Below are 57,671 nucleotides of genomic sequence, written 5' to 3'. Positions count from 1 at the left end.
TTTTACGTGACGGCGCTCTAGTTCGTAGCGTTCGGCGCGTCGTAGGCAGTAATCGGACACCCGCTCGATAAGAATGCGCACCATCCAGTTATAGAACCATTGTTTGGCACCGGCCTTTTCTGCCCTTTGATTGCGGTATTGGCGCATGTTCTTTTTGTTCGATATGACGACAAATACCCGTATCGGCAATTGGGCCATTTGCCGGCATACGGACAATCGCCGCGTTGGCGAAAGTTTGGCGAAGTGGATTTGGCGGGCCTGCAAATTGATGTTCTTGCTGATGCCCTGCACCCATCGTGGAACTTCGGTGTCGTTAGATCGATCGACAAGAACGGCTGACACGGCGAACCATTCTGTGCTGCCAGTTTCATCAATCGGACGCACACGCTGCAATCCAGGGTCGCCGGATTCATCAATATAAGCTACAAACTGGTAATCTGGTGGACTACTGAGCATCGAGGCACAATGGCCGATAAAGACAGTAAATCGCAAGCCGACAAATTCCGCGACCTCGCCCGCGAGCTCGAAACCGACGAGTCGCCTGAGCGCTTTGACGAGCGATTAAAACGCATTGCGAAAGCGCCCCCGAAGAAGGAGAGACAGGATGACAAGGAAGGTAAGTGACGCCTTTTGGTCATTCCAAATCGGCCTCTTGGTGGGAGTTCCTACTGGGGCTTTCGCGGCGGTCGTATTGATTGCGGCTTTGGCACCGGTGCTGTCGCGCTAGGGGGTGTAAACTCCTCTCCCACGGCCCTCTCAATAGCTGGCGGTTGCACAACGATTGTTGTGGGTGAAGACGCCATTTTAGCCGCTACAATCACTGCCGCTGCCCCAATAATGCTTGCGTAAAGCGTAGCTTTTGCTTGGTCGGACCAGTTAGGCACATCAAATAGTTTGCCCGCTTTAGGGCTTATTTTATTAACTTCTGCTTGCGCCCGTTCGTGGGAATACTCGCCTGATTGAGCCTTCTTCACGATATTCTGTATCGCGTTTAGCGCTGCTGGCGATATGTCGGGATCCAGTAGGACATCGAGCTTCCCGGCATGCATCGAATAAGTGCCCGGGATAACCTCACTCATACGCGAGCAATGGGGGCAGCTATGGAGGCCGTTCTTGATAGTCGTCCCCACGGAGATGCCAAGCCCTATCCCGGTCGCAGCAAACAAACCATGCTCGGGACAAAAAGCCAACGGGTGGTGCTCTCTCATAATGGAGAGCCTGACCCGATTCGCCTTGGTGTGTCAAAGGTATAATCGCCACCGTGATCCTATACTTGTGTGATCGTTGAAGTTGCGTAGGCAATGATTCTTACGGGAACATCCTCACGGCAAGTTTGACTACTTATCGCAAACTGCGTGCGCGATTCATCTTAGGCGCGTAAGCGGCGGTTCGGAGTTAAGTTCAGGTTAGGGACGCATCGACTTGCGATGTGCGGCTTCGGTTGTGCATTGGATGGTGAACTTTGCGTTTTGGTCCGCCGGCAACGCCAACGATGGAGTGCCACCTTCCGGCAAGCGATAGCAAGCTGGAAGCGGTTTATCGTCGTGGAACTGGCGATCCGGGCAAGGGACGGCCCGGCGTCCAGACAGATCGGAGGACAGCATGAACAATGATGTCTTTTATCGTTCCTTTCTGAATAGGGACCGGTTGGTCCATATTGTTGATAGTGATCCAAACACTTGCGAGGCGCTGAGTGTGCTGTTCCGCCTCGAGGGATTTCAAACAGCCTTTTCACTCTCGGCAGAAACGTTTCTGTCGTCATTTGAACAGCGTCGGCCCGACGTTGTCGTGCTGAACTTTGTTGTGGAGGGAATGTCGGCCCTTCCTCTGCTTGAGGCGATCAAGAATCTGAGGGCGGGCGTAGCCGTTTTCATGATCGCCGATGAGCAGAACGTCACCCTTACCGTGGAGGCGATGCGGCTGGGGGCCAGTGATGTTCTGGTCAAGCCCATAGACACGGAAAGGTTTGTGCGTGCCGTTCGCGAGACCTTGCGCCGCGATGTGCACGTCACGGCGATCAATAACGGCCAGAGGGACGTGGAGATCCGCGGCTTCATGCAATTGACCCAGCGCGAACGCGAGGTCCTGCAATTGATCACAAACGGTCAATCCAACAAGGAAGCAGGCAGGGAACTGGGCATTTCGCCCCGTACGATCGAAGTGCACCGCGCCCGCGTCATGGAAAAGCTCGGGGCTCGCAATACAGCCGACCTGATCCGGGTCGTGCTGACGAGTTGAGGGAACTGGGGCTGGCGGAAGCCGTCAGCCCAATCCTGCAAGATAAAGTCCTATACCGGCAAGGGCGCAAAGGCCCAGCACCGGCAAAACCCCGAGCTTTAATCGGAACACGGCAAACACCGCAGCGAGCACCAGCAGTGCCGAAGCAATATCGAGCGACGGCAAGATGGGAATATCGACTGCAAGGCCATGCCCGCGATAGACGATAACCTCATCAAAGAGCACATGCAGTCCGAACCACACAGCAAGGTTGAGGATGACACCCACTACAGCCGCGGTGATTGTCGCCAGGGCTGCCGACAAAGCCTTGTTCTCCCTAAGCCGCTCGACAAAGGGTGCTCCGAGAAATATCCACAGGAAGCAAGGGGTAAACGTTACCCAGGTGGTCAGCAGGCCGCCAAGCGTCCCTGCCAGCAAAGGCGATAGCGTCCCAGGTTCGCGAAATGCCCCCATGAAGCCGACGAACTGAGTGACCATGATCAAGGGGCCCGGCGTTGTCTCTGCCATGCCCAGGCCATCCAGCATCTCGCCGGGCGCAAGCCATCCATAATTCTGGACTGCTTCCTGCGCCACATAAGCCAGCACAGCATAGGCGCCGCCAAAGGTCACGACCGCCATCTGGCTAAAGAACAGGGCAATGGTGGAAAATACGTTGCCAGCTCCAAGCGCTACGATCAACATCGCCGTCGGCACGAGCCAAAGGGTAAGGAAGATTGCTGAAATGCGCATCGCCCATCCGGCATCAACCCGTGCATGATCGGGTACGTCCTCGCCGAGAATAGAATCGACATCGGCCAGCGCATTGGTTCCAGCAGCACCATGCCCATTGCCGGACTGGAAAGCGACAACGCCCATCCGGGCGCCGAAATAGCCGATAAGCCCAGCGGCTGCGATGATAAGCGGAAACGGAATGTCGAAAGCGAAAATCGCTACGAAAGAAGCCGCAGCGACACTTAGCATGACGGTATTGCGCAACGCCTTTTGCCCGATCCGGATAACGGCCTGGAGAACGATCGCCAAGACGGCTGCCTTGAGGCCAAAAAACAGGGCTTCGACAATGCCCACATTGCCGTAAAGCGCATAGACCCAGCTCAACGCCATGATCGCAATAGCACCGGGCACGACAAACAGGACGCCTGCAATGATGCCGCCCAGCGTGCGATGCATCAGCCAGCCGATATAGATCGCGAGCTGTTGGGCCTCGGGACCTGGCAGTAGCATGCAGAAATTGAGGGCATGCAGGAACCGCTTTTCACCGAGCCATTTTTTCTCCTCGACCAGAATGCGGTGCATCATCGCGATTTGCCCGGCGGGCCCACCGAAACTCATAAGTCCGATTCGAGCCCAGACCGAGAATGCTTCGCGCACGCTGGGATAGTCGGCGGAGCGCTTGTCGTGTTGGCCCGAGGCATTTTCAGCAAGTTTGGTCAAAAAGTCTCCATGTACGGCGGAATATGCGGGCGCGACCGGACGGTCAGAGCGCGTCCTATCATCCGAATATGACATTTGACACACGAGGGCACCAATGCCAAAATTTATCAGGCTCGTGCAGCCTGCCGCCTGCGCCCATTGGGTTTGGTGAATGCACGATTTGGCTTCTGCCTATGGTTTTGTTATGGGCAGGCTGCTGGTAACGCAGGCGCTGGCGCTGATCTTGCCCATAGCAAGGATCAAACCATGCACGAACTTTCCAGGTTTAAAACCATGGCCAAGGCGCTTCGCGACGCTCTGGCCGAACGCGAAATAGAGCTCTCACATGGCCAATGCCTTGATCTCGTGGCGCGCCAGCAGGGTGTAGCCAACTGGAACGTATTGGCTGCACGAAGTGGGACGCCAACGACTGAAAACGCCCTTTTTATTCCGGAGAGTTGGTTTCCCGGTTCGGCCACGTCTGAAACCTATTTTCGGTTCGGCGTTGCGCGGGAAAGCCCGGGTGTCGCCAAAATCGAGGCGCGACCTGGCGTTGAAATTCCGGAAAACTCCTTCGCCACGCTCATGCAGTCTTTTTCTGCTCGCGCCTATCGCAGCAAACGGGTGCGACTGGTGGCGGAGCTCAAGACTCGTGCTGCGGGTGCGGCCGCGATCTGGATGCGTATCGATCCGAGTGGTGGTGGGCGGCATTTGCGCTTTGACAACATGATGAGGCGCTCTGAAAATGGCGCTCTCAGAGGCGATGTCGAATGGACGGAGCGTCATATCGTTTTGGATGTTCCCTATCCGGCAGACACTATTCATTTTGGATGTCTGCTGCATGAGAAGGGAGCCGTATGGGCGCGCAATTTCAGTCTCGAAGTAGTTAGCGAAGATTTGCCCGTGACCTCGGGAGGTCCATATCCCGCCGGCCCCACCAATCTCGATTTCGGAGATTTGGATACGCAGCAATAAAGTTTACATCAAAAAGCCATAGGCGATCTCGCCTATGGCACAAGTTCCGGCCAATCCGCTAAGACCGTTTCGCGCGTATAATTGCCACCAGACGGTTGGTGGCTTCCTGTTGCCTGGCTCAGTCGCGCGAAGAGGTAAAAATCGTCGCCTTTAGCTGCCCAGCCGACAAACCAGCCCCAACCGCGCGCTCGGTCCAGGTTGCCATCGGCGTTTCTGGGATACGCGGAACCTGTTTTGCCCCAGACGATTGTGCCATCGGGCAGAGCATGGCTTTCGGCAATGTGAGCCGTCATCTGATGCGCAGCAGCGCTTACAGGCAGCGACTGGCTGAGAAATGTTCTGAGAAATGCAACTTGCTCGCGCGGTGAAATTTTCAGGGACGAACTGATCCACGAGCGCTCAAGCGCGTTATCTCTCCCCGGATCACCCGAAAAGTCAGCGTTACCATAGGCGAAGGCCCTGCCGTATCGGGTCAGCCCTTCAACCCCAAGTTCACGGGCGATAAACTGAGAGTACCAGACAACCGAATGTCTCATCCAATGGCTGGGGTCGGTGTCCTGTCGCCAGGCCGCGCCACCCCAATCTGGATAACCAAGCTGGAAGGGGATGGCCGGATCGTTGGGGCCGGCAAGAACGCCCGCGTCAAACCCCATAAGCGCCAGAGGTATCTTGAACGTGGAGGCGGGCGTAACGCGTTCGTCGCAATCACCTGCTTCATGGACGATCGCGCCACGCTCCGCGCTGACGATCAACGTGCATAGGGTTTCCGCGTTCAAAGGACCGGACAGAGAAAAAACGATTGCCGTTGAAAACAGCAGTCGCAATATCGCCCTACGCAACGGATCAAGCCTAGCCACCGACGGTCGGCAGCGTCAGATCGCCAGCGACGAGTTTGCTTTCCATCAGCTTGGACATGTCGAAATCGCGCGGTAAATCGAGAACCTGCCAGACTGCGATAAGGGCGTCACAAAGCTCGGCGATCATGTCGTCGCTATGATACGGGGTCGGGGTGATCCGCAACCGTTCGGTGCCCTTGGGAACCGTAGGATAGTTGATCGGCTGGATATAAATATTGTGCCGGTCCATCAGCATGTCGCTGGCGGCTTTGCACATGCGTGCGTCGCCCACGATCAATGGCACAATATGCGTATCAGTCGGCAAGACTGGTAAACCTGCCTCAGCCAGAACACGTTTGGTGCGTGCAGCCTGACGCTGATGGGCATCGCGCTCGATGTTTGAAGATTTCAAATGTTCAATGGAAGCGCGCGCCGCAGCACAAAGTGCGGGGGGCAGAGCCGTGGTGAAGATGAACTCTGGCGCATAGGAGCGCACTGCATCCACAATTGCACCATTGGCGGCAATATAGCCACCCATCACGCCAAAGCCCTTGGCCAGCGTTCCTTCGATAATGTCGATCCGGTCCATAAGGCCATCGCGTTCGCAGATGCCGCCGCCGCGCGGGCCGTACATGCCCACGGCATGGACTTCATCGATATAGGTGAGGGCGTTGAATTCTTCAGCCAGATCGGCGATTGCCTCGATCGGAGCAATATCGCCATCCATGGAATAGACGGACTCGAACACGATCATTTTGGGCCGCTGCTTACCCGCTGCGGTCAGCAACTCGCGCAGATGGCCAAGATCGTTGTGCCGGAATATTTTCTTTTCCATGCCTGACTGGCGTACGCCGGCAATCATCGAAGCGTGATTCAACTGATCCGACAAGATCAGGCAATTGGGAATAAGCCGTCCGATCGTGGAAATCGCAGCTTCGTTGGAAACAAAGCCGGAGGTGAAAACCAGCGCGGCTTCCTTGCGATGCAGGTCCGCCAGCGAACGCTCGAGCTCGACCAGTGGGCGGTTGGTACCCGAAATATTGCGAGTGCCGCCCGCGCCTGCGCCAAGATTGCCTGCAGTTTCCTGCATGGCGCCGATGACCTCCGGGTGCTGCCCCATGCCCAGATAGTCGTTGGAACACCAGATGGTGATTTCACGCGCATTATCTGCGCTGTCACGGAAAATAGCGCGTGGGAAATGCCCGGCAACGCGCTCAAGATCGGCAAAAACGCGGTAGCGCTTTTCTACTCGAAGTGCATCAATCGCATCCTCGAAGATGCCGCGATAGTCCATGAGGCCTGCTCCTTGGAGCGCTTAATGCCGTCCGGTCATTTTTCGGCAATGCCGATTGACCGTACCAGCATCGGCGCAATGCCAATGTGGAAGTCTGCGTGTTGCTTCACGCTGTCCTTAGTTACTGCCCGCGCGTCTGATTCGATATGATCGAGATCAAACCCTTTAAAAATAGCGAACATGGTTCGGCTAACAAATACCAATAGAAGGGGCCATTGGCTAGGTCAGCACGAAGCTATGATCGCGGTGCAATCTAATTGCTTCGCTCCATATTGCCAGCGTGACGCAATGCCGCTGGCTGTTTGCCGTGGCACAATGTGTTCCGCAAAACTTTGTTAACGATGAATTTATAGTGTCGCCGGAGCCATAATAAAACTCCGAGTACAAAAAAATGAGCGCACAACCCCTCCGGGAGGATAAACGGTCGCTGGACGATCGTCTGGATTTTCTCGGCCTCGATCCAGCTTCTCTTGAGCGTGTGAAAGCTCTCTCTCCTCTGGTCAAGCCGCATATCGATGCTGCGTTGAGCAGCTTTTACGATAAAGTTGCGCAAACACCGGAGGTTTCGCGTTTTTTCTCGAGCCGCGAACACATGAAGAATGCGCAGTTCAAGCAAAACGCGCACTGGAACGCAATCGCAACCGGGCAGCTTGACGACAATTATTATCAGTCGAGTTTGAGGATCGGAAACCGGCACGCGAAAATCGGGCTGGAACCGCAGTGGTATATCGGCGGCTATGGCCTGATCATGGAAACCGTTCTCAAGGGCGTTATTGCCGACTGGATGGCAAGCGAAGTGGCCCAGATGCGCAAGCGCAAGCCCGAGCAGACAATGGCGGCCGCCAACGCGATGGCAGCAGGCCTATCCGATCTCATCAAGGCAGTAATGCTCGATATCGACCTTGCGGTAACGACCTATTTTGACAAGTTGCAAGGCGAGGTCGAAGCCAATCGTGAAAAGGCCGAGAATATGGCCAGGGCCCAGCAATCGGTGCTTGCTGTCACGGGCCAGGCGCTGGGCCAATTGGCGCAAGGCGAGTTGCACGTTCGGATCGATGACGATTTTTCCGGTGACTTTGCGCAACTCAAGCACGATTTCAATCAGGCCGCCTCCAGTCTCGATCAGGCGATCACGCAAATTCGCAAGTCTGTTATCACCATCGGCAAGAGCGCCAGCGAAGTCGCTGGTGCAGCCGACGATCTTTCCGATCGCATGACGCGGCAGGCTTCGGCAATCGAGCAATCGTCGGCTGCCCTCGACGAGGTTACAAACAACGTCAACGACACGGCTTCGGGCACAGGTCAGGCAGCCGAAATTGCCAACGGCGCCAATGCCGCTGCGGAGCAGGGCGGAATTGTCGTCCAGCAGGCGATTGAAGCCATGGAGCGGATCGAGCAATCTTCGTCTAAAATCTCCAACATTATTTCTGTCATTGATGAAATCGCTTTCCAGACCAACCTTCTGGCGCTCAATGCCGCAGTCGAGGCTGCGCGCGCGGGCGAGGCGGGGCGCGGCTTTGCCGTGGTTGCAACCGAAGTGCGCTCGCTTGCCCAGCGCAGCGCTCAGGCCGCCAAGGATGTGTCCAATCTCATCAAGAAATCGGGCTCGGAAGTCGAAAACGGCGTCGGCATGGTCGAAAAGACCGGCGAGGCCTTGTCAAATATAGTGGGGCAGGTTGGCCAGATTTCAGAGCATATGCGCAACTTCTCGACCGCAGCGGGCCAACAGGCGACATCGCTCAATGAAATCAACGCAGCGATCGTTCAACTCGACCGGCTGACCCAGGAGAACGCGGGCTTTGTCGGACGTTCCAGTGAAGCGGGTCGGGACCTTGCGCAGGAAGTCGCAGATCTTCACAAACGTCTCGATGCCTTCCGGACCTGTGCGTGATGCGTGGCTAACTAAGCACGGCGATCCATGCTGTTGTATCTGCGTGCTGGTCGCTGCAAGCCGGTGATGAGGTCGACTGGGACGAAACGTTATTGTCGATGTTGTTTGGACTTGCCGAACAGGACTGACAGTTCAAAGAAAATCGGTTAAGACGATTGTGTTGCGAGGGGCACCGAACATTTTCCTGCCGTATTCCTCAACATGATCACGGCAATAAGCAAAAACGGTAGAGTTACCATGAAAAAACAGGCACTAGCTGTTTCGGCAGTTGCAGTCCTTGCTTTAGCAGGCTGCACAACAACCAATCCCTATACCGGCGAGTCCCAGGTTTCCCGGACGGCTGGCGGCGCTTTGATCGGGGGCGCTGGCGGCGCGCTCGGTGGCGCCCTTATCGGTAGCGCCGTTGGCGGCGATGCGCGTGTCGGCGCGCTTATAGGCGCTGGTGTCGGTGCTCTGGCTGGCGGCGCCGTTGGCAATTACATGGACCAGCAGGAAGCTGAGTTGCGCGCGCAATTGCAGGGCACAGGCGTGTCGGTCACCCGAGTTGGCGATCAGATCATCCTCAATATGCCGTCCAATGTTACCTTTGGCGTCAATCAGTCCGACGTTCAGCCCCAGTTCCAGAACGTGCTGCGTTCGGTTGCGCTGGTGATGCAGGAATACAACCGCACGCTGCTCGATATTATCGGCTACACCGACTCGACCGGCTCGGATAGCTACAACCTCACCCTGTCCCAGCAGCGTGCCGCTTCGGTTGCGCGTGTCCTGAGCCAGTTCGGTGTTGATTCGCGCCGCTTCTATGTGGAAGGCCGTGGTCGCTCCAACCCGATCGCGTCTAACGATACCGAAGCCGGCCGCGCACAGAACCGCCGCGTCGAGATTTCGATTCTGCCGATCCGCAGCTAAACGCGGCGTCTCGTAGGACATCAGGAGCGCATCGGCACTTGCCGGTGCGCTTTTTTGTTTGCTCGCTCCCTTTAACGCCATTTTATTGACCGGTGCCGTTCAATAGTCAGCCGGGCTAGTGAGGGGGAAATATGGGACTGGCACGCTTCTTTGTCACCGAGCGGTATCAGAAAACGACATTTTTTCTGATCTGGCTGGGATTGTTTGTTGTTCTTGTTGTGATTCTGGTCTGGCTTGCCGTTCATGCCGTACGGGACGTCTTGCGGCAGGAAACCGACGAAACGCTTGTTGAATTCATGCGGCTGCGTTCCAATGTCATTTCAACCTACGCCCGCATGGATGAGTGGTTGACTGCACCGCCTTGCAGCGCCCTTTATATGGAACAGTTACGTCGCGTCGCTTTCCTTCCAGATGGGATCAACGAGTTCTTCCACGTCTCCGACGGCCGGATTGAGTGTTCCGTAAACCACGGGACACTTCAAACACCACACGAAATTGGATTGCCCGATATCGATTCTGACAATCCATTCGGCGTATCCTTCTGGATCGATCGAGATCTGGGCTTTCTGGGCATGCCCGGACTTATGGGCGCGCTGGCTGTCCGCGGCAACCACGGCATGATTATCCCGCCGCAAAATCCCATCACAATCTTTCCGCAATGGATGAGCCAGGAAGTGGTTATCCATGTTCCAGACGGAAACTGGTGGTACCGTTCAGGTGAACCGGGGCTGTTCACGGCGGCCATTGGTGGGCTTGGGACTGGGGTTTTCCCCCATGACGGAGACTATCTGCATGTCAAATGCGACCCGGCAGGCATTCATTGTGTTACATCGCGGGCAAATGTCGTTGATATTGCCAGAAACAGCCTTTCCAGTCTTAGCGTAGCCTCGGTCGCAGCCGCATTGCTTGCCGCTCTGCTCACGCAGTTCGTTTATGGTCAGTTTCGCAAATATTGGGATTTTGAGGCGCGTTTCCTGCGCTATCTGACAGAAGGTGTAATATGCACCTATCAGCCCATCATCTCGACCAGAACCGGAGCTGTAGTCGGTTGCGAGGTACTGGCGCGTTGGCGCGATCTCGACGGCAAGATCGTATTCCCGGACGAATTCCTGCCGGTTGTCGAAAAGCAAAACATGAGTGTCCAGCTGACGAGGGCGGTAATAGATGTGGCAATGCGGGAATTGTCCGATAACGTCCCGCAGGAGCCTTTTCAGGTCAACTTCAATATTTTCCCACGCGATTTTGAGGTCACCAAGCTTGAAGCATTGCTAGGAGCAACAGTCCTCGATCATCGACGCTTCCAGTTCGTCGCCGAGATCGTGGAAACCGAAAAGGTGGAAGCGGAAATCGTTCAGGCAGCGATCGATCATCTGCGCAGGCTGGGCATAAGAACCTATATCGATGATTTCGGTGTTGGTTATTCCAACCTTCAGAACCTGGGCGTGTTGCAGGTTGATGGCGTGAAGATCGACCGCAGTTTCGCCATGGCGCCAGACCATTCTGTGATGGCCCGCATCCTCGACTATGCCATCGAAATGGCACATGCCTCAAACCGGGCAATCGTTATCGAGGGGGTGGAAACAAATGAGCGCTTGGCCACCCTCCGTGAGAACGCGCTAGTCGACTATGCGCAGGGCTATTTTATTTCCCGGCCGCTCGATATTGCCGGGTTGGTTCGTTTCATCGCGAACTGGAAACCAGAAGCCGTTCGATAATTGCCTGAATGCGAGATCGACGGTGTAACCGGATGGAAGCATGTGCTTCCATCCCGATTACAACGCGCGATCAGCTAACGATGATTGTCGAACCGGGCCGCACCCGGTCGGCAAGATGGATAACATCGTGGTGCAACAGCCGCACACAACCTGAAGAGACCGCGTGCCCGATTGTCCAGGCTTCGCCTGTGCCATGCACGCGATAGATCGTGTCCCTTTGACCTTCGTGAATGTATAGCGCGCGCGCGCCCAAAGGGTTGTCTAGCCCAGGGGGCTGCCCCCGGCGCCACTTTTCGAGTTCCGGCTGGCGATCGATCATTTCAGAAGGCGGAGTCCAGACCGGCCACTTGCGCGTATATGCGATATGGCCCCGACCCGACCACTCAAAGCCCGCGCGGCCCAACCCTGCGCCATAACGCATTGCCGTCCCGCCTTCTTCGACATGGTAAAGGTAGAAATCGGTAGTATCGACGATCACGGTGCCCGGCGCTTCACTGGTTGGATAATCGATGCGCTGGCGGAAGTATCGCGGCTCAACATAGCGCAGGTCGACGGCCGGCACGGGGAATTCTTCCTCCGGCAGTGCGGCATACATTAGCCGCACGCTTTCCGGGATCGGTGGCGGAGGGGGAACCGCTGGCGTGGTTTGGCGAGGTGTCGTGGTCGTACAACCTGCCGCCGTCAGAGCCATCAGGCTTGCAGCGCCTGCCATGAAACTGCGACGGTTAAAGGAAATATGGCTTGTCATCTGAGGTTACTCAATAACTTCGGATGGCGCCGGGGTTTCCAGCGCCTTGGGTGGATCGAAAAGTGAAAAGCGTTCGAGATCAGGCTTTGGGCGGAGGCAGGTCTGTTAAAGGGGCCTGTGGTGCGCTTGCGTTCAGCGTGGCGATGTCTGTGCCGTCATACCCGCACTCGGGAATAGACGGCATATTGCCCTGAGTCAGCGAAGGCTCCGGGGTACAGGCTGTCACGATCTTGCCCATTCCGATCTGATGCCAGCAACGCTTGAGCTCGGACGGCGCAGGAGGCGCCTCCGTGCTGTAGCGTATGTCGATGCACATGCGATCGGCGTCTGGCGCGCTGCCTTGGTCCGGCTCTGCCGACGCAAGGGCGGTAAAGGCCATGACGAAGCCAACACATAGTAATATAATGGGCAAAAATCTGTTCATACGCTCTTCGTTAGCAGGCCAATCTGGGCAAGGTCATGGCCAAATTCGGTCACGAAGCAGTGACCTTGTGGCTTGGGTTGTCGCGTGTTGCTAAGTTGCAACAGCAATACTGACCTATGCTTGTGGATGAGTGCAACTGCCGCTTGGCCCGAAGCTTTAGCGGTCCTATTTTACCCCTCGTTTCAATACTCAGGATTTGGCGATGACCGCATTGACGCCTTCTATTGCAGCCATTATCGCAGGCGAAATTGCGGCCCGCACCGACCAGGTTGCGGCGGCGGTCAAATTGCTCGATGAAGGTGCAACGGTTCCTTTCGTTGCACGCTACCGCAAGGAGGTCACAGGCGGGCTCGATGACAGCCAGTTACGCTTACTCAACGAGCGGCTGGCGTATTTGCGTGAACTCGATGCAAGGCGCGCGGCCGTCCTGCAATCCATCGAAGCCCAGGGTAAGCTGACCCCTGAGCTTGAGGTGCAAATTGCCGGTGTTGCCACCAAGGCCGAACTCGAAGACATCTATCTGCCCTATAAGCCCAAACGCCGCACCAAAGCCGAAATTGCGCGCGAGCGCGGACTCGAACCGTTGGCCGACGCGCTGTTTGAAAATCGCAGCCTCGTGCCACTCGATGAGGCCCAGAAGTATCTCAGCGATGAGATTGCCGACGCCAAGGCAGCGCTCGACGGTGCGCGCGATATTCTCGCCGAACGCTTTGCCGAAAATGCGGAACTGATCGGTAAGCTGCGCACCTATATGGAACAGAAGGCATTTATTCGGGCGCGCGTTGTCGATGGCAAACAGGAAGCGGGAGCGAAATTTGCCGACTATTTCGATCACGTAGAGCCGTGGTCGAAGGTTCCAAGCCATCGGGCTTTGGCAATGCTACGCGGTCGCAACGAAGAAATGCTGACTGTCGATCTCGAACTGGATGCCAACCATGAAGGCCGCTACAAGCCTGCCGAACTGACCGTTGCCACCCATTTCAATATCTGTGCCGAAGCTGGCGCAGCCGATGCCTGGCTTATGGAAGTCGTGCGCTGGAGCTGGCGGGTCAAACTCTGGCTGCACCTCTCGGTCGACCTGATGAACCGTCTGCGAGAACGCGCCGAAGACGAGGCAATCACGGTCTTTGCCCGCAATCTCAAGGATCTGCTGCTCGCTGCCCCGGCTGGAACCCGTGCTACGCTTGGGCTCGATCCCGGTATTCGCACCGGCGTCAAGGTCGCTGTGGTCGATGGAACCGGCAAGGTGCTCGATACAGCGACCGTCTATCCTTTTGCCCCGCGCAACGATGTGACAGGTAGCCAAAACGTGCTTATGGCGCTCATTGCGCGCCATAAGGTTGAATTGATCGCCATTGGCAACGGCACGGCAAGCCGGGAGACCGAGCGATTGGTGGCGGATATGCTCACGATGATCCCAGCGCCCAAGCCGCTTAAGGTCGTCGTCAGCGAGGCCGGGGCATCGGTCTATTCGGCTTCGGAAGCGGCGTCGGGCGAACTGCCCGATCTGGATGTCTCCTTGCGGGGAGCCGTTTCTATCGCGCGCCGATTGCAGGACCCCTTGGCCGAACTCGTCAAGATCGATCCCAAGTCGATTGGCGTGGGGCAATACCAGCACGACGTCGATCAATACCGGCTGGCGCGCGCCCTTGATGCGGTGGTCGAAGATGCAGTGAATGGGGTCGGGGTCGATCTCAACACCGCTTCCGCACCTCTATTGGCCCGCGTATCGGGGCTTGGCACGTCCCTGGCAGAAGCAATCGTTGCCCATCGTAACGCCAATGGTGCCTTCGCATCGCGCAAGGACCTGCTTACCGTGCCGCGTCTCGGCCCGAAGGCCTTTGAGCAGGCAGCGGGCTTCTTGCGCATCCGAGATGGTATTGAGCCGCTCGATGCGTCATCGGTCCATCCCGAGGCCTATAAGGTTGCACGCAAGATTGTTGCGGCTTGTGGTCGGGATATTAGAGTGCTTATGGGCGACAGCGCAGCGCTTAAGGGCTTGGACCCAAACGCTTTCGTTGATGACACATTTGGTCTGCCAACCATTCGCGATATCCTTGCTGAACTTGAAAAGCCCGGACGTGACCCGCGGCCGGAATTCAAAACTGCAACCTTCACCGACGGCATAGAGGAAGTTTCCGATCTCAAACCCGGCATGATGCTCGAAGGCACTGTTACCAATGTCGCAGCCTTTGGTGCGTTCGTGGACATTGGCGTGCATCAGGATGGGCTCGTTCACGTTTCCCAACTCGCAGACCGGTTCATCAAGGATCCCCATGAGGTGGTCAAGGCGGGCGATGTCGTGAAGGTCAAGGTGCTGGAGGTTGACGTCAAGCGCAAGCGCATCAGTCTATCCATGCGCAAAGACGCAGCACCGGCCGCCATGCGGGAACAGGACGCAGCCCAACTCGCGCGTGGTCGCAGCAACCAGTCCCGGCAGGCCAAGCCGGCGCAACAATCCCAGCCGGGCAGTTTTGGTTCGGCCCTTGCAGAGGCCTTCAAGCGCAACAAATAGGCGCGCGCTCAGCTACCGGAACCTGGCAGCCGGACAAGGCGTTGATCTTTCGATGAAACGAGAAAGAAAGATCAATGCCCCAATACCGTTCTTTCACCGGCAAGGAACCCCGCGGCACCATCATCGTGCGCGTCGTTGCATCTGCCAAGGGGCCACGAGCCTTTATTCGCGAAGTTCGCGACCCCGCAGACATTGCTGAAGACGCGATCGAACAGAGCGAGGAAATGCCGGTAGAAGAAGCGCTGGCCCTGGCGCGAAACAAAAGCAGCAACATGAAAGGCCCAACCGACGTCGTGATCGAACTCGCACCCGATACGGAATGGAACGAAAGCTGGGGCAATCTTGGCTAAAGCTTTGAAGGCATATGGGGACTATGGCGAGGCCATTCGAGCGCATGCCTATGCCCCGTGCGAGCATAAAAGTTATAAGTATTGACAATCGGATTGGGAGTTCTCATCATTATTTTATTGTTATAGATATTTGCAATGCATAGTTCTACGTGGGTTTCTACTAATCGTCGGATAAGTATTTTGTGGATGCAGGCATCGCAAAGAAGTAGGTCATGAGCACAACCGTCCCGCCACTGAAACCTGGCTCTGCGTCCAACGCCCGTCTTATGCTTGCCCGTCTTAAGCTGCGCGTGTCGGGCCATATCAACCAAGGCCTTTACTCGCGAAAAACGCGCCTTGGACTGCGGCGCGATCTTACGCTTCCGCTGGAGCGTCCCAGTGCCAAAATCCCGATTTCGGTGCGCCCGCTCATCCAAGGCGACCTCGATATACTGCTTCCACAGGTGTCGAATGATCATCCTGAAGCGCTTGAGATTCATTGGCGGCGGAATTTCCTGCGCAAGGCCCCGCGTGGCTGCTTTGTCGCGGTGGACATGCGCGATGGCACGCCCTGCTACATGCAGTGGCTGTTCAGCGCCAAGGAAAACGCAGTTGTCGAATCGATCGGCGGGTTCCCACGGCTGGAGTCAGACGAAGCTTTGCTTGAAAATGCCTACACGCCGCCCTCGCATCGCGGTCTCCGGATTATGTCGGAGGCGATGGCACGGATTGCGGAAGCGGCGGGGCCGATGGGTGCGCGCTACGTATTCACCTTCGTGGGCGAAGAAAACATTGCCTCGCTCAAGGGATGTCAGCGCTCCGGTTTCCACCCGCATCTGCTGCATCACCGGTCGCGATTCTGCTTCGGCGTATTCAGAAGCGACCGATTTGAGCAATTGTCAGAAAATGACGAGCGCCGCTCATTGCAGTTCTAGAACGCGCCCGGCAAAGACATGGCTTGATCGCAAGGAGGAAGATGGTGCCGGGGCAGTCCTCCCCGACCGTCCCCCGCTGGTCGAGCGGCATCGTCGGGGCAAGGAGATCGAGCTGTTCTTTCCGCCCGACGCCGTGCTGCGCCGCATGGACGACTACATCGGCTCGGTCGCAATCGACCGCTCCGGCACCATCGTCGCCACCACCTCCCCCCATGGCGGATTGATCGCTTATTGGGATACGGCGACGGGCGCCTGTCTGGGCGTGCAGGATCTCCCCGACGGTTGCGGCATCGCCCCGCAAGGCCCGGGCACCCTACTCTCGACAAGTGGCCGGCGGCCTCAGCCATCGCCCGGCGGGTGAACGTTTCGGCGTCAGTTCAGCGCGGCCGTTCACGCGTCGCCTGACAAAACCGGTTTCTTCACAGGCAACTATACTGTCAATCTGGCGGGCAGTTGTGGTCGGTAGGCCTTTCCCTGCCGGAGTGCTTCCCTATCACCGCCTATTGCCGCCCCCTTCCACTGGCTGCCATCTGACCGGATCGGCGACCTATCGGTCAATATCGGATTCTTTCCATGCCGCACCGTTGGTGCTGATCTTGAATTGGGCGGGGATCGTGCCTTCGGCGATCGTGTGGTAGATGGTGGAGCGCGAGAGGCCGGTGCGGGCAAGGACGGTCTTGAGGCGAATGATGCGGTCTGGGTGGGGCATGGTCGCGCTGCCTTCTGCTGGTTGCTTCTGACGATTGCACAGACCAGACAGGACAACGATTTATCGTTGTTCAAGAGATATTTAGCCATCGTCGGGCTGCCGGATAGAATTGGTGACAAATAGGACGATCCTACAGTCCGATCCGCGCGCAGATTGGGGTTCTTACGCATCTCGGTTTCCAGTTGCAGGGCGCGCCTGGCTGGCGCGGCGCGATCAGGATCGCCAGAAGCGACATCGGCCGCAAACTCGGGGTTCCGCTTGTAAACGGCCTCGGCATCGCGCGAGCCGTGGGGGCGGTGTTCGTCGAAACCCGCGCGGGCTTTGTGCAGTTCCTGCACCTGCTCCGGGCTGGCCTTGCCTCCTCGCGCCTGCGCCTCGAAGGTCGCGTCAACGGCACGGGCATGGCGAAAGAACGCTCGCCCGGCGCCGGCGCGACGCAAGAGTTCTTTCGGTTCGATGCCGGTTTTGCGCAACGTCGCCTCAAGATCATGCTGCACCACTCTTCTGGCCGCCTCCCATGCCTCGCGCGCCACACCGAGCATGGCGCTCTTTCCCGTCCCGGCATAACCGACGACAACGCCAAGATCGCGCCCGTCCGTGACATGCACCAGCGCATCGACCTACTCGCCGGAAAGGATCAGCCCGCGCTGTTCGGCACGCGCAAGCGCGGCCTCCCTGTTCCGGTCGCTGACCTCGTGCAGTTCCTTCTCGGCCATTAGTTCTGCCGCGCGGTGCAGGCGCTGTTCGGCCTCGATCATGTCGCGGGTGGTGAACCGATCCTCGCCGCGTGAAGTTCGATTGCTGATGTGTGATTGCGTCCAGCGCGATGGAAGGATCGGCGATGATCCGCGCGCCATTATTGCGCGCGATCTCTTGGTGCATGTCCGCACGGTCTGCGGCCTCGATCCCTTCGCCTTCGCCTTCGATGCGCTGCGCCGGTGCTCCGATCTGGCTTTGCGGTTCCAGCGGAATACTCTGTGTCTCAACGCTGCGATGATCAATGTGCGCGTCGATGCCGAGTTCCGCCAGCCGTTCGTTGACATGCTCGGCCCAACGTTCGACCATCTCCGTGCGGTTCCAGTCGCGAACCTTCGGGCCGAAGCCGTTCTCGCCCACCGACCGCATGGTGAGCATGACATGGGCGTGGGGTTTGGGCATGCCGTCCTCGCCGATGTCCCAATGCACATTGAGGTCGGCGATCATGCCCTGGTCGACAAATTCGGCCTGCGCGAAGTCGCGGGCCAGCTCGATGCCCTGCGCCTCACTTATCTCGCGTGGAATGGCGAACTCCACCTGGCGGGCAAGCTGGAACGGGCTGACAGCGATGGTGCAGAACGAACTGGGACTCGATCCCTTTTCGAGCCTGAGGGCGATGTTTCGCTGACGGCGCGGCGACCGCATCAAGATCCAGGTTTGGGACAGGTTCGGCCCAGTTATAATCTATGCGCTTGGAAGATTCGAAGTTCTGCTGGCCCTAGATCAGCGACGGCACCACGGTGTTTGCGCTCTCATGTCGAGCGGTTCAGGTGTTTGTGAGACTGTGCCGCGATGATCTTCATTTGCAGCCTCACGGTTCTTGTGAGAAAGCATTAGAAACGGCCTCAGTAAGGCAGACGCCAGCTGCCTTTGTTCGCTCCGGCAGAGCCGGGAGCTTAGCGGATAGAGTCATGTTCCTACGCAGTACCCAGCACCCCATGCCGTTGCGCGTCTTCTTTAGAAACTTGCTACCCGAGCAGAATTTGAGAATGCCAAAATCGAAAAGTCCCAGGGCAAATTGCCGCCCATGGGGCAGTTCAGGAACTGGCCGTGCGCGGGTTGGGGGTTCTGCCGATTATGGCCGAGGGCGCACGGTGGTCGATGGGCATGGTTGCGCTTTACGCGGAGCACGTGAAGCTCTATCTGGGAGAACAAAGCGTGTCATGACGGCTATTGATGTTATCCGATCCGATCGTCGGCCGGCAGTTTTTTGATGGAAGACACTGGCCATTTACCGCAAGCATTTTGGCGTTTGCAAACCGTGCTGCTTGCACAAACCTATGGCGTTCCTTTATTAAACGTTCAGATTCGCTGCTCCCCTTGACGAACCGCTGTAGAGACAATGCTGACTGGACAATCGATATTGATAACCGGCGGGACCGGTTCTTTCGGGCACACCTTCCTGCCCATGACCCTCGAACGCTACAATCCAAGACGCATTATCGTGTATTCCCGCGATGAGATGAAGCAGTGGGAGATGGCCAAGAAGTATCAGGACGACAGCCGCGTTCGCTTCTTCATCGGCGACGTTCGGGATAAGGAGAGACTCTACCGGGCTCTCGATGGCGTCGACTATGTCGTCCATGCCGCGGCGACCAAGATCGTACCGACGGCCGAATACAATCCCTTCGAGTGTATCAAGACCAATATCAATGGCGCGATGAACGTGATCGATGCGTGCATCGACCGCGGCGTCAAACGCGTGGTAGCGCTATCGACCGACAAGGCGAGCAGCCCTATCAACCTTTACGGGGCGACCAAGCTGGCGTCAGACAAACTCTTTGTGTCGGGCAACTCCTACGCCGGGGGGCACGACACACGATTTGCCGTGGTGCGCTATGGCAACGTCATGGGCTCAAGGGGTTCGGTCATCCCGTTCTTCCTGTCGATCAAGGAGCGCGGCGTACTTCCGGTTACCGACGAACGGATGACGCGTTTCATGATCACTCTTGAGGAGGGCGTCGAGCTTGTATGGCACGCGTTCAACGACATGGAAGGCGGAGAAATCTACGTAAAGAAAATTCCGTCTATGAAGGTCGTCGATTTGGCCAAGGCGATCGCTCCCGATGCAAAGCTCGATTTCGTCGGTATTCGGCCCGGTGAGAAGCTGCACGAGCAAATGATCGGCTCAGAAGACTCATTCTATACCTACGAGTATGATGACTACTTTAAGATCCTGCCGGCCATAAACAAGTGGGACTCGAGCAAGGAGCGCATCAAGGACGGGAAAAAGGTTCCCGAAGGCTTTAGCTATACGAGTGACAACAATCCCGAATGGATGGAAACCAAGGCGCTCCAGGACTGGATCGCGGGCAATCATGCCAAGATCGGAAATATATGAGCATCATCCCTTATGGCCGACAGGATATAACGCAGGCCGACATAGATGCTGTCACCGAAGTGCTGCGTTCGGATTTCCTGACGCAAGGTCCGGTCGTTCCCCGTTTCGAGCGAGCCGTAGCTGAATATTGCGGAGCAAAGCATGCTGTTGCGGTCAATAGCGCAACATCCGCTTTGCATATCGGATGTCTTGCCTTGGGATTGGGATCCGGTGATTGGTTATGGACAACCCCCATAACTTTCGTCGCCTCCGCCAATTGCGCCCTCTACTGCGGAGCGCAGGTCGATTTCGTCGACATCGATCCGCGCTCATACAACCTTTCCACCGATGCGTTGGAAGAAAAACTCAAGATCGCCGAACGCGAAGGTCGCCTGCCAAAGGTTGTGGTTCCGGTTCACCTGTGCGGGCAGCCTTGTGAAATGGAGCGCATCCATGAGTTGGGTCAGCGCTACGGCTTTGCCATCATTGAGGATGCGTCGCATGCGGTCGGAGGGCGCTACAAAGACGGGCCTGTCGGTGATTGCCGTTTCAGTGACATCACCGTGTTCAGTTTTCATCCAGTCAAGATTGTCACAAGCGCAGAAGGCGGGATGGCGCTGACCAACGACGCAGCGCTGGCCGAGCGCATGGCACTCTTGCGCAGTCACGGCGTAACGCGCGATCCCGCGCTAATGACCCACGAGGCCGATGGTCCCTGGTATTATCAGCAGATCGATCTGGGCTTCAATTACAGGATGACTGAACTCCAGGGGGCGCTGGGTCTAAGCCAGCTCGACCGGCTGGATGCGTACGTAGCGCGCCGGCATGCGCTGGCACGACGATACGATACCCTGCTTGCGGATTTACCCGTCACCATCCCGTGGCAACACCCTGACGGTTATTCGGGTCTACACCTTTATGTTGTGCGTATTGTGCGCGATCGGGTAGGCGCCAACCATCGCGATATCTTTATGGCATTGCGCGAGCAGGAAATCGGGGTCAACCTTCACTACATTCCGGTCCATACGCAACCCTATTATCAGCATATGGGCTTCAAGACTGGCGATTTTCCAGAAGCCGAAGCCTATTACACGGAAGCCATAAGCCTACCCATGTATCCCACAATGAGCGAAGAGCAGCAGGATCGGGTCGTGGTATCGCTTGAAAGGGCGCTGTCGCAATGAGGCTGGCTGTCATCCCTGCGCGCGGGGGCAGCAAGCGAATCCCGCGTAAAAACATCCGCACGTTCTGCGGCAAGCCGATGATCGGGTGGTCGATCGAAACGGCGCGCCAGAGTGAGTGCTTCGACCGGATCGTCGTTTCGACCGACGATGAGGAGATCGCCGAGATCGCCCGGTCCTACGATGCCGAGGTCCCTTTCCTGCGCCCGGCGCAACTTTCCGACGACCACACCGGCACCATCCCGGTTATCGCACATGCGATCGAATGGTACAGCGAACACGGTCTCGCGCCCGAGCAGGTTTGCTGCATCTATGCAACGGCTCCATTCATGACCGCGGACGACCTACGTAAAGCGCTGGACATGCTCATTCAAGACGATTGCGAGTACGTTTTTCCGGTGGCAAGCTACGGCTTCCCGATCCAAAGGGCCATTCGGCTCACAGAGAACGGGCGTGCCGAGATGTTCTATCCCGAGCAGTTCAGCACACGCTCGCAGGACCTTGAAGAGGCCTTTCACGACGCCGGCCAGTTCTATTGGGGTTGTTCAACGGCTTGGGCCGAGGGCAAACCGATTTTTTCCGCCGACGCGGTGCCTTTGATTCTCCCTCGCCATCGCGTACAGGACATCGACACGCCCGAAGATTGGTCACGGGCAGAGTTGATGTTCGAGGCGTTCAGGAGGCAATAGTGGAGACCTGCCACAAAACCGTAGTATTCCGCGTGGACGCTTCTTATGAGATCGGCACGGGCCACGTCATGCGCTGTCTGGCGCTTGCGGACGGCTTAACCAATGAAGGGGCCGATGCTGTTTTTGTTTGCCGCGAACACGAAGGGCATCTTTTTGCGCTGATTGAGGAGCGCGGCTTCCGCGTACTCGGACTGCCCGCGCCGCGCGAGCGGTGGACACGGGACGAACCTGCCCCCGCACACGCCATATGGCTTGGCACCGATTGGCGAACCGATGCCGACGAGACGATCAAAGCGCTCGATAATATCCGTCCCGACTGGCTGGTCGTTGATCATTATGCGATCGACGCACGGTGGGAAGAGCAGTTGCGGTCTATTTCAGGCCATATCCTCGCCATCGACGATCTCGCCGATCGTCCGCACGCATGCGATGCTCTCGTCGATCAGAATTTGGTTGCAAATGTCCGTGCGCGATACAAAGATCACGTCCCGGACGGCACAACTCTCATGCTCGGACCGGACTACGCTCTTTTGCGGCCGGAGTATTTAAGCCTTCGCGAACAGGCGGCACCGCGAAGCGGGCCGATACGGCGGGTATTGGTCTCCTTTGGCGGCGTCGATCGGCGCGGACTGACCCGTGCGACGGTCGAGGCACTGCTCGCAATGGATGACCATGACTTCGAAGTGGATATCGTACTGTCCGCCAGTTCGCCCGACTACGCCAGCATGGAGCACGAGCTTGCCAAGCGCGCGGGTTTTCGCCTTCATGACCGGGTTCCCAGTCTTGCCCCGATGATGGTTGCTGCCGACATAATGATCGGCGCGTGCGGAACGACAAGCTGGGAACGGCTTTGCCTAGGCTTGCCGGCGATCGTGGTCACGGTAGCGGACAATCAGAACGCCATTGCTGAGGAATTGAACCGCCAGGGCCTCGCCCGGTGGATTGGCGACGCCAACGGGGAGATCGGAGACGCGCTTCGCGCGGTGCTCGCCGAGATTTTTGACGCTGGTCTTGACCCGAGCTGGTCGCGGCGTTGTTTAGAGGTCGTCGATGGAAAGGGCGTACAGCGGGTTTGCGCCGTCCTGGGCGCTCATCGGAACATGCCCCTTGGCATTCGGGATGCGCATCCGAATGACGAGGCGCTGCTACTTGAATGGGCCAACGATCCCGAAACGCGCCGGAACGCATTCAATCCAAAGGCGATAACGCCTGAAGAGCATCACACCTGGTTCCAGAACCGCCTCGGCCGACCTGCCGATTGCGCGCTCTACATCGCAGAAACCGAAACGGGCGTTCCGGTGGGCCAGGTTCGCTTCGAGCGGCATGACGATCAGTGGGAGATAAGCTATGCTTTAGCTCCCATTTTCAGAGGCCGCGGCCTCGGTCGTCCGATGCTCGTGCGGGCCATTGCCCATTTGCGCCGGGAGCGTCCGGGCGTCTCATTGTTCGGTCAGGTCAAGCCGGAGAATATGGCATCGCGAAAGATATTCGAGGCACTCGAGTTTGCCGGGCGCGCGGCGGGACCGGACCGCTACGTCTTCGAGCGCAATTTCAAGGAGTAGAGAATGCAGATCGGACATCACAAAATTGGGCGTGATGCGCCTCCGTTCATCATCGCCGAGATGTCGGGCAACCATAACCAATCGCTCGACCGGGCACTCGAGATCGTGGACGCCGCCGCCGAGACCGGCGCCCACGCGCTGAAGCTACAAACCTACACCGCCGATACGATCACGCTCGACGTGCGCGGTGGCGGTTTTGACATCGAGGACGAGAACAGCCTTTGGAAGGGCCGGAACCTGCACGACCTTTACAAGCAGGCTCACACGCCCTGGGAATGGCACGGCCCGATCATGGAGCGTGCGCGTAAGCACGGCATGCTGTGTTTCAGCAGCCCTTTCGATGAAACCGCCGTGGATTTCCTCGAAAGCCTCGACGTGCCGGCGTTCAAGATTGCGTCCTTCGAAAACGTGCACTTACCGCTTATCCGGAAGGTGGCGGCAACCGGCAAACCGATCATCATGTCGACGGGCATGGCCAGTCTCGCCGAGCTCGACGAAGCCGTAGCGGCTGCACGCGAAGCGGGGTGCAAGGATCTCGTTTTGCTGAAATGCACGAGCACATATCCCGCAACACCCGAGAACACCAACGTGCTCACGGTACCCCACATGCGGGAGCTATTCGGCTGCGAGATCGGCTTGTCCGACCATACGATGGGCGTCGGAGTAGCCATTGCCGCGGTTGCGCATGGCGCAACCGTGGTGGAGAAACACTTCACGCTGCGCCGGGCAGATGGTGGCGTCGACAGCACCTTCTCGCTGGAGCCCGAAGAGATGAAGGCGCTGGTCGTGGAAACAGAGCGCGCCTGGCAATCGCTGGGCAAAGTGACCTACGGCCCGACGGAAGCCGAAAAGAAATCCTTGGCATTCAGGCGTTCGATCTATGTCTCGAAAGACATCGCAAAGGGTGAAACGCTCACGGCAGAAAACATTCGAATCGTTCGCCCAGGGTACGGGCTCGCGCCGAAGTATTACGACCTGCTCTTGGGAAAGCATGCGGACCGTGATCTCCCGGCCGGAACGCCGATGACTTGGGACGGTTTCCTGCCGTAGTTCGAATGGCGATCTATCTATGTCGATGACAGAACGTCGCTACTGCACCTCGTGAGTTGGCGCTAGTTCAATACGTCCCTCAATCCAATTGTATTCGCAATCACCTCCAATGTTCCGGCCGAAAGGTTCCGACGGATGTGGCTATTGTCTCGGAAGAGAAACTCACCGTTGATTTCCGTTAGGCAGGTGCCGGATGCGCACATAGTTGTTCCGGGGAAAATCGCACTCGCGTCTATTCTCTCTCGCGCAAGCTTGGCGAAAACTTCATTGAGGTCAGCGTTTCGCGCATCATAAGCGCTTTTAGGCAGAACCAAAGCATCTGGTCCACACGAAGCGCGCAAGAGAGACGACCGCGCGAACACGCAATTCATCGGATCGAATGAAAACGATGCGAAATTGGCGACCAGAACAATTTTGGGTCGGGAAATCGAACGGCATCAAGAGTCTCGGAAAGCGCATTGTAGAAGGCTGTGCCGGGGTCGCTTTGTGACTCTTGCGCCCAGTCTTGGGCGAGATAGCCGGCTTGCCACAACGAAGCGAGTACAACTGTCGTTATGTTCGGCGTATTCTCGATAAACCCAAGTGCTTTCTCCCGACTTTCTATGCATTCAGCGCGGTAGGTTGGAAGGTCTCTGCGATTCCGGTGATAGCTGCCTCCCATGCTTGCCGGGCAAGCATGAAAGAGCACGGCGCTTTGGCCTGGCTTGAGAACCGCATTGAGAACTGGCACGAAATGGATAGCGTGACTGTCGCCCCAAAGGAAGATGCGATCCGTCGAGGCTTCCCAGTCTTCCCCGAAGACGCAAACCTTTCCCAAATCTCCCAGGACACCGACATCAGGGCAATCCCACGACCACATGACCTCACGACTCTCCATGGCGCGAAATGTGGTGTCGAGGCGCGACGGAACGCCGTCCGCTGCCGCGAGCGCGAATCCCGATACTGCCACAACGCAGGAGGCAGTGGCTCCCACGGTTACGGCGCGAACATTTCGCAAACGCATCCGCCGGAACGGAGCCTCTATGAATCTCAAAGACAAAAAGGCCAACCCTATCGATACGGCTAACAGCAAGGCGACTTCAAGTCCCGACGGCATCTCGCCGAGATTGTAGTGTCGGTAAAATACCAGCACAGGCCAATGCCAAAGATAGAGAGAATACGATGCAAGCCCGATCTGCCGAAGCGCTTCAACGGACAGGGCATGAGCGATTGCAGAGGTCTTCTGACTCGGCCAGATCAGCAACACGGCGCCAAGACACGGAGCCAAAGCGTTCATACCGGGAAACGGATCACTCGAGGTCAGAACAAGGGCGCTGCCGACAATAAGCGCCAGGCCCAGCGGAGCGGTAACCTGCGCCCATTTTCCGGACAGCTTCGGCGCGAATACCAACAACGCCCCCAAAGCCAATTCCCATGCCCGTGTGTATGGAAGATAAAAGGCCGCCTGCGGATCTTCTGCGACAAGAATGTATGCGGCAGCAAAACTCGAGATGATGATTGCGAAAAGCGCGAGGACGGTCGGTAGGAAAGCCTTCCGGCTCAAACCGGCGATCGTGACCAGCACTATCGGCCATACCAGGTAAAATTGCTCTTCGACACCCAGTGACCAAGTATGGAGGAGCGGCAACAGGTCCGCCGCTTGATCGAAATATCCGGTGTTCCATAGAAAATAAAAATTACTGGCACCAACAACGGATGTAGCAGACGGCCACCCCAGCGATCGATAGTCGCCTGGCATCAACACAAAATAGCCGACTATGAGAGACGCAACGACCACGGACAGCAATGCCGGCATGATTCGGCGTATTCTTCGGCTATAAAACCCAGCGATTGAAAATCTATCTTCGCAAATCTCCTTCACAATTATCGAAGTGATCAAATACCCCGCTTATGACAAAAAAACATCGACGCCAATGAAGCCGCCAGGAATATGAGTGAAACCGTAGTGGTACAGCGCCACCAACAGCACTGCGATAGCGCGAAGGCCGTCTATGTCGGCACGATATGAAGGCGTGGGCAGCATGAAAAGTCTCGCGGTCAATGTGGATTCCTCATGCCACGACGCTGCCAATTCGGCAACTGCCGTCAACGATGTTGCAACTGACGCTGCAACATCACCCTTGTCTTCCAGTTAAGGCAGTGTATCTTTCCGCGATAACGATAGGAGGAAGAATGAAACTCCGATTTCCTCGGTTCGATCGCAACGAAAGCGTGTCGGCTGCCACACCTGCGCCAATGACAGAGCCAGAAACCTCACAGCCGCCCACCGAATCAGAAGCGCCCATTTTGGGGCCGGATGAACTTGCCCTTCTGAATGCCGCTGCGCTCGATTATCTCCGTGGCCTATCCCTTGAGGACATCCAGCGCCGGGTTGACGCTGTATCAGTCGATGAAATCGAAACCGAGGCCGGCATAGAAACGGCCAGCAAGCTGCTCGAAGATGAGGGAATCGTGATTGTCCGCGATTTCCTGGATCAGACGCAGCTCAAGAGCGCGGACGGTGCAATCGCCCGCGTCGTCAACGCGCTGGAAGCCTCCAGTCCGGAACGGAACTACGAAGACGACGACATACTGGTGCAATCGGCCGAGCGCGTAGCGACCAGCTATACCGCGATGGCATCGCATCAAAAAACCGTTGCAACCATTCGGCGTGGCGCAGATGCTGGTATGGTCGACGTCTTCAACGTTGATCGTCTTGCCGGTGATGAAAGAAATGCCTTGCGTGCCCCTTTTGTTAGTGAGGGACTCTTGCGTCTGATCATCGAAGGCGACAATCCACCCGAAGCGAAGAATCTCAATCTGTATGTTAACCGCGGGATCACCCATACCCGCGGCTTCCACGCGGACTCGTTCGGGAAAAGCCTCAAGGGCTTTGTCTATCTTAGCGACGTAGTCAGCCTCGACGACGGCCCCTACTGCTTTGTCAGACGCACCCATGTCGACGGCCCCTGGCGGAGAGCAAACCAGAAGATTTCTGAATTGGCTCAAGCCAAAACCGAGAGTCCGTTTATCGATGTCGGGATGGCTATACCCGTTCTTGCGCCGCGCGGGTCCTTGATTTTAAGCGATCAAGCGGGGGTTCACCGGGGCATCCCTCAAGCCGCTGGTGCTGAGCGCAGGGTTCTGGTCATGCGGTACCTTTGATTGCCTCTCGGGTAACTGCTCCTGTCGTTTTGACCCGCGTTTCGTTAGGCGCAAACTGAAGCTGTTCGCGATCTATTCTGAGTCTTCCGATCTGTTCTTGAGCCCCTCCCGAAGCGAGACGCCTAACACGCTCCTCTTGGCTTTTTGCCGTGCCTCCTTCGCCGCTCGCCTTTCCCGATACACCGCCTCTAGATGCGCCTGCTTGGCCGTCCTACGATCTTTGTAAACAGACTCCAGACGCTCCTGTTTAGCTTTTTGTCGATCCTCTCTTGCTTGCGTAGCGCGCGCTTCGCGGTTTTTCAGAAGAGCTTCTCGCAAAGCTTCAAGATTTCCGTCTGACGCGTCGTGTACCATTACGCCGGATAGCATTTGGTCGCAGATATGGACCGCTAGGGTCGCGTAACCGAAGAGCTCGAGTAGAGCGACATACTGCGCCCAAAGATGTGGGGGCGGTGTGTCCCGTAAAAAAAGACTTTCAGCCCCCACCAATTGACAGCGCTCACCCGGAAGCGGCTTTTCGCTGTCGAGGGCGTGTGGCCACACGGACGTCTGCTGAGAATCGTAAAGCTGAAAACCTCGACTTTGGAGCAATGCTTCTACCTCTCCGTTAAGATGCTGTCCCGCATGAATCGGCGCATACCAGGTTTCGACAAGCAAGCCTAGGCAGTCGTCGAGGCTGTTGAGACAGCCAAGTAGCGCTTCATATTCGGCGGAATGAATATCTAGTTTGACGAAGTTTGGCTTCGGTATGATACCTTTTTCGACTTCCGCATCAATCGAGGTAAGCGGCACTTCGACCATTGAAACAGTCCGGCGTTTTGCTAATCCAAACCTAGCGGGAAACCGTTCCAGATAGGGCATATTCGGAGGATAGATAGAGGATGCCTTCGCGCCTTCGGCCACGTGTAGCGAACGCCGATCGGGTTCGCTCCAGAGGCCGGCGTCAATATTTACTTTAGCCCTGTATTCGATCGTCTCGGAGCCACGTGGCTCGAAGGTATAGACCGAGCATATATCGGACACCGCATCGAAGGGCTCGAAGAGCAAGCCCGCAGCCCCGCCGTCCACTATGTGAAACCGGTTCGCGCCGAAAATTTCCGGTGCGAAGTCCGTCCAAATCAGAGGAGAGTTACTTTTCCAGTACCCCACGCACCGTACCTCACTTCCAACGCAATTCGATATCTTGCAGCCACATTATTCGGTAGAACCAAGAGCCACAAGGCATTGCGACCGACTTGCTTTTGCTGGACGCGTTGCGCCAAAATACGCATATAAGGCAAGAAGTGAACCGGCTAGCGTTCGACAGTTAACCGAGATCAAGGCAGCCGCAGGCGCGCAAGACGGGGTGTCCGAGATATGGAATACGTTCTGGTCAGTACTTATCCCAAAGAGGGGACGCAGAACATCGGCGACAAGCTAATCGAACAGAGCACGGCGAATGCCATTCGAACCTTCGACCCCGAGGCCAAAATTACTACAGTCTGGCGTGCCGAGTCGTGGGAGGCAGTGCGCAACTCGATCGCCGAATCCGATCATGTCGTCTTTGCTTGCCTTGCTATTCGAAAAAACATGTCGGCAGTATATCCCTATTTGGAGGAAATTCTAGACTTAGGAATTCCAGTTTCAGTGATCGCGGCTGGCACCAGTCTACCCGTTGGCTCGCCCGATATGTTAAACAAGGGCTTTGCAAGCACAGACGTCGATCTATTGCAGCGCCTTTCAGAAGCCTCATGTGTATTCACAACGCGGGGCGTTCTATCCCAGACCTTCTGTGATCAGCATCAACTTAGCCGAGCCGAGTTGAGCGGCGACGTCGCTTTTTTTGATCCACGCTTCGATGAGCGGCGATTCGAAAAGCCCGCCCAGATCAAGCGCATTGTCATAAGCGATCCGCATTACGGTGACGTCTATGCACCGGTCCTAGTAGCGCTCGTAGAGCAATTGCAACACCTATTCCCCGACGCCGAAATTGAATGTGCGTTGCACGGGGTAAACCCTCTGATCGAAGCGAAGTGTGACGAAATCGGATTACCGGTCCGTCCTATCTATAGGGAGCCGGAGACAGGCCTCGATATATATGATGCCTACGATATGCATGCTGGCTTCCGGGTGCATGGGCATGTCAGCGCCTTAAAACGGCGCTATCCCAGCTATCTGCTGGAGCAGGACGGTCGCGGAACTGATTATGCGCTTACCTTTTCCCGTAGAATATCGGTGCCCTGCCATAGAACTGCCAAGCCGACGGCCGGTCCCACGGCGCCGGTGCAGCCGCCTGCGGGCAACGACACGTCACACCCCACACCGACACAACCTGCTGCCCCTGAAAAGAAGACACCGCGCTTCGTAGCCCCGCGCGCAGCAGCCGAACTCTTGGGTGCGCTGATAGCACAGGACGCACTTGACGGCTTCCGTCGATTCCATGGGTTCGAAACCGATATTAGCGATTTCAACGCACGAACGCGCATGGCAGTAAAGCGAATCTGTGACGCAAACAATCAGCAGTAACCCCAACAATTGACACGGTATTTTCGCGCAAAGTATAGGTGGCAGTGCTATGAGTGCAATCGAATCCATCCGATCTGCGAACAGGCCGTCCGCAGCCGTCAGCAATGCCGAACAGCGCATCCTGAGTTTCCATCGTGAGGGTTTGGACCGTTTTGCGCGGATTATCGACGGCAATAAGCAGTACGATATTCTGCTGTCACACCGCCTTTCGGACGAGCAGATCGGCGAATTCCCGTACGATCTCGACGCCGAAACAGCACGTGCACGCGCGCTCGCCTTATCTGAACAGGCACTTCGCAAACGCTCGCCCCGCCTACTCCACCCAACATATTCGGGCTTCGTCTGCGATGGGCGGACCAGCAACAACCTTCGGGAATTCGCATTCTTCGAGCGCCTCTGTGCCCCCTTGGGCATTGAAATTTTAGCCCATAACTATGCCGCTGCGGAGAGGCGTCCGCCACGCCGCTCCGCCGGCGAAACCGAGGCTATCCTAGAAACCATACTGTTCGATGTCCGCGCATTCTACGCCGCGCGCAAATCCGTAACGGCCAGCCTCGTCCATCAGCAGATTCTCTACAGCAAATCTTTTTTCAATTTCCTCCTCGCTTTTACCGAAAAGGACGCCGTGCTCCCGACAGCCCTGGTTCTAGCCAACGACCATTCGCCCGTTCGTGTTGCGCTATCGATGGTGATGAAGGGCCTGGGAGTACCCCGCGTCTACCTACAGCATGCAGAGGTTTCGGAGTGTTTTCCGCCACTGGATTTTGAACACAGTATCCTTCGAAACAACAGGTCGCTCGCCGTCTACGAGCGGATTGCTCCCGTTCAAGGCCGTACGTACGTGATTGCCCGCGAATCGACGGAGCCGAAGATCGATGCGCTTCGACGCCCTCGCGACGGGCAGGTGGAGGTAGTCATCTATCCGACCTCCCGCGTTGTCTCCGACGCGCTCCGGGACATGCTTATGCGCCTTAAGGGGAACCCGAATGTTTCAAACGTGGCGCTAAAGCAACATCCTGGCGCTGCGAAGCCGCTTGATGCGTTTCTTGAAGGCACCGGTGTCGCTTTGCTCAAGGACTTTCCAACCGAAGATCATATTGCCATCGCGGGCAATTCATCTGTGGCGGTGGAACTCATTGCCAAAGGCATACCGGTTTATCAGAATTTCGATTTTGATCCTGTCGAAAGCGATTACTACGGCTTTGTGCGCGACGGTTTGACCCGGGAAGTAAAACTAGAGCAGTTGAGCGGTCGTTTCTGGACACCCTATAGGGACGACAAGGATTGGCTCGCGGTACTGAGTCAGTGGCTTTCAAATTCCCGTGAATGTGACGCTGATGCTGCGGCCTTCCGAACTGCGATGGCGGAGATTGGGAAGATTGGGAGATCATCTGAAACGACACCATCCCCCCAGAAGCGCCGCTCAATAAAAAAGCGTATGAAACGCATTTTGCGGCGTAGTTTCACACGCTATCCACGGTTTGCGCGATATTCGATTAAGGGCCTGTATCGGGTTTCAACCGGTCTCTCGCGTATCGCCTATAGAACTAACGCATGGCTAAAGGCGGACGTTGGACAGTCCGCCATTCCACCCAATCGTTCTATTGGTAGCGCTAGCACGCAAAAACCGGTACGGCAAAAGCAACCAGCCAGGCGAACTCTTCCCGGAGGAGCGCAGGTACGCAAGCGGGAGCTTTCAGAGGAGAGGGCACGCCGACAACAACTAGCGGCAATTACGATGAGCGGGTTGCCAAATCCTGCGGATTGGCTTCTTAAAGCCGAGGCTCTCGGTGTGTTCGAGTCCATTGTTCTGATCCGGGCCATTGACGCAATGATGAGCGATCGCAACCCTTCGATCTCGGCGTTGTTTGAGGGGATTCCCACCCCCCCAAGGAACTCCCTGGCGGGAGTTTACGCTTACTTAAAAAGATCAGAATGGATAAACGCTGAAATCGACAGCAACGAGATTGATCGAATCTCCGATTTCATTAACAATTCGAACGTTGAGGAAGCCGTCCGACGGCGCTTGGCCGACGCGCTTTTCTCCAACATCATAAGCATTGGTACGTCCGATCAACTGGACCATATGCTAAGCCACGACTCGCTTGTGCAATGGCAGAGACTTGCTTTCAATCGTCGCTTGCAGGTGTTGCGTAAGCTCGCAAACACCGGGCGTATCGCGGAGGCGGCAAAGCGACTCGAGGAGATGAAACAGACGGCAACGCCGCTTGAGGCGCTGAAACTGCGTAATTTTGAATTCCTATCAGGAATCCTCAATGAGAATTGGAGCCACCAGGACGCAGAACACAGCTTCCTAGCCGTAGCGCCATCAGATGTGGCGCAAGATTTCGAGACACTCGTTCGCCCCACGTACAACACGCTTCGCGAGCGCATGCTCTATATGGAAGCCCGGGTAGACGCAGAGCAGCGGAATGTTCTTCTACACCGCGTTCAGACTGCAATAGCCGAAAAGCGCGCGTTCTCTTGTATTCGTTTAAGCGATCGCGAAGGTTATCTCTTTGCAGAGCACGGACATTTTACTACTTCCGACGTCTTAAACTGCGAAAATCACTGGTGGGGCACTCAGCTCGACCCACATCTTAGGGCGCAAATCGTCTCAGACGCCCTAGCTGCAGTTGGCACAGCCGACGTTGTTGGCATTCCGGCGATTTATCGCTTCATTCGCGACGTCTCGCCAAAAACGCCATCTCTCATCGCAAGCCTGCAGTCAAGAGGATTGGTGGACGTACTTGTGGGAATCCGTGCCGTTACCTCGCCCAAGGCGACTTTCTCCGAAGACAAGGTCAATGTGGGCGTATTCGGAAATATCGACACTATGGCGAGACTAGCTTCCCATGCACATCGCCTGGTCATTGCCACCAGCGTTCATGCTCGCTCACTGCCAGAAAAGCTTCGTGCTCACAAGGACATGCATCACCTCGAATTGCCGACCCATTTCAAAACTCAGCTAAATGAAAGGTACGTTCGCGGCGACGACATTCTGCCGCACGTTTATCCACGTCTGATAGACGAGTTGGAGAAGGTAGCGGAGCCGGGCACGCTCGTGCTCGTGGCAGGCGGACTCATTGGCAAAATTCTAGTAGGTCGTGCCCGTGAAAAAGGCGCCGTTGTACTCGACATAGGACATGTCATAGACGACTGGGCCAACAGCCGTCTGTCCACACTTCGCTGAGATGCCGGCCCCAAAGCGGTTCGCGGGAGAACCAACAGGAGAAATTATCGCAAACTGGGCAACTGCTCATGAATCCAGTCATCAAGCGTATGGCCGATGTCCAGCGCCACCGCTCCCCTTGCCCGCACATGTCCGACGAAGATCTTTCCCACTATCCCGCCAGCTATCAACACCAAGTCTCCCGGCTCAACGAGTTTGTCGAGTTTTTCGAGCACTGTGGGGTAAACGAATGGCAGCGGCTCGGATTCGTTGTGATACTTGGCATTCAGTGTCGTCTTGTGATGCGTGGGAATGGGCACTACCTCGACTCGGCGGCCCTGGGTGAGCGCAGGCGGCAGGCTGTCTGCCTTCGCACTGGTTACGACGATGATCTTGCCAGCCAACTCGGCGAGTGGCGTTATAGCGTCGACGTCGCTGAAAAGGGCTACATTTATCTTGTCTTCAGTAATCAATGCGTCGGGCGAAATCGCGTCTGGGATACCGTTGAGCACCTCCACCAGACCTCGCCCTTGCAGCGAACGCAAAAGCGAGATGCTTGTGTCGCCGCTGTCACGGATAAACCGATAAATCGATGGGATCCCGACGACGTCGGCCTTCATGACAGCCTGCCTCGCCTCCTTGACGATCCGTTCTCTCAAGTCCTCAGGCAGCTCGGTTCCCCACCAATGCCGCTCGCGATTGGCAGCATCCACCTGGCTGAAGAAGCGACTCTCGGGGAAAAGATATCCTTCGCCGTCACTTAGCCGAACGAGAGAGAACGGCGTTTTGTCCGTTATCGCTCGTTGCGCGAGCTTCAGGAACTCGTCCGACCGCTGCAAATCTGTTCGCACCTCCATCAGGCGCATTCGCGAACGCAACCGGTCGTATGTCGGCCGGATATGGGTCGCGAATTCCTGGGCGAGTTGTGACGGCGCCGTGCGTTCGAACTCCCGTTCCGCATACTGATGCCCCCACCCTTCGACAGAACGGCCCTCCAGAAAGTCCGCATTTCTGAGCTTGAGCGACTCGAATGGCGTGGCTTGATCCTCAAAGAGGCGCTGGAGGTTTGCAGCTTCTGCCTCCCGCCCCGGCGTGCTCCTGAGCTTGCGCAACACGTCGATCTTCCTGTTGATGGACAAATCTTCCTTGCGGGTCTTGGCGGCGCTCCAGAAGCGATCGAGCTGCTCGCAGGTGCCGCAACGCACGATCGAAGAGAGCAGCATCAGTTCCAAAGTGGACCTAACCCTGACGTCATCCTCATAGGCATAAATGAAGACCGCAATGTCGTCGATTTCACTAAGATCGATGTCCATGTTGCCCCATTCGACCGTCTTGAGACGGACCCATGCCCCCACCGCCGAACGGGTCTCCCATGCCAAGCAGTCGTGAAAAACAGCATTGAGCGCCGGATTCCGGTTCTGGAACATTCGATCGAGTGCGGAAATCGTTTCCAGAGGTGTGAATGTCTGCGTCCTCTCGTTCAGCCTCAGCCATTCGGCCGGCTGCTCGACATTCGCAAGGGTGTATTCGATAAGTTCAAGAGCGCCCTGGCCGGGCAATCCAGCCGATATGCCACCAATCCCGTTGCTCCGCCAGACTGGCGCGTTGACCTGCAGATCCGTGAAAAGCTGGAAGAACCGCGCCCCGTTGTGCGTGTTGACCAAGAGAAAGCGCGCAAATCGGTCCGTGGCCGCAAGGCCCCGATTGGCGACAAACCCTGAGAGTCGCGGGCTGGCATTGATCGTTCCGATGATCGCTCGTTTTACCATCGCCTTGGTCCGCGCCTTCAGCCGTCCCTTGATCGCGGGTCTGGCAGCTGTGGCCCGCGATGTTTTCGCCGGAACCTTTGCGATCCGCGCCATCGTATCGACGAACCGCGCCTGCTCGTCCAGATATCCCTCCGCCGCTGTAGGATCCCACCGGGCGTAAGCCGCGATCCATTGATCGTTCGGCACATAGGCGCGCCAGAATTTGCTGGAAAGTTCCGAGAGCGCGACTTGGTACGTAAGGCCCCGCGCCACAAAACCGTAATAGTCCGCGTTGACAGGATCAAAGTTGAAATTTTGATAAACTGGCACACCTCTGTGCAGCAATTCGATCGCGATCGAGGAGTTGCCGACGATTGCTACGTGATCCTCATCCGGGATATCCCTTGCGAGCGTGGCGCCGGACCCCTCTATGCTGCCGTCGAGCGCCTTAGCAGCCGCCGGATGCTGCTTGACGATGGTGTTCCTGACCGCAGGGTTCTTCTTTAGCTCCCTAATGATCCCAAGGAGTTGCTCGACTAGCACGCGCGAGGTCGGATAGATCACCACAGTCACGCCGTCCTCGCGCTCCTTGAAAAGCCGCTCGCGCGCGAACTCCTCCTCCTCGCGCGCAATCACGAAGACCTCACCGTTGACCGGACCAATCGCTTCGTAGGTCTCTCGCGACCGGATATTTCGCAATACGCTATATTCGAAGTCGAGTTCGGGAAAGCTCTGCGTCACTTCCGCATGTTGGAGATAGATCCGCGGGATCCCCAGGCCTTTCATCACCATTGAGAGCGCAACCCGCACAGGGGAATGGTCGTTGGCTTGGACCAGAGCGGCCGGCCGGACGGCGCCCGGCCTCGAAAACGCGAGCAGAAAATTGAAGAACGAACGGCTATAGAGAATCTGCTGGCGAACCAAGCTCGCCGTGACTTCGCTGCGCCCGTTGTAGAACGCCACTACGTCGCCCGAGATGCTTTCACGCGCTTCGCTCTGCTCGTTGGTGAGTTTGGAAACCGAAACACTCTCGCACTCTGAATAGTTGGAGCGCAGGATCTTAATCCCCGCCGGGGCGCATACACGCTCGAAAAATTCGAACTCGCGCAGATTATTCCGCGTGCTACCCTCGCAAGCAAAGCCTGCGAATTCCGGTATGATCGCCTTGGGCTTGCGCTCTCGAAACTTTTTTTCGAACAAAGCAATCGCATTGGCGCACTTTTCCGCCACGTCGGTGTCGGTGTCAAAGACGGCCCAATGACTTTCGCCCAGACGATGCTCCATAAGCTCGTCGTAGTTCGCATTGCCATCGACAATGCGGCTAACCCGCTGGATTCCCAGTGCGTGAAACTGAAGCATTTTCGAGACGTCGGACATGAAACTTTCCTGATCATATCTAGTCGGCATTCCACGACCGTACGGCGCTAAACTTTCTTCCGAGAATTCATCCACGCCTGGTATTCGGCATAGACGTCCTCTATGGGCCCTTGAGCCTTTATACGTCCCTTGTCCAGCCAGACCAGCGTGCTGACCCAGTCTTCAAGAACACGCCGCGAGTGGCTGGCAAGAACCAGTATTTTCGACCGGTCGATTAGGCGCGATTGCAACGCACCGGCCGTAGAATTCAACGTTGGATCGGCAACATTGATCCATTCGTCCATAATCAGGATGTCCCCTCGGACAAGCCGTAAAAAGCTCATCACGAGCCGCGACCGCATTCCCGCCGAGTACGACTTTATCGGCAGCTCGAAATATCCCCCAAGCTCCGATAACTCCTTTACCTCTTCCACGTACTGGGGAACATTACGCTGAGGCACTCCCATGTAGAGGCATTTGAGCTCTGCATTTCTGCGCCCTGAAAGGTCTGCCTTGATGCCCGACCCCAAAGAAAATTGCGGGCTCACGCGCCCTTCAATGTCGACTGTTCCTTTCTGGGCCGTCAGTGCACCGGCGCACAGCTTCAGCAACGTCGACTTGCCGGATCCATTGATGCCGATCAAACCAACTCTGTCTCCATCCTTGAGCGAAAGCGAGATGTCACGTAGAGCCGTAACCTCGAGATAGTGTTTGGCAACAAGAATCTGCGCGCCCACTGCACCCTGCTCGGTCGCATTTTTTGATATTCCCGTCTTACGCAGGAAGTAGCTGACGGACGCTTTCTTGATATCGATCCTGGCGCTCATTTGATATTCCTCACAAAGCCCTTCGAGCGCGAGAACGCGACGTATCCGACACCGCACACAACTAAGGAGACAGCGATACTGCCAATCCATGCAGAGGCTTCTATCGGAGTTACGCCGAATACCTGCCGTACCATTCCAAGGAAATAAGCTACCGGGTTATACTGCGAGAGAAACTGGCGTACGCCCGTACCTTCAGAAGCGATCCAGAAAATCGGTGAGGCAAAAAATAGGAAGCGAGTCGCAGTCCGGATCAGAGTCGCCATGTCAGGAAAGAAGACCGTAATGATATTGATCAGATAACTGATCGCCAGGGAAGTCGGAACAATAATGGCGATAAAGGGAGCGAAGAGGAAAAGGTCCCACCCGACATAACCGGGGCGCAGAACGACGATGGCTACGATCAGTACACCGAGGTTGACGCTGTACTCGAAGAGCCTATCGACGAGCAGCTTGCTGAAAAGCCCCGCCAGCGTCAGATTATTGTGTATTGCAAACTCGAGCCTTTTCTGAATGATGTCGATGCTGCCGTTTATCGATCCTTGGATAAATTGCCACAGCGTATAGCCCGAGAGCACATACAGGAAAAAATCGGCGATCGGCATCGTGTCGGAATGCCGGAACACAAGCGTTAGCATGCCGGTAAAGATCAGGGTCGAAAACGGAAGCCACAAAAGCCCCAGCCGCGTGCCCTGATATCCGGACTTGGCTTCGAGGAAGCTGATGTGCATAAATCGCACGAATGTCGAAAGAAATGGCCGGATGCGGCGCCACAGAATCATTGATGTCCAACTGCCAATGGTCTCTTCGCGGGGTGGTTTATCCTATTACGCGGCAAACGCAAACTCTCGCGCAACAATGCCGATGCTGAGATCTGGCTCCACCGCATGATCGTCTGGCTGATCCGCGACCTCGAACCCATCCCCACCGATCCGGGCGACCGGCGCCTTATGCGCATGGGGATGCTCGCGCAGGCGCTTGCTCGCGCCGGACATTCCACCCGCTGGATCACCTCGAGCTTCGACCATTACCAGAAGCGGCAGCGCTCCCCCCGCGCGCAGGAGATCGCCCCGCAGCCCAATCTCACGATCACCGTGCTGCCCGGGCCGGGCTATCGGGAAAACATCAGCCTCGCCCGTATCCGGCACAATCGTGTCTTTGCCAAGGCATTCGCGCATTTCGCAAGGACCGCCCCCGAACGTCCCGATGTCATCGTAACCGACATTCCCACCACGGAAGCCGCCGCCGCCGCGGTTGCCTTCGGCGACGCTCATGGCATCCCGACCGTTCTTTCCATCCGCGATTTGTGGCCGGACTTCTTTGCCGATCATATGCCTTCCATCCTGCGCCCGGTGGCGCGCTTGGCGCTCTATCCGCTCGAGCGGCAGGTGCGTTTCGCATGCGCCAAGGCGACATCGATCGTCGGCATTTCACAAGGTTATCACGATTGGGGGCTGGAGAAAGGCGGACGCATGTCTTCCCCGAACGACAGGATTTTTCCTCTCGGTTACGCTCCGCGCACGGATATCGACAGCGCTGCTGCTTCGGCATTTCTTGAGCGCATCGGCGTTCGCGACACGTCCCGGGTCGTCGCCTTTATCGGCTCGTGGGGCCACACTTATGATCTTCCGCTCGTTCTGGAAGCGGTGAAGCGCCCGATCCTGAAGGATGCGTTATTTGTCATAGCGGGCGACGGCCCTCAAGCCGATGTGCTCAGGCCCCAGTTTTCCGCGCTGCCCAATGTCGTTGCGCCCGGATGGATAGACGCGGCCGAAATCGCCGCCATTCTGCGCCGCGCCGATGTCGGCCTCTTGCCCTACCGGCCCGATGCGCCTCAGGGCCTTCCGAACAAGGCCTTCGAGTATATCTCGGCGGGAACATACCAGATCGCTACCATTAAAGGTGAGCTTGAGACGTTCTACAATGAGACGGACGGCGGGCGGGCGCTCGACCGTCCGGATCCGGACACCTTTGCCTCCGCGATCGCATCGGCACTCTCAGATCCCGACATCGCCCGCAGACGTCCAGAACGCGTAGAGCAGTTCGAGAGGCACTACCACGCGGATGTCATCTACGGCGCTTTCGTCGCTCACATTGAAACGATTGCTCGGGCACTTCATTGATCGAGTCAATCGAACCTGGTCGGTGTTCGCAGGTGGGCCCTGGTTGCGCGGAACTGCACGAGGCCAGCCTATGCCTGCGTTCTTTCTGAGCAGCTTGCCTTCAACCCGTCCAGCAAACCCGCCCATTCCTGCATCAGCACCACCCGCTGGTCGAAATAGGTGGCGCGGTTATAGGTCCGCCGGATGGCATTTCTGTCCTGACGCGCTAGGACCGCCTCCATCACGTCAGGCTTATAGCCGCGCTGATTGAGGATGGTGCTGGCGGTCACCCGGAAGCCGTGGGCCGTCACCTCGTCCTTGCCGTAGCCCATGCGCCGCAACGCGGCGTTCATGGCGTTCTCGGAGATGGGGCGCCTGGTCGAACGGATCGAGGAGAAGACCAGGCAGCCGTGTTCGGAAAGCGGCCAGACCTCTCCGAGAACGCGGAGCGCCTGCTTGGAAAGTGGCACATCGTGCGGTACCCGCATCTTCATGCGCTCGGCCGGGATATGCCAGACGGCCTTTTTGACGTCGAACTCGTCGCGGGTCGTGCCGCGGACCTCGCCGGGGCGGACGCAGGTGAGGGCGAGGAACTGGAGAGCGGCCTTGATCGTCGGCCAGCCGTCATACTCATCGATCACCACAAGCAGTCGGCCGAATTTCCGCTCGTCGACGATCGCGGCGCGGCCCGTGACCTTTGGCGGCAGCAGCGCACTCCGGAGAGGCAGGGGCGGGTCGGTCTCCGCCCGCAGGGTGGCGATCGCCAACCGGAAGACGCCACCGATCACGCCGCGCAGGCGCCGCGCGCCTCGGTGATGGCGGTGATCTTCTCCTGCTTGCGTCTGGCGGCGGGGTCGATGCCGGCGATCAACAGCTTCTTGGCCTCGTCGCGCTTCCCCCGCGCGCCGAGAAGCGACACCAGCGGGTACTGTCCGAAGGAGAGGATATTCTCCTTGTCCAGATAAAGGTAGCGCAATTGCCAGAGTTTCGAGCCGTTTGTCTGGACGCGGAGATAAAGCCCGTCGCCATCCGAGAGGCGATAGGGCTTGTCCTTGGGCTTAGCCCTTTTGCAGGCGATATCGGAGAGCGGCATGGGTAACGATCCTCCCGAAAGGCGCGGGTACAGGAAAATCGTTACCCAAAAATCGCTGCGTTGCAATAAGATAGGGCGGAACTACACGGGCGGAAAATTCCGGCTAACGTGTTGATTTCTCTCGCCTTATGGGGCGCCATAAGATGCCTTGGGAAAAGGGAATGGTGCCCAGAGCCGGAATCGAACCAGCGACACGCGGATTTTCAATCCGCTGCTCTACCAACTGAGCTATCTGGGCATCCGTTTGAAACGCATCGCGTTCCATGTTGGTGGCCGGTTTATAGGGCGTCGCTTCTGCGCTGTCCAGCACCCTTAGGCGCAAAATTTGAGCCTTGGCGCAGTTTTTGTAAGGAAACGGTTATCCTGTGCAAAAGATGCAATGGGCGCAATCAGATATTATCGTCCTCATCCTCGCCGTAGGCGTGCTGCTCATTCCCGTTTTCTTCGCTTGGCTTGCCGGGAACCACATAGGAGCCATTGAGCCAGCGGTTGAGATCCACATCGGCACAGCGGGCAGAACAGAATGGATGATAGACCTGCACCGACTGCTTGTTGCAGATCGGACAGGGCTTGGGCTGGCGTAGCCGGGTCACGTTGTTGCTCATGGGTCAAACCCCCGAAAGGTTTGCCGGGTTGAGCCAGTTAAAATGCACGGGATAGCCTTCCGATGCCAGAAGGTTGACGGTTTCAAACAGCGGCAAGCCGACAACGGCATGGTACGAGCCACTCATTTTGACCACAAATGAGCCGGCAATGCCCTGGATCGCATAGCCTCCCGCCTTGCCGTTCCATTCCCAGCTGGCGAGGTAGGCCTCAATTTCTTTCGCAGACAACCTTTTGAACCGGATGCGCGTATCGACGAGCCTGTGCTTTGCCTGCCCTGAACTTGAAATCAGGCACATGCCGGTGAAAACCCGGTGCGAGCGCCCCGAGAGCAGTCTCATGCACGCGGCCGCTTCATCCATTGTTTCGGCTTTTGGCAAGATACGCCGTCCGACCGCCACGACCGTATCGGCCGCCAGAACCAGAGCGTTTTCAGCCAGGCCGGATTGCTTGGCTTTCCGGTGAACTTCGACAGCCTTTGCGTGGGCAAGTCTTTGTGCGAGCCGGCGAGGCAATTCACCGCGCTCGGGTGTTTCATCGACATGTCCGGGAATCAGGTGCTCAGGGTCGATCCCAATCTGATTGAGCAGCGCGAGGCGGCGTGGAGAGGCCGAGGCGAGAATGAGCTCGGGGCGTCGGGACAAGGGGCTAACTTCCAGTCAAGCGGCGCAGATACGCGCTATTTGAAGCGATAGGTGATGCGGCCCTTGGTCAGATCATAGGGCGTCATTTCAACAAGAACCTTATCACCGGCCAGAACACGAATGCGATTTTTGCGCATACGTCCGGCGGTGTGGGCGATAATCTCATGGTCATTTTCCAGCTTCACGCGAAATGTCGCATTGGGAAGCAATTCAACCACAACGCCCGGGAACTCGAGAACTTCTTCCTTTGCCATTCTTTCTCCTGACAATAGCAATACAGGCAAAAGCGGCTGCCCACCTTTGCATGTAACGCGATAAAACTTTCGCTCGGCGAATTGGCGCGCAAACTAAACCGGATTTATCGGAAATGAAAGGGCTTCAATTTGCCTTGCAGTGACGATGAGGCAAAAGTTGCAAACTTTCCGGGTCGATCTCACGGCCAAACGAAAACCTGGAGTGCGATTCCAGCGCCACGGGGGTGAAAGTCATGCTCTCGCGTCGCTTTGTCCTATAAATTTTGGCAGACTGTTGCGTAGGCGTATATCGAGATCGTCACGCAGTTCCCGATAGGCCGATAGCATGCTCTCGCGCGTGCCTTCATTTTCCGATGGGTCGTTGACCTGCCAGTGGATTATTGCGTCGGCCTCAAGGCCTCGTTCATTGACAGCTTTCTCCGCATCGGGAGCCAATGTTATGATCAGGTCGAATTTCGACGCCATCAGCTCGTCCATCGTATGGGGAGTGTGAACCGACATATCGACGCCGACTTCTTCCATAACCTGGTGGACGAAATGATCGGCTTTGCCTGATCGAACACCGGCAGAACGGGCAACAAGCTGACCGGGAAAACGTTTGCGCGCCAGCGCCGCTGCGATGGGTGAGCGTACAGAATTCATAGAGCAGACAAAAAGCACGGTTGGCAATTCGCTTTCGGTTTCCGGTATCCGCGCTGCATAGGGCTGAACCGCGCAGATCAGCGTGAAAAGCCTGCGCGCGGTCTCAAGGTCCATGACCAACTTGTTTTCCAGCCGTTCTATCAGCAATTGCGCCGCCTGATTATGTAGCCCGCGTCGGCCCATATCGACAGCCTCGATCTGGTATGTCGAAGCCGATCGGATCGCCTGGTAATAGCTTTCGCGTACCCGGAAATAGTCCCGGATCAGGCTACGGAATGGGGTCAAAGACAGGTAATGCGCGGCGATGGGGCGAAACGTCTCGGGATCGCGAACGTCGAGTACGATATGGTTCGCAATGATCGAAAGGTGCAGCGCGTAAGGTCCACTGGCACTTACCCTCGCCGGATAGAAGGTGTTGGAATCGATAAGGTCGTAGCTCGCAACGCGCCATTCATGCACTTCATCGGGGTCCACCGAAGTGATGGTATTGGGGTCGAGCGTGACGGTGACGATCTTGTCGGTCCGGGGATCGAAAGGTCGTTTGTTCATCACAATCGACTACCGGTTCAGCCGGATGGAAACCGACCGTCCATGCCCCTCAAGCCCCTCGGACTCCGCCAGAGAGACCGTTGCTTTGGCAAGCTCTGAAAGCGCGTCGGGAGGGCATTGCAGGATCGATGTGCGCTTGACGAAATCGAGCACCCCCAATCCCGATGCAAATCGCGCCGAACGGGCGGTCGGCAGCACGTGATTTGAGCCACCCACATAGTCCCCGATCGCTTCTGGCGTATGGTGTCCGACGAAAATCGCGCCAGCATTGCGGATGCGCGGTATCATTGGGTGTGGATCGTCGAGCGCCAGTTCAACGTGTTCCGATGCGATGCGGTTGGCCAGCTTGACGGCATGATCCAGCGTATCGATGACAATAACCGCGCCGAAATCGTCCCAGCCCTGCCGCGCATTTTCCGGTGCGCGCAAGGTGGCGATCTGCCGTTCGACTTCGGCAACCACAGCATCGGCTAGCTTTTGGCTTGTCGTCATCAGAATCGATTGTGCCCCGGCGCCGTGCTCGGCCTGAGCAATAAGATCGGCAGCCACCCACGTGGGATTGGCCGAATCGTCGGCAATCACAAGCACTTCGGACGGCCCTGCGATCATGTCGATACCGACTTTGCCGAAAACCTGCCGCTTGGCGGTCGCGACATAGGCGTTTCCAGGGCCAACGATTTTATAGACAGGAGCAATCGTCTCGGTGCCATAGGCAAGCGCTGCGACCGCCTGGGCGCCGCCAATACGATATATCTCCGTAACACCCGCAATTCTTGCTGCCGCCAGAATGGCGGGATTGACCACGCCTTTGGGGGTAGGAACCACCATGGCAAGCCGATCAACGCCAGCGACCTTGGCCGGCACCGCATTCATCAATACGGAAGATGGGTAGGACGCCAGCCCGCCGGGAACATAAAGGCCAACAGCCTCGATTGCCGTCCAGCGGGTGCCCAGCGTAACGCCGAGATGATCCTGATAGATATGATCGTTTGGCAACTGCTTTTCATGATGCGCGGTAATCCGCTCATGCGCCAACTCAAGCGCAGAGCGCACGTCGGCAGGCACATCGCGATACGCAGCATCGATCTCCGTGTCGGAGAACCGCATCGTTTCGGGCGTCAGCGACTGGCCGTCGAATTTCTCTGTGAGGGCGAGCACTGCCGCATCACCCTTTTCGCGCACGTCGGCAATGATACGGGCGACTGTATCGCCAACTTCCACGGAAGCTTCGCGCTTGGAGCCTAAAAGTTCATCGAAACGCGCATCGAAATCGGCATCTGAACTGCCAAGAAAAACAGGCATGAAATAATCTTACTCAATCAAGGTCGTGATTGGGCTGCGCTTTAGCTGCCCAGGTGCCGCCGAGATCACGAAGGCGAGCTTCGAGACATTCGACATCGAGCCGCACCGTGCCACCGCCTGCAAAGGTTAGCAAGACTTGTCCGGATGGAGCTTCGCCTTCTTCAAATCTCACTGCAAGAAGTTCCAGAACACCATCGCGAGCCTTGAGGTCGATCCCGTCGGCATGGGCGCTATTGACGAAATTGAAATGCAGCCCCGCCCGCTTGCGCTGCCCGCGTCCGCGCTTGTCGCCTGCCTCCCACGCATAGCGGTTCATAAGCAGCACGAACCTGCGATCGGCCTTGGCATAGCCCATATCTCCGACCCGCACGACAGCGTCCTGTGTGTGAGCGGAGAGCACATCAAGGTCTTCGCTGTCGAGCGCGAGTAGTTTGAGATCGGTCATCATCTATCCAATTTTGAACGGCCGCTTCTTTATAGGCATGTAGAGCAAATAAAAAAGCGGGGAAAGCCTCACCTGTTGACCACACATCTGGGCATTGTCGATGCGTGCTGCAAGAGGCTGGCCTTATCCGGTTATCCGTTCAATATCGGCGCCGCACCGGCTGAGCTTTTCTTCGAGACGCTCGAACCCGCGATCCAGATGGTAAATGCGGTTGACTACCGTTTCTCCCTGCGCCGCAAGACCGGCAATAACCAGAGAGACAGACGCGCGCAAATCGGTCGCCATCACCTGTGCGCCCTTGAGTTCGGGCACGCCGGTAACGGTTGCGGTCTGGCCATCCACATGAATATTCGCGCCGAAACGTGCGAGTTCGGCCACATGCATGAAACGGTTCTCAAAAATCGTTTCGCGTATTTTGGAAACACCTGCAGAGCGTGTCATCAGAGCCATGAATTGGGCCTGAAGGTCGGTCGGAAAACCGGGGAAAGGATCGGTTTCCACATCGACCGGCAGCAATCCGTTGCCATTGCGGATAATCCGGACACCGCCATCCTCCTGCGAAACATTCACTCCGGCTTCGCCCAGAGCGCTCAAGGCCGACTGCAGCAATTCCGGTCGTGCGCCGCGCAAAAACACGTTGCCTCCGGTCATGGCCGCAGCCATGGCATATGTGCCGGTTTCGATCCGGTCGGGCAGCACCTCATGGGTCGCGCCCCCCAGTTTTTCGGCACCCTCGATTACCAAGCGATCCGTGCCGATGCCGGAAATCTTTGCGCCCATGGCATTGAGGCATTCGGCAAGGTTGCTCACTTCGGGCTCACGGGCGGCATTTTCAATTGTGGTTACACCATCGGCCAAGGTTGCAGCCATCATCACGACATGGGTCGCGCCCACCGAGACCTTGGGGAAGGTAACAGTCGCACCTTTGAGCCGTCCGCCGAGCGCGCGCGCGACAACATAGCCGCCATCAATATCGATTTCGGCGCCTAAAGCGCGCAGGCCATCGAGATAGAAATCGACCGGTCGTGTACCAATCGCACAACCGCCAGGCAGGGAAACCCGTGCCGTTCCTTCCCGCGCCAGAAGCGGGCCGATGACCCAGAAACTGGCACGCATTTTGGAAACGAGTTCGTAGGGCGCCGTGGTGTCGACGATATCCCCGGCGGTAAAGGTGATGCGCTGGCCGCCCATTTCCGCATCGCCGCGACGGCGTCCGTGAACGGCAATATCCACACCGTGGTTCTCGAGAATGCGTTCGAGCTGCTTGACGTCCGCAAGGCGCGGCACATTGAGCAGGACCAGCGGCTCGTCGGTCAGCAGCGAAGCAATCATCAAGGGCAGGGCAGCGTTTTTCGCACCCGAAATATGGATTTCGCCGTTCAGTTCGTTCCCGCCGACGAGTCGAATGCGGTCCATGGGCTACTCCTTGAAAGTGGTGGGCGCCGATATCGCGATTGCATCGGCAAAATGAACAAGAGGGTTCTGGTATCCCAGCGCATGGGTAAGCGCAACCGATCGGGCACTGTGCCAGTTCAACCGATCAATCGCTTTTGTCTGGGGCAGGGCGGTCAATGGCGGGCGTATCTTTCTTATCGTTCGGATCGGATATCTGAGGGGCGTCGCCCTCGTTGGTCTGGGCGCGCGCTTTGGCTTGAGATTTGCGACGCCGCAGATTTTCCCGCAACTTTGCGGCCAATATTTGTTTGCGATCCGGGTTCGCCATTTCCGATTCACCACACCGATAATATTTGTGTCTCAAATGGCAGCTTTTTGCCCTTGCGTCCATAACGGCGCTGTGGCAGTAACGGCGCGCATTCGGAGCGCACCTGTTCGCAGGCCCTGCCGATATTGCCTATGTGCTGCCGTAGCTCAGGGGTAGAGCACTCCCTTGGTAAGGGAGAGGCCGAGAGTTCAAATCTCTCCGGCAGCACCATCAAAAGCCCAGAAAACCAGCCTTTTTCAGCCTGACCTCGCGTCGGGCTTTTCGTCGTTCTATGCACAACTCGGCACAGCGCGGCACTGGTTGGCATAAGTGCTGGTACAGTTCCGGTACGCAGCCCGTCGCTGAGAGAGTTAATCCAGCGTGCTAATCACTTGTTTGCCATTGCGAACATGTGCACGGTTCGCGAAAGTTGGTCGGGGGCTAGATAATGAGCGACGCCGGGTTATAGGCCGGCGACATTTTCCCGCCGCCAAGCTGGTTGACAACGGGATTGTGCTTACTGGATCCTCGATATGCCAAGCTGATGAACGTGCAACTAAGAGACTGATAAGTTGCTCGGTCGCTGGTGCGCGCTACGTATTTGTTGTCCTTTGAGCTGTCTGAGTAGCCGAGTTTATCGATTTGCACTTGATGGAACTCACGAAAGCTCAAAGCAGCGCGGCTCGTATTGTGATCGTGCATTGGCTTCGCGCTCGGAAGTAACGCACATAGGTGATCATTGTGTTGCGAGTTGATCAACTGGCCAGTAGGCCAAGAGAAGCGTTTCCGAAAAGAACTGAAACGGCCTGTTTTGCCGGCACAATTTGGCTGGCCGCCTTGCGATCGCGGCTGCAGTGGGGTACTGGCAAACATTGGAAAGCCGGGCGTGAGCTGAATCGGGGCGCTGTTGAACAATGTAAACTGTTGGCTCGGATTTCTCGTAGCCGCATCACTTTTGATATTTGCCTGCGGTCTCGGCAATTATGTAGCGTATTTCGCGATGGCAGCGACGCTCATTACGCTCGCCAATCCCAAATCTTGGCCCGCCATTTCGAACGCGCTTATGCATCCAGCAGTTCGATTGCAACTGATCGCCTATGGTTTGCTGTTGGTTGCAATAGGCTACCGCGCTCTTCAGGGCGACAGTCTCCTTTACGTTTTTGATTTCCTGCCACTGTTACTTGTCGTGCCAGCTATGATTGCATTTCAAGCTTTGGACAAGTCCGCTTGGCTGAACCGGCTGTTCACGATGGCCTTGACCGGGAGCTTTGTTGGTCTGGCTGTTGTGCTTTTTCAGTATTTTATCCTAGGAGATGGGCGGCCAGCAGGCATTGAAAATAGTCCTATCCACTACTCAATACTCGCATTGACTATTGGCTTTGTTGCGATGGGCGGTTTTTTTGTCCGACCTGATCTGCGCGGCGCGCCATTTCTTCTCGGCCCGGTACTGGGCATTACCACTGCCTTAATGACAGGCACACGCGCTTCTCTGCCGTCACTTCTGATGCTCTCGATTGCAGCGGTTTTGCTCTTTGTTGTGTTTGGAAGAGTTAAGTTGCGTCAGCTCGCTATCGGCATCTTTGCCGTGTCAATTGTTGGCGGGGTGGCAATAGCTATAACGCTTGGCCTTGAAACCGATGCCATGCGCGCTGTTGCAGGGCTTGATCGGGCGTTCCGGGCAGTCATGGGAGATACGCAAGCTGATACTTCTATGGCTTACCGACTGGAGCAGTATCGTGCGTTCCTTCCTGCCTTTCTTGATGCGCCCGTGTTCGGACAAGGCTGGCATAATCAGCTCACCGCAGCCTATCCGTTTCTCTCGCCCTTTGGCCAAGCCGGATATGATCGCGAAGGCTGGGGTTATATACATAACGAGGCATTAAGCATGACGCTTGGCATGGGTATTCTCGGTCTTTGCGCTTATATCATGATCTATGCTGCCCCTATATTGGGCTTATGGCATATGAAGACCGCACCCCAGTTTGCCGCACGAGCCTATGGTGTCACAATTATTCTGGTCGGTATTTTCGCGGGAGGGCTGACTGACGTGCTATTCATGGTCGAGTTGCCCAAAACCTTTCTCATTTTCATGACAATAGCATTTCTCGCCGTGGGGTCTGAGCAGGCAAATGCACGCGAGGCGCGCTAGACACCTCATTTGGCATATTTGCCGGTCTCTCAAACTTTTCTTGCCGGGTTAGGTCCCCAAAATGCATTCATCCAATCGGTCTTCGTCCAGCCACATCCATGTCGCTCTTGCTTTCGATGGTAATTTCTGGGCTCCTGCTTTTGCGACGATGCGGTCCGTCTGTCTTTTCACCACAAGGCGCGAAGACCTGGTATTCCACCTTTGCTGCAAAGGTATTTCAAACCGACAGCGGCAGCGCCTGGACAACATAGGGCGCGAGTTCGGTGCCAGCCTTGTCTGGCACGATCTTGATACCGATCAGCGATTCCAGTCTGCACTTTCCGGCCTCAAGGACAGCAGGCGCCTTGGTACTGTTATTTATGCGCGCCTGATGCTGGACTATTTCATACCTCAATCTGCAGAACGCGCCATCTACCTCGACTGTGATGTCATGGTGCGTGAGGCAATCGAGCGACTTTATAACAGCCCGTTGGATGGCCGCGCGCTCGGTGCAGTTAGAGATTCATGGTTTCCCTTTATTTCCATGGGCCGAGACCTAACTGGAAACAAAGATCTTTTCGATTCCGCCGACAGATATTTTAATTCCGGGATGATGCTGATTGATCTGGAGAAATGGCGCCAAGCGAATGTTTGGGAACGCATGAAAACCATGATCCAAGACGGGACGATGGCTCGCGTCTATTTCGACCAGGATATTCTCAACATTATTTTCAAAAATGACTGGCTCGAACTTGATCCTCGCTGGAATCTCATCGATCCGCTGCCAGCCCATCAGGCAATCGATCCGTTTATCGTGCATTTTACCGGCCCCCGGAAACCTTGGAATCTTGTTTCACGGGTGGCATTCGCCAGGCTTTATCGTCATGTTATGACAAACGACGTTTTCTATTCCTTTTGGCGTGAACGGATGAGAAAACGTCTGGCGTCCTGCCTTCCATTTCTAAAGCGCTAGGCCGCCTATGAATTCGCTTCCGGTAATTTGCAGCTTCTGGCACGGCGAGTTGTCCTATTTGGCCAAGATCTGCCTCGCGTCCTTTTTGGAAAAAGGTCATCGCGTAAAGCTCTTTAGCTACGAAAAGATACACGGCCTGCCGGCTGGTATCGAAAATTGCGACGCCAGCACGGTCCTGCCACGTGAAAGCATGTTTTTTTATAAGGGGAACCGTACACCAGCGGTTTTTGCCGACCTGTTTCGCCTCAAACTCATGGAGTTGGAACAAGGTATTTGGGTCGATACTGACGTTTACTGCGTAAAGCCTTATACCGCACTGCCCGAGTATGTTTTCGGTTATGAGAACCATCCGTACTGGCGCAACGGCTTTAAAGCGCAGGTCAACCAGGCGGTTTTTGCATGTCCGCCGGGAGAGCTGCTGAACAAGCTTCTCAACGTTTTTTCGAGCGGAGAGATACCGCCTGGCCTACCCGTCTGGCGTAACCTCGAAATACGGTTACGCCGTTCACTGGGCGAAGAGCTGCCTGTCCATCACATGCAATTCGGCGCCACTGGTCCCATGCCCCTGAACCACTATATCCATGCATTGGGCCTTCAGTCTTTCATTCAGAGCAAAGACGTGTTTTATCCGCTCGATTACGGCGATACCGGCCACTTGCTCGAGTCCGGGAGTGCTCTGGAAAGCCACATAACAGCCAGGACGCTAAGCGTTCATATCTGGAACAGCGCTCTTACAGGGCGCAAGAATGGTACTCTGCGGGCGCCCGAGCCCGACAGTTTTTTCGATCGGGAAATCAAACGGCTCAAAATCTAGCCCTGCCCGACGAGACTATTGCCAGGTTATCGGTTTGGTTTCGATTTTCCGGGCCAAGTTCCAGATGTGATCAATCAGGTTCCAAGTCTTGAACCAAGCGCGATCAAGAAACCGTCGCGCCAACAGCGAAAGGTTGGCCGGCTTCTCGTTGCCAGCCAGAATGATATCGCTTCTCGCAACACCTGACTGACGATCTGCCCCGGCGATATCGCCTTCTTGAATAACCAGCGCCGGATCGAGAAGCACGCGCGACAAACCTCGCCCTGGCTGCCGAAACGGATCATAAAGGGCAAGATCAAGTTGACGCTGCTTGACCGCTTCATCGCGCAAAAGTCTCTTGGCTGCATCGCGCGAGATAATGTAGCCGCTTGCTCCGCCCGGCGTGGATCGAAATGGTCTCACCAGGACACCATGAGCTAGCGATCCGATTGGCGCAAAAACGCGCGCTCGCCAACATGCCTCGATGCGGATCAAATCATAGTCGAGTGTCTCAAGCTCACCGAGTACGGCAGGCAGCTTCTGGGAAAGCACGGCATCGTCTTCCAGTACCAAGGCACGCGCATGGGCCCCTTGGGCAATCAGTTCCCAAACGCGCATATGACTTATGTGCAAGCGAGCTCGTTGGGCCGAATGGACCAGAAGCCCGTAGGGTCGCAATAGCTCGCGAGCTCTTGCGCACTCAGTTGATCTGGCGTTGTTGCTGAAACCCGCGTTGCATTCAAGCCCAGTGCGCTCAACTGGCTCTCCATGCGCTTGCGCCGATCGGTTCGGTGATCAAGATTGATATAGAAAATCGGCATTATTATAATGTCCACGAAACTCGGGGCTATTCAAGTATCAGGTTGTTTCGAACGCTGCGAGCCACTTGGCAACGAGCGCATCTAGCGCTTTGCGTTCATCATCGCTGAGTGCGCTCGTAAGGCGGTGCTGATTGGCGACGTGCGCGGTGACGGCATCTTCGATGAGCGCGTGACCGGCACCTGTCAGCCCAATGAGAAAGCCGCGCTTGTCGTCGGGGTTTCGTCGGCGTTCGACGAGGCCAGAGGCCTCGAGCCGGTCTATGCGATTGGTCATGGTGCCCGATGTCACCATCGTCCATTCCATGAGTTCGGTGGGGCTGAGCGCAAACGGTTGGCCAGACCGACGCAGCGTCGCAAGAACGTCAAAAGATGCGCGGCTGAGCCCGCGTTCCGCGAAGACTTTATCCATTCCTTCCCGCAAATGCCTGTAGAGCCGACTCATCCGCCCCAATGTGCCCATGGGGCCAACATCAAGGTCAGGGCGTTCAGCCCGCCATTGCGCGAGAATTCTGTCGACTTGGTCCATGTAATGATAATCATCGAACATTACCTTGACGTCAAGGTTTTCGGTATATACCTTGACGTCAAGGTAAAACGGAGACTGGCATGGCCCGCTCACGCGATCTCGCACTGACGGCAATCGTGCCGGTGGTCTGGGGCACGACTTACATCGTGACAACCGAAATGCTTCCGCAAGGCTTCCCCATAACCATCGCCATGCTCCGCGCGCTGCCCGCAGGGCTACTCCTGCTCCTGATCGCGCGACGCCTGCCGCCGCTTGGTTGGGTGCCAAAGGTGTTTGTGCTCGGTGCCCTTAACATTGCGATTTTCCTGACGCTGCTTTTTGTTGCTGCCTATCGCCTGCCAGGTGGCCTTGCAGCGACGCTGACCGCGATTCAACCTTTGTTGGTACTGTTACTGTCTCGCATACTTCTGGGATCTGCGATTCAACCGATCGGCGTGGCCGCAGCGCTGGCAGGGATGGCGGGCGTTGGAATGCTTGTGCTCGGCCCCGATGTCTCTCCAGACCCGATAGGCATTGCTGCGGCGCTCGGCGCTGCACTGTCGATGGCCAGCGGCGTCGTTTTGGCCCGCGTATGGCAGCCGGCCGTATCGCCACTCACCTTTACGGGATGGCAGTTGACCGCTGGGGGGCTCTTGCTCCTGCCCGCCGCGCTGGTATTTGAGCCCGGCTTCCCGATGCCCAATGCCGTCAACCTCGCAGGCCTGATTTGGCTGGGCCTAATCGGCGGCGCCATCGCCTATGTTCTTTGGTTCCGTGGCATCGCGCGACTCGGGCCGCCTACCGTAACAGCTTTCAGCTTTCTCAGCCCATTAAGCGCAGTTGTGCTCGGCTGGGTCATACTTGATCAGGCCCTCACGCCTCTGCAAGGGCTTGGCGCCCTCATTGTTTTCCTGAGCGTGTGGTTCGGTCAGCGGGCCGGTCGGGGTGCTACTCCAATAGCACGTCACAAAGGAGCAGCCGCATGAAACTCGTGGTTTCTGGAGCAACAGGCGACGTCGGCCGCAGGGTCGTTGCAGACAGGCCAAGACATATGATTTGTTGCAGCGGGTGGCTTACGATGCCGCCTACGCTTTCACAATGCTTCAGTCGCGCCGGAAGGAACAACAGACCGGCCGTCAATATACCAAGATCTGGCGTGCATTCGACGCGTAATTCATAGGCGCAGGGCTTCAACGATTGCCGCAAAGGTTGCGTCCTGCCTCCGGAATGGGTAAGCCAGCTTCGCGAGTCTGAAATCGGCGCAGGAACGCTCAATGAAACTCACCATTTTCGGCACCGGTTATGTCGGGCTTGTCACGGGCGCGTGCCTTGCCGATGTCGGCCATCACGTGGTCTGCGTCGATGTGGATGCAGACAAGATCGCCCGGCTCAATTCCGGCGAGATTCCGATCCACGAGCCTGGCCTCGAAGCTCTTGTCGAGCGCAACCTATCAGCAGGTGCGCTCGAATTTACGACCGAAGTCGCCCGAGCCGTCTCCCATGCCGATGTGCAGTTTATTGCCGTCGGCACGCCGCCCGACGAGAACGGTGCTGCGGATTTGCAATATGTGTTGGCGGTAGCCGAATCGATTGGCTCGAACATGACCACGCACAAGGTCGTCGTGGTCAAATCGACCGTGCCGGTGGGCACCAGTGACGTAGTGCGCGCCAAGCTAACCGAGGTATTGGGACGGCAGAATTCGGCACTAGCGTTCGATGTCGTTTCCAATCCCGAATTCCTCAAGGAAGGCGCGGCCGTCAACGACTTCTTGAAACCCGACCGCATCATTGTTGGCGCAGCGTCCGAGCATGCGCGCGAAGTGATGAAAGAGCTTTACGAACCCTTTAATCGCAACCACGATCGCACGCTTTATATGGACGTCCGTTCTGCCGAATTGACCAAGTACGCGGCCAATGCGCTGCTTGCGACCAAGATTTCGTTTATCAATGAAATCGCCAACTTCGCCGAGCGCCTGGGCGCCGATGTCGAGGAAGTGCGTCGTGGTATCGGAGCGGACCCGCGCATTGGCTATCACTTCATCTATCCGGGTCTGGGCTATGGCGGTTCGTGCTTCCCAAAAGACGTTCAGGCGCTTGGGCGCACGGCGACCGAAATTGGCTATGACGCGCCGTTGATTGCAGCTGTCGATGCGGTCAATAACCGCCAAAAGACAACATTATTTGACAAGATCGCAACCCATTTCGGGGGCGTGGAAAAGCTCAAGGGCAAGCGGATTGCCATCTGGGGCCTCGCGTTCAAGCCCAATACCGACGATATGCGCGAGGCGCCTTCAAGGGTGCTCATCGAAGCGCTCTGGGAGGCCGGTGCCAGCCTCGTCGCTTACGATCCCGTCGCCATGGAAGAGGCCAGACGCATTTACGGGACGCGTGAGGATTTTGTACTCGCGGCGGATAAATATGCAGCGCTCAATGACGCTGACGCATTGGCCATTTGTACCGAGTGGCAGCAGTTTCGGGCGCCTGATTTCGTCGAGATGGCCGAGCGCATGGCAAGCCGCCTTATTTTCGACGGACGCAATATCTATGCACCTGAACGCCTCAAGAAAGAGGGATGGTCCTATATTTCCATCGGTCGGGCGCCAGCTTATGCCCAGCCGCAAGCGGTTGAGAAGGTTTCGTGAAAGTTCTGGTTACCGGCAGCGCCGGGTTTATCGGCTATCATGTTGCGCGACGCCTGATCGAGAGAGGCGACAGCGTGGTTGGCTTCGATGTGGTCAATGATTATTACGACCCAGCCTTGAAAGAAGCGCGCCTGGCGCAGCTCGATGAACTCGGAGCCACGCAGGGTGCCGATTACACGTTTGTCCGCGCTGACCTTGCCGATCAGACCACTGTGGATCAGACCTTTGCAGATCACGATTTCGATCGTGTAATTCATTTGGCGGCACAGGCCGGTGTCCGCTACAGCCTTGAAAATCCCCGCGCTTACGTCCAATCCAATCTGGTTGGTTTCACCAATGTTCTGGAAGCCTGCCGAGAACATGAGGTTGGGCATCTGGTCTATGCTTCGACCTCGAGCGTTTATGGTGCGAACACCAGAATGCCGTTTTCGGAGCACGACGGGGTCGATCATCCGCTGCAGTTTTATGCGGCGACCAAGCGCGCCAACGAGTTGATGGCCCATTCCTATTCGCATCTGTTTGGGCTGCCGACCACAGGGCTGCGCTTCTTCACAGTTTATGGACCGTGGGGACGCCCCGATATGGCGCTCTTTACGTTTACCAGAAAGATTCTCGCGGGCGAACCGATCGATCTGTTCAATCACGGCAATCACAGCCGTGACTTCACCTATATCGACGACATCGTGGAAGGTGTTATACGCGCCTCCGATGCGCCAGCCCGACCCAATCCAAACTGGGATGCGGCCAAGCCCGATCCCGCCACCTCGAACGCACCCTATCGCATTTTCAACATCGGCAATTCCAACCCGGTCAAACTGGGGGATTATGTAGAGGCACTTGAAGAAGCTCTGGGTAAAAAGGCCATCTGCAACCTATTGCCACTGCAGCCCGGTGACGTGCCGGACACCTTTTCAGATACATCTGAATTGACCGCGGCTACAGGATATGCACCAAGCACGCCGGTCAAACAGGGCGTGGCAAATTTTGTAAATTGGTACCGCGAATATCAGGTGTCCACCGACCGCTCCACTGCCGAGATTTGCTGAAAGAAATTTTATACATAGCAGACAGAGTCTGCGCGGGAGACACTGCGCGAGGCATTCAGCGGTTAGTCCGTTTGAAGCGTTGCATAGACGGCCCCGCGCCAAGAAGGATATGAAAGGCATGAAAACGTCTTTGGTCGAAGCTCCTCTTATTTGTTCATTCTATACTCCCGGTGGATATTATAAAGAATGCGCAATAAGACTTAAGGACAATGTTGAGCGATTAGGACTGAGGCATGAAATAGTTCGTAAGGAGATTCCTGAGGGAGCTACGTGACCTTCGATTTGCCGGTCGAAGATACTGTTTTTACACGACATGGGCGTTGCCAATCCGCGCGCAAGAATATTTTGGATTGATGTAGATTGCGAGCTGTATGATTGGCCAATATTTATAAATGAAACAACTGCGGATGTAATCGGATTTCAGCGCGGATTTTAGCACGCCCTTATATATAGGTTACTATATATAGGTTACTCGCAAAAAAAAAGATTTTGGGAGCCCTGTTTTATTGGCATCGGTACCAGTGGCGCCGCCAATCGGTTTCTTCAGACCGAGGCCCGATTGGAGCGAGAAACTGATATAGATGCAACTGATGACTATTTCTTTGAAGAAGCTTGGCGTCAGGAAGCGAGGGAGTTAAGTTTTCAGGTCATCCCTTCGTCACTAGCAAAGCAAGGTCCTAGCCAATTTTTCAGACTTGGAAGTAGTACAAATGACGAAAAATTTAGAGGATCGGTTGTGCAACACCAATCGCCGATTCCCCAAATGCGTCAGGCGGAAAAAGTTAAATGCTTGGTCAAGCGTCATGCACCAGAGCCGGTATTGAAGGTCGCACGTAAAGCAAAATCTATAATGGGGCATGGCAAGGCTCAGATCGCTGCAGCGGGATCAGGCAGTTTTACTGTCAAAGATTTCAACATTCTTCTGAAACGAGCAGCGGCATATTGTGATATAAATCTAGATACGTGGGGAACTACCGCCTCTCGGGTGAAAGATGCATCTGCAGCGCAAAGGTCATTGTCGTGGGGTAGGGCATTTCAAGAGTATCGCCAAGCTGGAAGTGTCAATGCGATGCCAGTTCCCCCTACTGTGGTGGGACACTCCGGCTCCCGGAAATTTTGGGGACTGGCTTTTGCCCTATGTGGTTGGGAAAGTCAGCGGACGACCTATTCATTACGTCAAGTCCGATCACGCCAATGCTCAGCCGCATTACATTGGCGTAAATCCTGTGTCATTGGTTGCCTGACCGCCATCTATGACACCGAGAAACTTGGCAAAGTATATATGCCCGATATCGCGTCCGCACCGGTTCGGTTTCGGCCAACACGGTCACCGCCGTAAAGTACACAGGGTCAATCTACCGGGATGTAGAAAAGTTAAGCTTGCCGCAATCGGCCTATTATTTTGCGCACTATGCCACCCATGGGGTGTTCAACACGTACGTAAAACGGCGATTAGCGAAATAGTTCTGCAGTCGCCCAAAACAGACCAAACTGCCAGCCGCACATTGACAAAAACATCGGCCTGCGGGACATCCCTTCTTGGTGCGCGAAATAAAATCGCAACTACCGCAGGAACGCTATCGCGATGACCTCACAACCGACTAGAAAACGCAAAGGATCAAAGCGCCCCAATCGTCCTGCGGGTAGCGATTTCTCACATCTCACAGACCTCGGAGCCACCACGCGCAGTCACCGCATATTTCGGGACGTGATGTCGTTTTCCTGGCCAGTGTTGGTTGCCATCGCGCTACAATCGATAGCCTATCTCGCATTCTATACTCGGGTGACGCCCGACTGGCCGGCCGCAGTAACCGTCTTGGCTGTGTTGACATTGGTCCCTATGGCATCAGCCAGCACATTGAGCGCTTTTCGGCGCCAGGAAGCGCCGATTATTGCCGCAGCGGTCATCGTCGCGATTTTCTTCAGCTTTGCCATTACCTATTTGTCCGCCATGCGCGTTCGCGTCACCTTTGCAGGTTTCGCTGCAGCCATGCCCTTGACCATGCTGATCATTGCGATCGGTAACATCCGCTTTCACCAAAGGCTTTCTGCCCACGTCGCCCTTGTTGCATTTGAAGGCGACTGCATTCCGCTGTCGCTCCTTGGCAAAGCGAATGTCGCGGTTATTTCCGACCCGACAACAGACGTAACGCCGTTCGATACCATTCTGATCGATCCCGAAAAACATCATAAGC

Annotated in this window: 52 protein-coding genes, 2 tRNA genes and 2 pseudogenes (1 of these 56 running past the window's edge); 28 read left to right on the top strand and 28 right to left on the bottom strand. The window is 56.4% G+C overall.

Annotated elements, in window-relative coordinates:
• Positions 1-456, bottom strand: partial view of a DUF3800 domain-containing protein gene (locus EO133_RS13595; protein ID WP_127073189.1) — the 5' portion only. It extends 411 nt beyond the left edge of the window; only the first 456 of its 867 coding nucleotides appear in the window; it begins with the start codon at positions 454-456; its stop codon lies off the left edge, out of view.
• Positions 457-465: 9 nt separating this feature from the next.
• Between EO133_RS13595 and EO133_RS20300 the strand changes: the two genes are divergently transcribed.
• The gene (locus tag EO133_RS20300; RefSeq protein ID WP_164735016.1) at positions 466-624 is read left to right on the top strand and encodes a hypothetical protein; all 159 of its coding nucleotides are present in this window, start codon (positions 466-468) and stop codon (positions 622-624) included.
• Between the two features lie 978 nt (positions 625-1,602).
• Entirely contained in the window at positions 1,603-2,238 is a 636-nt protein-coding gene (locus EO133_RS20460; RefSeq protein ID WP_127073188.1) for a response regulator transcription factor, read from the top strand.
• 24 nt (positions 2,239-2,262) lie between these two features.
• On the opposite strand, the gene chrA is transcribed toward EO133_RS20460, so the two are convergent.
• Entirely contained in the window at positions 2,263-3,669 is a 1,407-nt protein-coding gene (chrA, locus tag EO133_RS13585; protein ID WP_371870904.1) for a chromate efflux transporter, read from the bottom strand.
• A 246-nt stretch (positions 3,670-3,915) separates the two neighbouring features.
• On the opposite strand from chrA, the gene EO133_RS13580 reads away from it, so the two are divergent.
• Positions 3,916-4,623: a glyoxalase superfamily protein gene (locus tag EO133_RS13580; protein ID WP_127073186.1), complete on the top strand. Its 708-nt coding sequence runs from the start codon at positions 3,916-3,918 to the stop codon at positions 4,621-4,623.
• A gap of 32 nt (positions 4,624-4,655) precedes the next feature.
• Here the strand turns inward: EO133_RS13580 and blaOXA are convergent, their stop codons facing one another.
• Positions 4,656-5,450 (bottom strand): class D beta-lactamase, encoded by a 795-nt coding sequence (gene blaOXA, locus EO133_RS13575; protein ID WP_164735018.1) that lies wholly within the window; start codon positions 5,448-5,450, stop codon positions 4,656-4,658.
• Positions 5,451-5,472: 22 nt separating this feature from the next.
• Complete coding sequence (gene hemA, locus EO133_RS13570; protein ID WP_127073185.1) at positions 5,473-6,753, bottom strand: 5-aminolevulinate synthase; 1,281 nt, start codon at positions 6,751-6,753, stop codon at positions 5,473-5,475.
• Positions 6,754-7,144: 391 nt separating this feature from the next.
• Between hemA and EO133_RS13565 the strand changes: the two genes are divergently transcribed.
• From EO133_RS13565 to EO133_RS13555, 3 genes are all read left to right on the top strand, one after another.
• On the top strand, positions 7,145-8,644 hold the full coding sequence (locus tag EO133_RS13565; protein ID WP_127073184.1) for a methyl-accepting chemotaxis protein: 1,500 nt from the start codon (positions 7,145-7,147) through the stop codon (positions 8,642-8,644).
• A 237-nt stretch (positions 8,645-8,881) separates the two neighbouring features.
• Complete coding sequence (locus EO133_RS13560; protein ID WP_127073183.1) at positions 8,882-9,550, top strand: YiaD family glycine zipper/OmpA-like lipoprotein; 669 nt, start codon at positions 8,882-8,884, stop codon at positions 9,548-9,550.
• A gap of 131 nt (positions 9,551-9,681) precedes the next feature.
• The gene (locus tag EO133_RS13555) at positions 9,682-11,265 is read left to right on the top strand and encodes an EAL domain-containing protein (RefSeq protein ID WP_127073182.1); all 1,584 of its coding nucleotides are present in this window, start codon (positions 9,682-9,684) and stop codon (positions 11,263-11,265) included.
• 70 nt (positions 11,266-11,335) lie between these two features.
• Here the strand turns inward: EO133_RS13555 and EO133_RS13550 are convergent, their stop codons facing one another.
• Together EO133_RS13550 and EO133_RS13545 are read right to left on the bottom strand one after the other, a co-directional pair.
• Positions 11,336-12,013 (bottom strand): L,D-transpeptidase, encoded by a 678-nt coding sequence (locus EO133_RS13550; protein ID WP_127073181.1) that lies wholly within the window; start codon positions 12,011-12,013, stop codon positions 11,336-11,338.
• Between the two features lie 79 nt (positions 12,014-12,092).
• Complete coding sequence (locus tag EO133_RS13545; RefSeq protein ID WP_127073180.1) at positions 12,093-12,437, bottom strand: hypothetical protein; 345 nt, start codon at positions 12,435-12,437, stop codon at positions 12,093-12,095.
• Positions 12,438-12,639: 202 nt separating this feature from the next.
• On the opposite strand from EO133_RS13545, the gene EO133_RS13540 reads away from it, so the two are divergent.
• The 4 genes from EO133_RS13540 to EO133_RS20560 all read left to right on the top strand — a co-directional run bounded on the left by EO133_RS13540 (position 12,640) and on the right by EO133_RS20560 (position 16,577).
• The gene (locus EO133_RS13540; protein WP_127073179.1) at positions 12,640-14,952 is read left to right on the top strand and encodes a Tex family protein; all 2,313 of its coding nucleotides are present in this window, start codon (positions 12,640-12,642) and stop codon (positions 14,950-14,952) included.
• Positions 14,953-15,026: 74 nt separating this feature from the next.
• Positions 15,027-15,302, top strand: a complete 276-nt coding sequence (locus EO133_RS13535; RefSeq protein WP_127073178.1) for a hypothetical protein — start codon at positions 15,027-15,029, stop codon at positions 15,300-15,302.
• 212 nt (positions 15,303-15,514) lie between these two features.
• Positions 15,515-16,216 carry a GNAT family N-acetyltransferase gene (locus EO133_RS20565; RefSeq protein WP_244640613.1) on the top strand — a complete coding sequence of 234 codons (702 nt, stop codon included), beginning with the start codon at positions 15,515-15,517 and terminating at the stop codon, positions 16,214-16,216.
• The gene (locus tag EO133_RS20560; RefSeq protein ID WP_244640614.1) at positions 16,188-16,577 is read left to right on the top strand and encodes a DUF1513 domain-containing protein; all 390 of its coding nucleotides are present in this window, start codon (positions 16,188-16,190) and stop codon (positions 16,575-16,577) included. The genes EO133_RS20565 and EO133_RS20560 overlap by 29 nt, the downstream gene beginning before the upstream one ends.
• A 186-nt stretch (positions 16,578-16,763) precedes the next feature.
• Here the strand turns inward: EO133_RS20560 and EO133_RS13525 are convergent, their stop codons facing one another.
• Positions 16,764-16,925, bottom strand: coding sequence for a helix-turn-helix transcriptional regulator (locus EO133_RS13525; RefSeq protein WP_127073211.1), 162 nt, complete (start codon positions 16,923-16,925; stop codon positions 16,764-16,766).
• Between the two features lie 506 nt (positions 16,926-17,431).
• Positions 17,432-18,233 (bottom strand): annotated as a pseudogene (locus EO133_RS13520) (MobA/MobL family protein); the annotation flags it as partial.
• Positions 18,234-19,023: 790 nt separating this feature from the next.
• Between EO133_RS13520 and pseB the strand changes: the two are divergent.
• From pseB to pseI, 5 genes are read left to right on the top strand one after another with little or no spacing between them, the layout of a single operon-like run.
• Positions 19,024-20,022: a UDP-N-acetylglucosamine 4,6-dehydratase (inverting) gene (pseB, locus tag EO133_RS13515; RefSeq protein ID WP_127073176.1), complete on the top strand. Its 999-nt coding sequence runs from the start codon at positions 19,024-19,026 to the stop codon at positions 20,020-20,022.
• Positions 20,023-20,024: 2 nt separating this feature from the next.
• The gene (gene pseC, locus EO133_RS13510; protein WP_127073210.1) at positions 20,025-21,185 is read left to right on the top strand and encodes a UDP-4-amino-4,6-dideoxy-N-acetyl-beta-L-altrosamine transaminase; all 1,161 of its coding nucleotides are present in this window, start codon (positions 20,025-20,027) and stop codon (positions 21,183-21,185) included.
• Positions 21,182-21,871 carry a pseudaminic acid cytidylyltransferase gene (pseF, locus tag EO133_RS13505; protein WP_127073175.1) on the top strand — a complete coding sequence of 230 codons (690 nt, stop codon included), beginning with the start codon at positions 21,182-21,184 and terminating at the stop codon, positions 21,869-21,871. Before pseC ends, pseF begins: the two co-directional genes overlap by 4 nt.
• A complete protein-coding gene (gene pseG / locus EO133_RS13500) occupies positions 21,871-23,433 on the top strand; it encodes a UDP-2,4-diacetamido-2,4,6-trideoxy-beta-L-altropyranose hydrolase (protein WP_164735015.1) in 1,563 nt (520 codons plus the stop codon). Before pseF ends, pseG begins: the two co-directional genes overlap by 1 nt.
• Before the next feature lie 3 nt (positions 23,434-23,436).
• Positions 23,437-24,483 (top strand): pseudaminic acid synthase, encoded by a 1,047-nt coding sequence (gene pseI, locus EO133_RS13495; RefSeq protein ID WP_127073173.1) that lies wholly within the window; start codon positions 23,437-23,439, stop codon positions 24,481-24,483.
• A 62-nt stretch (positions 24,484-24,545) separates the two neighbouring features.
• On the opposite strand, the gene EO133_RS20845 is transcribed toward pseI, so the two are convergent.
• The 3 genes from EO133_RS20845 to EO133_RS20295 are packed head-to-tail and all read right to left on the bottom strand — an operon-like array spanning position 24,546 to position 26,524.
• On the bottom strand, positions 24,546-24,854 hold the full coding sequence (locus EO133_RS20845; protein ID WP_371870905.1) for an SGNH hydrolase domain-containing protein: 309 nt from the start codon (positions 24,852-24,854) through the stop codon (positions 24,546-24,548).
• Positions 24,851-26,344: an acyltransferase family protein gene (locus tag EO133_RS13490; protein WP_280516091.1), complete on the bottom strand. Its 1,494-nt coding sequence runs from the start codon at positions 26,342-26,344 to the stop codon at positions 24,851-24,853. The genes EO133_RS20845 and EO133_RS13490 overlap by 4 nt, the downstream gene beginning before the upstream one ends.
• A 27-nt stretch (positions 26,345-26,371) precedes the next feature.
• Positions 26,372-26,524 carry a hypothetical protein gene (locus tag EO133_RS20295; RefSeq protein WP_164735013.1) on the bottom strand — a complete coding sequence of 51 codons (153 nt, stop codon included), beginning with the start codon at positions 26,522-26,524 and terminating at the stop codon, positions 26,372-26,374.
• 50 nt (positions 26,525-26,574) lie between these two features.
• On the opposite strand from EO133_RS20295, the gene EO133_RS13485 reads away from it, so the two are divergent.
• A complete protein-coding gene (locus EO133_RS13485) occupies positions 26,575-27,627 on the top strand; it encodes a phytanoyl-CoA dioxygenase family protein (protein ID WP_127073171.1) in 1,053 nt (350 codons plus the stop codon).
• A gap of 72 nt (positions 27,628-27,699) precedes the next feature.
• Here EO133_RS13485 and EO133_RS13480 read toward each other — a convergent pair whose 3' ends face one another.
• On the bottom strand, positions 27,700-28,776 hold the full coding sequence (locus tag EO133_RS13480; protein WP_127073170.1) for an FkbM family methyltransferase: 1,077 nt from the start codon (positions 28,774-28,776) through the stop codon (positions 27,700-27,702).
• Positions 28,777-28,983: 207 nt separating this feature from the next.
• Here EO133_RS13480 and EO133_RS13475 point away from each other — a divergent pair, with 207 nt between their 5' ends.
• Both EO133_RS13475 and EO133_RS13470 read left to right on the top strand, forming a co-directional pair.
• Positions 28,984-30,132 carry a polysaccharide pyruvyl transferase family protein gene (locus EO133_RS13475; protein WP_127073169.1) on the top strand — a complete coding sequence of 383 codons (1,149 nt, stop codon included), beginning with the start codon at positions 28,984-28,986 and terminating at the stop codon, positions 30,130-30,132.
• Positions 30,133-30,181: 49 nt separating this feature from the next.
• A complete protein-coding gene (locus EO133_RS13470; RefSeq protein ID WP_127073168.1) occupies positions 30,182-33,325 on the top strand; it encodes a hypothetical protein in 3,144 nt (1,047 codons plus the stop codon).
• Between the two features lie 44 nt (positions 33,326-33,369).
• Here the strand turns inward: EO133_RS13470 and EO133_RS13465 are convergent, their stop codons facing one another.
• Genes EO133_RS13465 through EO133_RS13455 form a run of 3 tightly spaced genes read right to left on the bottom strand, consistent with a single transcriptional unit; the run spans position 33,370 to position 38,014 of the window.
• The gene (locus EO133_RS13465; RefSeq protein WP_127073167.1) at positions 33,370-36,429 is read right to left on the bottom strand and encodes a GT-D fold domain-containing protein; all 3,060 of its coding nucleotides are present in this window, start codon (positions 36,427-36,429) and stop codon (positions 33,370-33,372) included.
• 47 nt (positions 36,430-36,476) lie between these two features.
• On the bottom strand, positions 36,477-37,235 hold the full coding sequence (locus EO133_RS13460) for an ABC transporter ATP-binding protein (RefSeq protein ID WP_127073166.1): 759 nt from the start codon (positions 37,233-37,235) through the stop codon (positions 36,477-36,479).
• Positions 37,232-38,014, bottom strand: coding sequence for an ABC transporter permease (locus tag EO133_RS13455; protein ID WP_127073165.1), 783 nt, complete (start codon positions 38,012-38,014; stop codon positions 37,232-37,234). Before EO133_RS13455 ends, EO133_RS13460 begins: the two co-directional genes overlap by 4 nt.
• Positions 38,015-38,119: 105 nt before the next feature.
• Here EO133_RS13455 and EO133_RS13450 point away from each other — a divergent pair, with 105 nt between their 5' ends.
• Entirely contained in the window at positions 38,120-39,355 is a 1,236-nt protein-coding gene (locus EO133_RS13450; RefSeq protein WP_127073164.1) for a glycosyltransferase, read from the top strand.
• Positions 39,356-39,423: 68 nt separating this feature from the next.
• On the opposite strand, the gene EO133_RS13445 is transcribed toward EO133_RS13450, so the two are convergent.
• The 10 genes from EO133_RS13445 to murA form a co-directional block, all read right to left on the bottom strand.
• On the bottom strand, positions 39,424-40,122 hold the full coding sequence (locus EO133_RS13445) for a tyrosine-type recombinase/integrase (RefSeq protein WP_308788777.1): 699 nt from the start codon (positions 40,120-40,122) through the stop codon (positions 39,424-39,426).
• On the bottom strand, positions 40,119-40,427 hold the full coding sequence (locus tag EO133_RS20740; protein ID WP_308788778.1) for an Arm DNA-binding domain-containing protein: 309 nt from the start codon (positions 40,425-40,427) through the stop codon (positions 40,119-40,121). The genes EO133_RS13445 and EO133_RS20740 overlap by 4 nt, the downstream gene beginning before the upstream one ends.
• A gap of 162 nt (positions 40,428-40,589) precedes the next feature.
• A tRNA-Phe gene (locus EO133_RS13440) sits at positions 40,590-40,665 on the bottom strand.
• Positions 40,666-40,816: 151 nt separating this feature from the next.
• Positions 40,817-41,032: a DNA gyrase inhibitor YacG gene (yacG, locus tag EO133_RS13435; protein ID WP_127073163.1), complete on the bottom strand. Its 216-nt coding sequence runs from the start codon at positions 41,030-41,032 to the stop codon at positions 40,817-40,819.
• A gap of 3 nt (positions 41,033-41,035) precedes the next feature.
• Positions 41,036-41,674, bottom strand: a complete 639-nt coding sequence (locus tag EO133_RS13430; protein WP_127073162.1) for a Maf family nucleotide pyrophosphatase — start codon at positions 41,672-41,674, stop codon at positions 41,036-41,038.
• A 35-nt stretch (positions 41,675-41,709) separates the two neighbouring features.
• Positions 41,710-41,928 carry a translation initiation factor IF-1 gene (gene infA / locus EO133_RS13425; RefSeq protein WP_024708546.1) on the bottom strand — a complete coding sequence of 73 codons (219 nt, stop codon included), beginning with the start codon at positions 41,926-41,928 and terminating at the stop codon, positions 41,710-41,712.
• Positions 41,929-42,159: 231 nt separating this feature from the next.
• Entirely contained in the window at positions 42,160-43,119 is a 960-nt protein-coding gene (locus EO133_RS20290; protein WP_164735011.1) for a UPF0262 family protein, read from the bottom strand.
• Positions 43,120-43,128: 9 nt separating this feature from the next.
• Complete coding sequence (hisD, locus tag EO133_RS13415; RefSeq protein ID WP_127073161.1) at positions 43,129-44,421, bottom strand: histidinol dehydrogenase; 1,293 nt, start codon at positions 44,419-44,421, stop codon at positions 43,129-43,131.
• 13 nt (positions 44,422-44,434) lie between these two features.
• Positions 44,435-44,866, bottom strand: coding sequence for a DUF2948 family protein (locus EO133_RS13410; RefSeq protein ID WP_127073160.1), 432 nt, complete (start codon positions 44,864-44,866; stop codon positions 44,435-44,437).
• A 123-nt stretch (positions 44,867-44,989) separates the two neighbouring features.
• The gene (murA, locus tag EO133_RS13405; RefSeq protein ID WP_127073159.1) at positions 44,990-46,282 is read right to left on the bottom strand and encodes a UDP-N-acetylglucosamine 1-carboxyvinyltransferase; all 1,293 of its coding nucleotides are present in this window, start codon (positions 46,280-46,282) and stop codon (positions 44,990-44,992) included.
• Between the two features lie 442 nt (positions 46,283-46,724).
• Between murA and EO133_RS13395 the strand changes: the two genes are divergently transcribed.
• From EO133_RS13395 to EO133_RS13380, 4 genes are all read left to right on the top strand, one after another.
• Positions 46,725-46,799 (top strand) — tRNA-Thr (locus EO133_RS13395).
• Between the two features lie 769 nt (positions 46,800-47,568).
• On the top strand, positions 47,569-48,717 hold the full coding sequence (locus EO133_RS13390; protein ID WP_127073157.1) for an O-antigen ligase family protein: 1,149 nt from the start codon (positions 47,569-47,571) through the stop codon (positions 48,715-48,717).
• 61 nt (positions 48,718-48,778) lie between these two features.
• Positions 48,779-49,669 (top strand): glycosyltransferase family 8 protein, encoded by an 891-nt coding sequence (locus tag EO133_RS13385; protein WP_127073156.1) that lies wholly within the window; start codon positions 48,779-48,781, stop codon positions 49,667-49,669.
• A 7-nt stretch (positions 49,670-49,676) separates the two neighbouring features.
• Entirely contained in the window at positions 49,677-50,483 is an 807-nt protein-coding gene (locus tag EO133_RS13380; protein ID WP_127073155.1) for a glycosyltransferase family 32 protein, read from the top strand.
• A 15-nt stretch (positions 50,484-50,498) separates the two neighbouring features.
• Here the strand turns inward: EO133_RS13380 and EO133_RS13375 are convergent, their stop codons facing one another.
• Genes EO133_RS13375 through EO133_RS13370 form a run of 3 tightly spaced genes read right to left on the bottom strand, consistent with a single transcriptional unit; the run spans position 50,499 to position 51,809 of the window.
• A complete protein-coding gene (locus tag EO133_RS13375) occupies positions 50,499-51,080 on the bottom strand; it encodes a glycosyltransferase family 25 protein (RefSeq protein WP_127073154.1) in 582 nt (193 codons plus the stop codon).
• Positions 51,081-51,085: 5 nt separating this feature from the next.
• Entirely contained in the window at positions 51,086-51,283 is a 198-nt protein-coding gene (locus EO133_RS20840; RefSeq protein WP_371870906.1) for a glycosyltransferase family 25 protein, read from the bottom strand.
• A 37-nt stretch (positions 51,284-51,320) separates the two neighbouring features.
• Entirely contained in the window at positions 51,321-51,809 is a 489-nt protein-coding gene (locus EO133_RS13370; RefSeq protein WP_127073209.1) for a MarR family winged helix-turn-helix transcriptional regulator, read from the bottom strand.
• 80 nt (positions 51,810-51,889) lie between these two features.
• Between EO133_RS13370 and EO133_RS13365 the strand changes: the two genes are divergently transcribed.
• From EO133_RS13365 to EO133_RS20285, 5 genes and pseudogenes are all read left to right on the top strand, one after another.
• Positions 51,890-52,774 carry an EamA family transporter gene (locus EO133_RS13365; protein WP_127073153.1) on the top strand — a complete coding sequence of 295 codons (885 nt, stop codon included), beginning with the start codon at positions 51,890-51,892 and terminating at the stop codon, positions 52,772-52,774.
• 288 nt (positions 52,775-53,062) lie between these two features.
• Positions 53,063-54,430, top strand: coding sequence for a UDP-glucose dehydrogenase family protein (locus EO133_RS13360; RefSeq protein WP_127073152.1), 1,368 nt, complete (start codon positions 53,063-53,065; stop codon positions 54,428-54,430).
• Entirely contained in the window at positions 54,427-55,476 is a 1,050-nt protein-coding gene (locus EO133_RS13355) for an NAD-dependent epimerase (protein ID WP_127073151.1), read from the top strand. The genes EO133_RS13360 and EO133_RS13355 overlap by 4 nt, the downstream gene beginning before the upstream one ends.
• Positions 55,477-56,035: 559 nt before the next feature.
• Positions 56,036-56,815 (top strand): hypothetical protein, encoded by a 780-nt coding sequence (locus EO133_RS20425; RefSeq protein WP_188681848.1) that lies wholly within the window; start codon positions 56,036-56,038, stop codon positions 56,813-56,815.
• A 372-nt stretch (positions 56,816-57,187) separates the two neighbouring features.
• Positions 57,188-57,671, top strand: a pseudogene (locus EO133_RS20285) (hypothetical protein); the annotation flags it as partial.

Source organism: Pelagibacterium lentulum, assembly GCF_003992625.1.
Taxonomy (GTDB): Bacteria; Pseudomonadota; Alphaproteobacteria; order Rhizobiales; family Devosiaceae; genus Pelagibacterium; species Pelagibacterium lentulum.
This window is presented reverse-complemented; position numbering and strand designations above follow the sequence as displayed.

What these genes read in the sequence shown, in the direction of transcription:
- EO133_RS13410 (WP_127073160.1), bottom strand. Translation starts at nt 44,866, where the DNA reads ATGACCGATCTCAAACTACTCGCGCTCGACAGCGAAGACCTTGATGTG.
- EO133_RS13555 (WP_127073182.1), top strand. Translation starts at nt 9,682, where the DNA reads ATGGGACTGGCACGCTTCTTTGTCACCGAGCGGTATCAGAAAACGACA.
- EO133_RS13360 (WP_127073152.1), top strand. Translation starts at nt 53,063, where the DNA reads ATGAAACTCACCATTTTCGGCACCGGTTATGTCGGGCTTGTCACGGGC.
- infA (WP_024708546.1), bottom strand. Translation starts at nt 41,928, where the DNA reads ATGGCAAAGGAAGAAGTTCTCGAGTTCCCGGGCGTTGTGGTTGAATTG.
- yacG (WP_127073163.1), bottom strand. Translation starts at nt 41,032, where the DNA reads ATGAGCAACAACGTGACCCGGCTACGCCAGCCCAAGCCCTGTCCGATC.
- EO133_RS13550 (WP_127073181.1), bottom strand. Translation starts at nt 12,013, where the DNA reads ATGACAAGCCATATTTCCTTTAACCGTCGCAGTTTCATGGCAGGCGCT.
- EO133_RS13460 (WP_127073166.1), bottom strand. Translation starts at nt 37,235, where the DNA reads ATGAGCGCCAGGATCGATATCAAGAAAGCGTCCGTCAGCTACTTCCTG.
- EO133_RS13390 (WP_127073157.1), top strand. Translation starts at nt 47,569, where the DNA reads ATGGCAGCGACGCTCATTACGCTCGCCAATCCCAAATCTTGGCCCGCC.
- EO133_RS13565 (WP_127073184.1), top strand. Translation starts at nt 7,145, where the DNA reads ATGAGCGCACAACCCCTCCGGGAGGATAAACGGTCGCTGGACGATCGT.
- EO133_RS13365 (WP_127073153.1), top strand. Translation starts at nt 51,890, where the DNA reads ATGGCCCGCTCACGCGATCTCGCACTGACGGCAATCGTGCCGGTGGTC.
- pseI (WP_127073173.1), top strand. Translation starts at nt 23,437, where the DNA reads ATGCAGATCGGACATCACAAAATTGGGCGTGATGCGCCTCCGTTCATC.
- EO133_RS13580 (WP_127073186.1), top strand. Translation starts at nt 3,916, where the DNA reads ATGCACGAACTTTCCAGGTTTAAAACCATGGCCAAGGCGCTTCGCGAC.
- EO133_RS20300 (WP_164735016.1), top strand. Translation starts at nt 466, where the DNA reads ATGGCCGATAAAGACAGTAAATCGCAAGCCGACAAATTCCGCGACCTC.
- EO133_RS13560 (WP_127073183.1), top strand. Translation starts at nt 8,882, where the DNA reads ATGAAAAAACAGGCACTAGCTGTTTCGGCAGTTGCAGTCCTTGCTTTA.
- hisD (WP_127073161.1), bottom strand. Translation starts at nt 44,421, where the DNA reads ATGCCTGTTTTTCTTGGCAGTTCAGATGCCGATTTCGATGCGCGTTTC.
- murA (WP_127073159.1), bottom strand. Translation starts at nt 46,282, where the DNA reads ATGGACCGCATTCGACTCGTCGGCGGGAACGAACTGAACGGCGAAATC.
- EO133_RS13380 (WP_127073155.1), top strand. Translation starts at nt 49,677, where the DNA reads ATGAATTCGCTTCCGGTAATTTGCAGCTTCTGGCACGGCGAGTTGTCC.
- EO133_RS20290 (WP_164735011.1), bottom strand. Translation starts at nt 43,119, where the DNA reads ATGAACAAACGACCTTTCGATCCCCGGACCGACAAGATCGTCACCGTC.
- EO133_RS13545 (WP_127073180.1), bottom strand. Translation starts at nt 12,437, where the DNA reads ATGAACAGATTTTTGCCCATTATATTACTATGTGTTGGCTTCGTCATG.
- EO133_RS20740 (WP_308788778.1), bottom strand. Translation starts at nt 40,427, where the DNA reads ATGCCGCTCTCCGATATCGCCTGCAAAAGGGCTAAGCCCAAGGACAAG.
- EO133_RS13485 (WP_127073171.1), top strand. Translation starts at nt 26,575, where the DNA reads ATGTTGCAACTGACGCTGCAACATCACCCTTGTCTTCCAGTTAAGGCA.
- hemA (WP_127073185.1), bottom strand. Translation starts at nt 6,753, where the DNA reads ATGGACTATCGCGGCATCTTCGAGGATGCGATTGATGCACTTCGAGTA.
- EO133_RS13450 (WP_127073164.1), top strand. Translation starts at nt 38,120, where the DNA reads ATGATCGTCTGGCTGATCCGCGACCTCGAACCCATCCCCACCGATCCG.
- EO133_RS13370 (WP_127073209.1), bottom strand. Translation starts at nt 51,809, where the DNA reads ATGGACCAAGTCGACAGAATTCTCGCGCAATGGCGGGCTGAACGCCCT.
- pseB (WP_127073176.1), top strand. Translation starts at nt 19,024, where the DNA reads ATGCTGACTGGACAATCGATATTGATAACCGGCGGGACCGGTTCTTTC.
- EO133_RS13535 (WP_127073178.1), top strand. Translation starts at nt 15,027, where the DNA reads ATGCCCCAATACCGTTCTTTCACCGGCAAGGAACCCCGCGGCACCATC.
- EO133_RS13475 (WP_127073169.1), top strand. Translation starts at nt 28,984, where the DNA reads ATGGAATACGTTCTGGTCAGTACTTATCCCAAAGAGGGGACGCAGAAC.
- EO133_RS20560 (WP_244640614.1), top strand. Translation starts at nt 16,188, where the DNA reads ATGACGAGCGCCGCTCATTGCAGTTCTAGAACGCGCCCGGCAAAGACA.
- EO133_RS13455 (WP_127073165.1), bottom strand. Translation starts at nt 38,014, where the DNA reads ATGATTCTGTGGCGCCGCATCCGGCCATTTCTTTCGACATTCGTGCGA.
- EO133_RS13540 (WP_127073179.1), top strand. Translation starts at nt 12,640, where the DNA reads ATGACCGCATTGACGCCTTCTATTGCAGCCATTATCGCAGGCGAAATT.
- EO133_RS20840 (WP_371870906.1), bottom strand. Translation starts at nt 51,283, where the DNA reads ATGCCGATTTTCTATATCAATCTTGATCACCGAACCGATCGGCGCAAG.
- EO133_RS20845 (WP_371870905.1), bottom strand. Translation starts at nt 24,854, where the DNA reads ATGAATTGCGTGTTCGCGCGGTCGTCTCTCTTGCGCGCTTCGTGTGGA.
- EO133_RS13465 (WP_127073167.1), bottom strand. Translation starts at nt 36,429, where the DNA reads ATGTCCGACGTCTCGAAAATGCTTCAGTTTCACGCACTGGGAATCCAG.
- EO133_RS20565 (WP_244640613.1), top strand. Translation starts at nt 15,515, where the DNA reads ATGAGCACAACCGTCCCGCCACTGAAACCTGGCTCTGCGTCCAACGCC.
- EO133_RS20460 (WP_127073188.1), top strand. Translation starts at nt 1,603, where the DNA reads ATGAACAATGATGTCTTTTATCGTTCCTTTCTGAATAGGGACCGGTTG.
- EO133_RS13470 (WP_127073168.1), top strand. Translation starts at nt 30,182, where the DNA reads ATGAGTGCAATCGAATCCATCCGATCTGCGAACAGGCCGTCCGCAGCC.
- EO133_RS13375 (WP_127073154.1), bottom strand. Translation starts at nt 51,080, where the DNA reads ATGCGCGTTTGGGAACTGATTGCCCAAGGGGCCCATGCGCGTGCCTTG.
- pseF (WP_127073175.1), top strand. Translation starts at nt 21,182, where the DNA reads ATGAGGCTGGCTGTCATCCCTGCGCGCGGGGGCAGCAAGCGAATCCCG.
- EO133_RS13385 (WP_127073156.1), top strand. Translation starts at nt 48,779, where the DNA reads ATGCATTCATCCAATCGGTCTTCGTCCAGCCACATCCATGTCGCTCTT.
- EO133_RS13525 (WP_127073211.1), bottom strand. Translation starts at nt 16,925, where the DNA reads ATGCCCCACCCAGACCGCATCATTCGCCTCAAGACCGTCCTTGCCCGC.